Annotated in this window: 62 protein-coding genes, 4 tRNA genes and 1 pseudogene (2 of these 67 running past the window's edge); 41 read left to right on the forward strand and 26 right to left on the reverse strand. The window is 72.7% G+C overall.

Annotated elements, in window-relative coordinates:
* The 4 genes from hppD to KDN32_RS05165 all read left to right on the forward strand — a co-directional run.
* Nucleotides 1-981 carry the 3' portion of a 4-hydroxyphenylpyruvate dioxygenase gene (gene hppD / locus KDN32_RS05150; RefSeq protein ID WP_211731004.1) on the forward strand. 252 nt of this gene lie to the left of the window's left edge, so 981 of the gene's 1233 nt are visible here — the last part of the coding sequence; its start codon lies beyond the left edge, outside the window; its stop codon occupies nt 979-981.
* A gap of 212 nt (nt 982-1193) precedes the next feature.
* The gene (locus tag KDN32_RS05155) at nt 1194-1844 is read left to right on the forward strand and encodes a DUF2975 domain-containing protein (RefSeq protein WP_211731005.1); all 651 of its coding nucleotides are present in this window, start codon (nt 1194-1196) and stop codon (nt 1842-1844) included.
* Nucleotides 1844-2092, forward strand: a complete 249-nt coding sequence (locus KDN32_RS05160; RefSeq protein WP_211731006.1) for a helix-turn-helix domain-containing protein — start codon at nt 1844-1846, stop codon at nt 2090-2092. The genes KDN32_RS05155 and KDN32_RS05160 overlap by 1 nt, the downstream gene beginning before the upstream one ends.
* A gap of 12 nt (nt 2093-2104) precedes the next feature.
* Nucleotides 2105-2902 (forward strand): hypothetical protein, encoded by a 798-nt coding sequence (locus KDN32_RS05165; protein ID WP_211731007.1) that lies wholly within the window; start codon nt 2105-2107, stop codon nt 2900-2902.
* A 161-nt stretch (nt 2903-3063) separates the two neighbouring features.
* Here KDN32_RS05165 and KDN32_RS05170 read toward each other — a convergent pair whose 3' ends face one another.
* From KDN32_RS05170 to KDN32_RS05180, 3 genes are all read right to left on the reverse strand, one after another.
* Nucleotides 3064-4308: an MFS transporter gene (locus tag KDN32_RS05170; protein ID WP_307853731.1), complete on the reverse strand. Its 1245-nt coding sequence runs from the start codon at nt 4306-4308 to the stop codon at nt 3064-3066.
* Nucleotides 4305-4745: a MarR family winged helix-turn-helix transcriptional regulator gene (locus KDN32_RS05175; RefSeq protein WP_307853732.1), complete on the reverse strand. Its 441-nt coding sequence runs from the start codon at nt 4743-4745 to the stop codon at nt 4305-4307. The genes KDN32_RS05170 and KDN32_RS05175 overlap by 4 nt, the downstream gene beginning before the upstream one ends.
* 111 nt (nt 4746-4856) lie before the next feature.
* Complete coding sequence (locus tag KDN32_RS05180) at nt 4857-5456, reverse strand: LysE/ArgO family amino acid transporter (RefSeq protein ID WP_211731008.1); 600 nt, start codon at nt 5454-5456, stop codon at nt 4857-4859.
* A gap of 72 nt (nt 5457-5528) precedes the next feature.
* Here KDN32_RS05180 and KDN32_RS05185 point away from each other — a divergent pair, with 72 nt between their 5' ends.
* Nucleotides 5529-6443: a LysR family transcriptional regulator ArgP gene (locus KDN32_RS05185; RefSeq protein WP_211731009.1), complete on the forward strand. Its 915-nt coding sequence runs from the start codon at nt 5529-5531 to the stop codon at nt 6441-6443.
* Nucleotides 6444-6540: 97 nt separating this feature from the next.
* Entirely contained in the window at nt 6541-7347 is an 807-nt protein-coding gene (locus KDN32_RS05190) for a hypothetical protein (protein ID WP_211731010.1), read from the forward strand.
* A 276-nt stretch (nt 7348-7623) separates the two neighbouring features.
* Here KDN32_RS05190 and KDN32_RS05195 read toward each other — a convergent pair whose 3' ends face one another.
* Genes KDN32_RS05195 through KDN32_RS05205 form a run of 3 tightly spaced genes read right to left on the reverse strand, consistent with a single transcriptional unit; the run spans nt 7624 to nt 10005 of the window.
* Nucleotides 7624-8391, reverse strand: coding sequence for an amino acid ABC transporter ATP-binding protein (locus tag KDN32_RS05195; protein ID WP_211731011.1), 768 nt, complete (start codon nt 8389-8391; stop codon nt 7624-7626).
* Nucleotides 8391-9185: an amino acid ABC transporter permease gene (locus KDN32_RS05200; RefSeq protein WP_211731012.1), complete on the reverse strand. Its 795-nt coding sequence runs from the start codon at nt 9183-9185 to the stop codon at nt 8391-8393. Before KDN32_RS05200 ends, KDN32_RS05195 begins: the two co-directional genes overlap by 1 nt.
* A 25-nt stretch (nt 9186-9210) precedes the next feature.
* A complete protein-coding gene (locus KDN32_RS05205) occupies nt 9211-10005 on the reverse strand; it encodes a transporter substrate-binding domain-containing protein (RefSeq protein WP_211731013.1) in 795 nt (264 codons plus the stop codon).
* 76 nt (nt 10006-10081) lie between these two features.
* Between KDN32_RS05205 and KDN32_RS05210 the strand changes: the two genes are divergently transcribed.
* Complete coding sequence (locus tag KDN32_RS05210; RefSeq protein ID WP_211731014.1) at nt 10082-10618, forward strand: DUF1697 domain-containing protein; 537 nt, start codon at nt 10082-10084, stop codon at nt 10616-10618.
* Between the two features lie 9 nt (nt 10619-10627).
* On the opposite strand, the gene KDN32_RS05215 is transcribed toward KDN32_RS05210, so the two are convergent.
* Both KDN32_RS05215 and KDN32_RS05220 read right to left on the reverse strand, forming a co-directional pair.
* Nucleotides 10628-11203 (reverse strand): isochorismatase family protein, encoded by a 576-nt coding sequence (locus KDN32_RS05215; protein WP_211731015.1) that lies wholly within the window; start codon nt 11201-11203, stop codon nt 10628-10630.
* Between the two features lie 27 nt (nt 11204-11230).
* Complete coding sequence (locus KDN32_RS05220; protein WP_307853736.1) at nt 11231-12532, reverse strand: nicotinate phosphoribosyltransferase; 1302 nt, start codon at nt 12530-12532, stop codon at nt 11231-11233.
* Nucleotides 12533-12558: 26 nt separating this feature from the next.
* Between KDN32_RS05220 and clpS the strand changes: the two genes are divergently transcribed.
* The 3 genes from clpS to KDN32_RS05235 are packed head-to-tail and all read left to right on the forward strand — an operon-like array spanning nt 12559 to nt 14664.
* A complete protein-coding gene (clpS, locus tag KDN32_RS05225; protein WP_211731016.1) occupies nt 12559-12855 on the forward strand; it encodes an ATP-dependent Clp protease adapter ClpS in 297 nt (98 codons plus the stop codon).
* A 2-nt stretch (nt 12856-12857) separates the two neighbouring features.
* On the forward strand, nt 12858-13448 hold the full coding sequence (locus KDN32_RS05230) for a DUF2017 domain-containing protein (RefSeq protein ID WP_211731017.1): 591 nt from the start codon (nt 12858-12860) through the stop codon (nt 13446-13448).
* Nucleotides 13449-13458: 10 nt separating this feature from the next.
* Nucleotides 13459-14664: a DUF429 domain-containing protein gene (locus tag KDN32_RS05235; RefSeq protein ID WP_211731018.1), complete on the forward strand. Its 1206-nt coding sequence runs from the start codon at nt 13459-13461 to the stop codon at nt 14662-14664.
* 19 nt (nt 14665-14683) lie between these two features.
* On the opposite strand, the gene KDN32_RS05240 is transcribed toward KDN32_RS05235, so the two are convergent.
* Nucleotides 14684-15931 (reverse strand): MFS transporter, encoded by a 1248-nt coding sequence (locus KDN32_RS05240; protein WP_211731019.1) that lies wholly within the window; start codon nt 15929-15931, stop codon nt 14684-14686.
* 84 nt (nt 15932-16015) lie between these two features.
* Here KDN32_RS05240 and KDN32_RS05245 point away from each other — a divergent pair, with 84 nt between their 5' ends.
* Genes KDN32_RS05245 through KDN32_RS05255 form a run of 3 tightly spaced genes read left to right on the forward strand, consistent with a single transcriptional unit; the run spans nt 16016 to nt 17689 of the window.
* Complete coding sequence (locus KDN32_RS05245) at nt 16016-16453, forward strand: M67 family metallopeptidase (RefSeq protein WP_211731020.1); 438 nt, start codon at nt 16016-16018, stop codon at nt 16451-16453.
* Entirely contained in the window at nt 16453-16728 is a 276-nt protein-coding gene (locus KDN32_RS05250; protein WP_211731021.1) for a MoaD family protein, read from the forward strand. The genes KDN32_RS05245 and KDN32_RS05250 overlap by 1 nt, the downstream gene beginning before the upstream one ends.
* A gap of 10 nt (nt 16729-16738) precedes the next feature.
* Entirely contained in the window at nt 16739-17689 is a 951-nt protein-coding gene (locus KDN32_RS05255) for a PLP-dependent cysteine synthase family protein (protein ID WP_211731022.1), read from the forward strand.
* A gap of 10 nt (nt 17690-17699) precedes the next feature.
* On the opposite strand, the pseudogene KDN32_RS05260 reads toward KDN32_RS05255, so the two are convergent.
* Nucleotides 17700-18615 (reverse strand): annotated as a pseudogene (locus KDN32_RS05260) (IS5 family transposase).
* A 92-nt stretch (nt 18616-18707) separates the two neighbouring features.
* Between KDN32_RS05260 and KDN32_RS05265 the strand changes: the two are divergent.
* Nucleotides 18708-19334: a DUF3152 domain-containing protein gene (locus KDN32_RS05265; protein WP_211731023.1), complete on the forward strand. Its 627-nt coding sequence runs from the start codon at nt 18708-18710 to the stop codon at nt 19332-19334.
* Here the strand turns inward: KDN32_RS05265 and KDN32_RS05270 are convergent.
* Nucleotides 19318-20376, reverse strand: coding sequence for an alkaline phosphatase family protein (locus KDN32_RS05270; RefSeq protein ID WP_211731024.1), 1059 nt, complete (start codon nt 20374-20376; stop codon nt 19318-19320). The two genes, KDN32_RS05265 and KDN32_RS05270, sit on opposite strands and share 17 nt — an antisense overlap.
* Before the next feature lie 104 nt (nt 20377-20480).
* On the opposite strand from KDN32_RS05270, the gene murI reads away from it, so the two are divergent.
* A complete protein-coding gene (gene murI, locus KDN32_RS05275) occupies nt 20481-21299 on the forward strand; it encodes a glutamate racemase (protein WP_211731025.1) in 819 nt (272 codons plus the stop codon).
* Nucleotides 21296-22090 (forward strand): MBL fold metallo-hydrolase, encoded by a 795-nt coding sequence (locus KDN32_RS05280; protein ID WP_307853738.1) that lies wholly within the window; start codon nt 21296-21298, stop codon nt 22088-22090. The genes murI and KDN32_RS05280 overlap by 4 nt, the downstream gene beginning before the upstream one ends.
* Nucleotides 22091-22125: 35 nt before the next feature.
* Here KDN32_RS05280 and KDN32_RS05285 read toward each other — a convergent pair whose 3' ends face one another.
* Together KDN32_RS05285 and KDN32_RS05290 are read right to left on the reverse strand one after the other, a co-directional pair.
* Nucleotides 22126-22776 carry a response regulator gene (locus tag KDN32_RS05285; protein ID WP_211731026.1) on the reverse strand — a complete coding sequence of 217 codons (651 nt, stop codon included), beginning with the start codon at nt 22774-22776 and terminating at the stop codon, nt 22126-22128.
* Nucleotides 22773-23936 (reverse strand): sensor histidine kinase, encoded by a 1164-nt coding sequence (locus KDN32_RS05290; RefSeq protein ID WP_211731027.1) that lies wholly within the window; start codon nt 23934-23936, stop codon nt 22773-22775. Before KDN32_RS05290 ends, KDN32_RS05285 begins: the two co-directional genes overlap by 4 nt.
* A gap of 236 nt (nt 23937-24172) precedes the next feature.
* On the opposite strand from KDN32_RS05290, the gene rph reads away from it, so the two are divergent.
* Entirely contained in the window at nt 24173-24913 is a 741-nt protein-coding gene (gene rph, locus KDN32_RS05295; protein ID WP_211731028.1) for a ribonuclease PH, read from the forward strand.
* Nucleotides 24910-25536: an RdgB/HAM1 family non-canonical purine NTP pyrophosphatase gene (rdgB, locus tag KDN32_RS05300; protein WP_211731029.1), complete on the forward strand. Its 627-nt coding sequence runs from the start codon at nt 24910-24912 to the stop codon at nt 25534-25536. The genes rph and rdgB overlap by 4 nt, the downstream gene beginning before the upstream one ends.
* On the opposite strand, the gene KDN32_RS05305 is transcribed toward rdgB, so the two are convergent.
* The 3 genes from KDN32_RS05305 to bcp form a co-directional block, all read right to left on the reverse strand.
* A complete protein-coding gene (locus tag KDN32_RS05305) occupies nt 25525-26400 on the reverse strand; it encodes a bile acid:sodium symporter family protein (protein WP_211731030.1) in 876 nt (291 codons plus the stop codon). The genes rdgB and KDN32_RS05305 overlap by 12 nt on opposite strands.
* 54 nt (nt 26401-26454) lie before the next feature.
* Nucleotides 26455-26527 (reverse strand) — tRNA-Leu (locus tag KDN32_RS05310).
* Nucleotides 26528-26630: 103 nt separating this feature from the next.
* On the reverse strand, nt 26631-27101 hold the full coding sequence (gene bcp, locus KDN32_RS05315; RefSeq protein ID WP_211731031.1) for a thioredoxin-dependent thiol peroxidase: 471 nt from the start codon (nt 27099-27101) through the stop codon (nt 26631-26633).
* Nucleotides 27102-27263: 162 nt separating this feature from the next.
* Between bcp and KDN32_RS05320 the strand changes: the two genes are divergently transcribed.
* From KDN32_RS05320 to KDN32_RS05355, 8 genes are read left to right on the forward strand one after another with little or no spacing between them, the layout of a single operon-like run.
* On the forward strand, nt 27264-27953 hold the full coding sequence (locus KDN32_RS05320) for an energy-coupling factor ABC transporter permease (protein WP_211731032.1): 690 nt from the start codon (nt 27264-27266) through the stop codon (nt 27951-27953).
* Entirely contained in the window at nt 27950-28288 is a 339-nt protein-coding gene (locus tag KDN32_RS05325) for a PDGLE domain-containing protein (protein WP_211731033.1), read from the forward strand. Before KDN32_RS05320 ends, KDN32_RS05325 begins: the two co-directional genes overlap by 4 nt.
* Nucleotides 28288-28956: a cobalt ECF transporter T component CbiQ gene (gene cbiQ, locus KDN32_RS05330; RefSeq protein ID WP_211731034.1), complete on the forward strand. Its 669-nt coding sequence runs from the start codon at nt 28288-28290 to the stop codon at nt 28954-28956. The genes KDN32_RS05325 and cbiQ overlap by 1 nt, the downstream gene beginning before the upstream one ends.
* Nucleotides 28953-29723, forward strand: coding sequence for an energy-coupling factor ABC transporter ATP-binding protein (locus tag KDN32_RS05335; RefSeq protein WP_211731035.1), 771 nt, complete (start codon nt 28953-28955; stop codon nt 29721-29723). The genes cbiQ and KDN32_RS05335 overlap by 4 nt, the downstream gene beginning before the upstream one ends.
* Nucleotides 29720-29968, forward strand: a complete 249-nt coding sequence (locus KDN32_RS05340) for a DUF3618 domain-containing protein (protein ID WP_211731036.1) — start codon at nt 29720-29722, stop codon at nt 29966-29968. Before KDN32_RS05335 ends, KDN32_RS05340 begins: the two co-directional genes overlap by 4 nt.
* Before the next feature lie 41 nt (nt 29969-30009).
* On the forward strand, nt 30010-30309 hold the full coding sequence (locus tag KDN32_RS05345) for a GroES family chaperonin (protein WP_211732376.1): 300 nt from the start codon (nt 30010-30012) through the stop codon (nt 30307-30309).
* Nucleotides 30310-30339: 30 nt separating this feature from the next.
* Nucleotides 30340-31716, forward strand: coding sequence for a flavin-containing monooxygenase (locus KDN32_RS05350; RefSeq protein WP_211731037.1), 1377 nt, complete (start codon nt 30340-30342; stop codon nt 31714-31716).
* Entirely contained in the window at nt 31703-32263 is a 561-nt protein-coding gene (locus KDN32_RS05355) for a 1-acyl-sn-glycerol-3-phosphate acyltransferase (protein WP_307853742.1), read from the forward strand. The genes KDN32_RS05350 and KDN32_RS05355 overlap by 14 nt, the downstream gene beginning before the upstream one ends.
* 70 nt (nt 32264-32333) lie before the next feature.
* On the opposite strand, the gene KDN32_RS05360 is transcribed toward KDN32_RS05355, so the two are convergent.
* Together KDN32_RS05360 and KDN32_RS05365 are read right to left on the reverse strand one after the other, a co-directional pair.
* Nucleotides 32334-32406: transfer RNA gene (locus KDN32_RS05360), tRNA-Lys, on the reverse strand.
* A gap of 58 nt (nt 32407-32464) precedes the next feature.
* Complete coding sequence (locus KDN32_RS05365) at nt 32465-34033, reverse strand: phytoene desaturase family protein (protein ID WP_211731039.1); 1569 nt, start codon at nt 34031-34033, stop codon at nt 32465-32467.
* A 179-nt stretch (nt 34034-34212) separates the two neighbouring features.
* Between KDN32_RS05365 and KDN32_RS05370 the strand changes: the two genes are divergently transcribed.
* From KDN32_RS05370 to KDN32_RS05390, 5 genes are all read left to right on the forward strand, one after another.
* A complete protein-coding gene (locus tag KDN32_RS05370; RefSeq protein ID WP_211731040.1) occupies nt 34213-35112 on the forward strand; it encodes a universal stress protein in 900 nt (299 codons plus the stop codon).
* Between the two features lie 87 nt (nt 35113-35199).
* Nucleotides 35200-36309, forward strand: coding sequence for an aromatic acid exporter family protein (locus KDN32_RS05375; RefSeq protein WP_211731041.1), 1110 nt, complete (start codon nt 35200-35202; stop codon nt 36307-36309).
* Complete coding sequence (locus KDN32_RS05380; protein ID WP_211731042.1) at nt 36309-36839, forward strand: hypothetical protein; 531 nt, start codon at nt 36309-36311, stop codon at nt 36837-36839. The genes KDN32_RS05375 and KDN32_RS05380 overlap by 1 nt, the downstream gene beginning before the upstream one ends.
* Before the next feature lie 44 nt (nt 36840-36883).
* The gene (locus KDN32_RS05385) at nt 36884-37873 is read left to right on the forward strand and encodes a hypothetical protein (RefSeq protein ID WP_211731043.1); all 990 of its coding nucleotides are present in this window, start codon (nt 36884-36886) and stop codon (nt 37871-37873) included.
* Nucleotides 37870-38013: a hypothetical protein gene (locus KDN32_RS05390; RefSeq protein ID WP_211731044.1), complete on the forward strand. Its 144-nt coding sequence runs from the start codon at nt 37870-37872 to the stop codon at nt 38011-38013. The genes KDN32_RS05385 and KDN32_RS05390 overlap by 4 nt, the downstream gene beginning before the upstream one ends.
* A gap of 86 nt (nt 38014-38099) precedes the next feature.
* Here KDN32_RS05390 and KDN32_RS05395 read toward each other — a convergent pair.
* Nucleotides 38100-38175, reverse strand: a tRNA-His gene (locus KDN32_RS05395).
* A gap of 44 nt (nt 38176-38219) precedes the next feature.
* Nucleotides 38220-38864: an oligoribonuclease gene (orn, locus tag KDN32_RS05400; RefSeq protein ID WP_211731045.1), complete on the reverse strand. Its 645-nt coding sequence runs from the start codon at nt 38862-38864 to the stop codon at nt 38220-38222.
* A 97-nt stretch (nt 38865-38961) separates the two neighbouring features.
* On the opposite strand from orn, the gene KDN32_RS05405 reads away from it, so the two are divergent.
* The 3 genes from KDN32_RS05405 (at nt 38962) to KDN32_RS05415 (ending at nt 41294) form a co-directional block, all read left to right on the forward strand.
* Nucleotides 38962-39471 (forward strand): MauE/DoxX family redox-associated membrane protein, encoded by a 510-nt coding sequence (locus KDN32_RS05405; protein WP_211731046.1) that lies wholly within the window; start codon nt 38962-38964, stop codon nt 39469-39471.
* Complete coding sequence (locus KDN32_RS05410; protein ID WP_211731047.1) at nt 39452-40213, forward strand: DsbA family protein; 762 nt, start codon at nt 39452-39454, stop codon at nt 40211-40213. Before KDN32_RS05405 ends, KDN32_RS05410 begins: the two co-directional genes overlap by 20 nt.
* A 64-nt stretch (nt 40214-40277) precedes the next feature.
* Complete coding sequence (locus KDN32_RS05415) at nt 40278-41294, forward strand: adenosine deaminase (protein ID WP_211731048.1); 1017 nt, start codon at nt 40278-40280, stop codon at nt 41292-41294.
* A gap of 100 nt (nt 41295-41394) precedes the next feature.
* On the opposite strand, the gene KDN32_RS05420 is transcribed toward KDN32_RS05415, so the two are convergent.
* A tRNA-Arg gene (locus KDN32_RS05420) sits at nt 41395-41467 on the reverse strand.
* A gap of 81 nt (nt 41468-41548) precedes the next feature.
* Here KDN32_RS05420 and KDN32_RS05425 point away from each other — a divergent pair.
* Nucleotides 41549-42475 (forward strand): hypothetical protein, encoded by a 927-nt coding sequence (locus KDN32_RS05425; protein WP_211731049.1) that lies wholly within the window; start codon nt 41549-41551, stop codon nt 42473-42475.
* Between the two features lie 36 nt (nt 42476-42511).
* On the opposite strand, the gene KDN32_RS22800 is transcribed toward KDN32_RS05425, so the two are convergent.
* The 3 genes from KDN32_RS22800 to KDN32_RS23505 form a co-directional block, all read right to left on the reverse strand.
* Nucleotides 42512-44116, reverse strand: a complete 1605-nt coding sequence (locus tag KDN32_RS22800; protein ID WP_211731050.1) for a CBM96 family carbohydrate-binding protein — start codon at nt 44114-44116, stop codon at nt 42512-42514.
* A 451-nt stretch (nt 44117-44567) separates the two neighbouring features.
* Nucleotides 44568-45965 (reverse strand): dicarboxylate/amino acid:cation symporter, encoded by a 1398-nt coding sequence (locus KDN32_RS05435; RefSeq protein WP_211731051.1) that lies wholly within the window; start codon nt 45963-45965, stop codon nt 44568-44570.
* A gap of 65 nt (nt 45966-46030) precedes the next feature.
* Nucleotides 46031-46156, reverse strand: coding sequence for a putative leader peptide (locus KDN32_RS23505; protein WP_372446471.1), 126 nt, complete (start codon nt 46154-46156; stop codon nt 46031-46033).
* Nucleotides 46157-46228: 72 nt separating this feature from the next.
* On the opposite strand from KDN32_RS23505, the gene KDN32_RS05440 reads away from it, so the two are divergent.
* The 4 genes from KDN32_RS05440 to KDN32_RS05455 are packed head-to-tail and all read left to right on the forward strand — an operon-like array spanning nt 46229 to nt 48835.
* The gene (locus KDN32_RS05440; RefSeq protein ID WP_211731052.1) at nt 46229-46864 is read left to right on the forward strand and encodes a hypothetical protein; all 636 of its coding nucleotides are present in this window, start codon (nt 46229-46231) and stop codon (nt 46862-46864) included.
* A 30-nt stretch (nt 46865-46894) separates the two neighbouring features.
* Nucleotides 46895-47500 carry a hypothetical protein gene (locus KDN32_RS05445; RefSeq protein ID WP_211731053.1) on the forward strand — a complete coding sequence of 202 codons (606 nt, stop codon included), beginning with the start codon at nt 46895-46897 and terminating at the stop codon, nt 47498-47500.
* Nucleotides 47501-47542: 42 nt separating this feature from the next.
* Nucleotides 47543-48160, forward strand: a complete 618-nt coding sequence (locus tag KDN32_RS05450; RefSeq protein WP_211731054.1) for a hypothetical protein — start codon at nt 47543-47545, stop codon at nt 48158-48160.
* Nucleotides 48161-48208: 48 nt separating this feature from the next.
* Complete coding sequence (locus KDN32_RS05455) at nt 48209-48835, forward strand: hypothetical protein (RefSeq protein WP_211731055.1); 627 nt, start codon at nt 48209-48211, stop codon at nt 48833-48835.
* Between the two features lie 13 nt (nt 48836-48848).
* Here KDN32_RS05455 and rlmC read toward each other — a convergent pair whose 3' ends face one another.
* Nucleotides 48849-50012, reverse strand: coding sequence for a 23S rRNA (uracil(747)-C(5))-methyltransferase RlmC (gene rlmC, locus KDN32_RS05460; protein ID WP_307853744.1), 1164 nt, complete (start codon nt 50010-50012; stop codon nt 48849-48851).
* Nucleotides 50005-51423 (reverse strand): aminopeptidase P family protein, encoded by a 1419-nt coding sequence (locus KDN32_RS05465; protein ID WP_307853745.1) that lies wholly within the window; start codon nt 51421-51423, stop codon nt 50005-50007. The genes rlmC and KDN32_RS05465 overlap by 8 nt, the downstream gene beginning before the upstream one ends.
* A 68-nt stretch (nt 51424-51491) precedes the next feature.
* Between KDN32_RS05465 and KDN32_RS05470 the strand changes: the two genes are divergently transcribed.
* Together KDN32_RS05470 and KDN32_RS05475 are read left to right on the forward strand one after the other, a co-directional pair.
* On the forward strand, nt 51492-52610 hold the full coding sequence (locus KDN32_RS05470) for a PrsW family intramembrane metalloprotease (RefSeq protein WP_211731056.1): 1119 nt from the start codon (nt 51492-51494) through the stop codon (nt 52608-52610).
* Nucleotides 52607-54126: the 5' portion of a dynamin family protein gene (locus KDN32_RS05475; RefSeq protein WP_249216364.1), read on the forward strand. Its footprint extends 268 nt past the window's final position; 1520 of the gene's 1788 nt are visible here — the first part of the coding sequence; its start codon is at nt 52607-52609; the stop codon falls past the right edge of the window. The genes KDN32_RS05470 and KDN32_RS05475 overlap by 4 nt, the downstream gene beginning before the upstream one ends.

Below are 54126 nucleotides of genomic sequence, written 5' to 3' on the forward strand. Positions count from 1 at the left end.
CACAAGTCGTTCGTGCTCAAGTCGGGCTCGATCAGGTTCGTGCTCAGCGGCGCCGTGTCGCCCGACAGCGAGCTGGTCGCCCACCACGCGAAGCACGGTGACGGCGTCGTCGACATCGCCCTCGAGGTGCCCGACGTCGACCAGTGCATCGCCCAGGCCGTCAAGGCCGGCGCCACCGTCCTCCGCCAGCCGGAGAACGTCACCGATGAGCACGGCACCGTCCGCGTCGCCGCGATCGCCACCTACGGCGAGACCCGCCACACGCTCGTGCAGCGCACGGTCGACGGTGAGACCTACGCCGGCCCGTACCTCCCCGGCTACGTCGCCGTGGAGCCGCGCTGGGAGAAGAAGGCCGACCAGCCCACGCGCCTCTTCCAGGCCCTCGACCACATCGTCGGCAACGTCGAGCTCGGCGAGATGGACACCTGGGTCGACTTCTACAACCGGGTCATGGGCTTCGTGAACATGGCGGAGTTCATCGGCGACGACATCGCCACCGACTACTCCGCGCTCATGTCGAAGGTCGTCGCCAACGGCAACCACCGCGTAAAGTTCCCGCTCAACGAGCCCGCCGTCGCGAAGAAGAAGTCGCAGATCGACGAGTACCTCGAGTTCTACCGCGGCCCGGGCGCCCAGCACCTCGCGCTCGCCACCGGCGACATCATCGCCACCGTCGACGCGCTGCGCGCCAACGGCGTGGAGTTCCTCAACACCCCCGACTCCTACTACGAGGACGAGGAGCTGCGCGCCCGCATCGGCGAGGTCCGCGTCCCGATCGAGGAGCTGCAGAAGCGCGGCATCCTCGTCGACCGCGACGAGGACGGCTACCTGCTGCAGATCTTCACCAAGCCGCTCGGCGACCGTCCGACGGTGTTCTTCGAGCTGATCGAGCGTCACGGCTCCCTCGGCTTCGGCAAGGGCAACTTCAAGGCGCTCTTCGAGGCCATCGAGCGCGAGCAGGACAAGCGCGGCAACCTCTGACGCCTGCCTGACAGGGCGCCGCCGAGTCCGGCGGAGCGGCGTAGGCCCCCAGCGGCCCACCCGAGCGGTGGCCCACCCACCTTTTCTGCGCGGAAAGTGTGGGTGGGCCACCGCTCGTCGCGTCCGGAGCGGGTCACGGTGCTGGACACATCGAAAGTCGATGCCCTATCGTTTGTCGACACCATCGACCATCGATATGCCCGGGGGCACTCATGAACGCTGACCAGTCGCGCGACACCGACCCGCTGCGGGTCCTCGAGCTGGTGGTCGGGGTGGTGGTCTGCGCCATGGCCGTCCTCGCGGTCGGCCTGGTGGCCGGGACGGTGCTCGGCAGCGCGTCGGTGCCGGGCCTGAACGCCGAGGTGTGCGCGACCGCCTCTGGCGGCCAGCTGGGGATCGGGCAGGACGCCGTCGGGGGAGGGGGTGACCGCACCGGTCCGGCCACCCTCGACCCGGGGATCACGTGGCGCGCGAGCGAGGTCCAGGTGTGCGACCCCGAGCCCGGCGTCGCCACCCGCGCACTCGGCGGTGCCGGGCTGGTCGTCTGGTTCGGCGGGCCGGCGGTCTTCTTCGTGCTGCTCTGGCGCTTCCTGCGTCGTGCCCGTCGTGAGGGCGTCTTCGCCGACCGTGTCCCGCGCCAGCTCCGGACGCTCGGCCGGGTGCTGCTGATGTGGGCGGCGCTCGACCTGGTGCTGTCCGGGTGGATCGAGGCGGCACTGGTGCAGCGGATGACGGACAGCCCGTTCGCCGTGAGCGCGACCATCCCGTGGGTGCCGCTGCTCCTGGGGGTCGCCCTGCTCGGGCTCGCGAAGGTGATGGAGCAGGCGGTCGAGATGCGCCACGACGTCGAGGCCACGATCTGATGGCGGGTCGCACGACCGAGGACACCGAGGAGCAGCACGGCGTGACCGTCCACCTCGACGAGGTGCTGGCCGCGCGCGGGATGACCCTCACCGAGCTCGCCGACCGCGTCGGGGTGACGGTCGTCAACCTCAGCGTGCTCAAGAACGGCCGCGCCAAGGCGGTGCGCTTCTCGACGCTGACCCGCGTGTGCCGGGTGCTGGAGTGCCAGCCCGGCGACATCCTGCGCGTCGAGCCCGACCCGGGCTGAGAGGCTGTCCCCATGATGATCCGAGCGGTCGAGCTGGCCGCGATCAAGGCCGGGACGATCGACCTCGCCTTCCGGCGCTGGGCCCGGCCACGCGTCGTCGTCGGCACCCGGCTGCGCACCGCGGTGGGGCTGGTCGAGGTGACCTCGGTCGAGGAGGTCGACGTCGCGACCCTCACCGAGGACGACGCCCGGCGCGCGGGCGCTGCGTCGCTGGCCGCGCTCCGCGAGGGCCTGGCCGCGCGCCCGGACGACCCGGCGTGGCGGGTCGGCGTGACGTACGCCGGTCCCGACCCCCGCGAGCTGCTGCGCGCGAGCGTCCCGGACGCCGAGGAGGTCGCCGCGATCCGCGCCCGGCTCGACCGCCTCGACGCGGCGTCGCCGATCGGTCCGTGGACGCGGGTGACGCTCGACCTGATCGACCTCAACGCCGGCGTCCGGGCCCCGGAGCTCGCCGCGCAGGTCGGCCGCGAGACGCAGGACTTCAAGAAGGACGTCCGCAAGCTCAAGGAGCTCGGCCTCACCGAGTCGCTCGCGATCGGCTACCTGCTCTCGCCGCGTGGCGAGGCGGTCGTGGACGCCGGCCTGCCGGAGCCGCGGCAGCGGGCGCCGCGCGAGCAGGGCACGCCGCTCCCGCGTGCGATCGGCGCCCCGGCGACGCGTGCGCTGCGCGAGGCGGGTGCCACGACGCTCGAGCAGGTGGCGACGTACTCCGCCGACCAGCTCGCCGCGATGCACGGCGTCGGGCCGATCGCGATCACCCGGCTGCGCGAGGCGATGGCCGAGCAGGGCCTGCGCTACGTCGGCGAGTGAGCCGTCAGAGTGGTGCCCCGTCGCAGCAGTTGGCCTTCATGTGGCAGTGGGGGCACAGCCACCGGGTCGAGATGGGGTCGAACTCTTCCCCGCAGTAGTCGCACGGCACGGCACCGACGCTAGTACGTCGGTGCCGTGCCGCGGGGACAGGCGCGCGGGCGTCAGGCCAGGTCGCCCACCAGCTCGCTCTCGGCCTCGGTGACGCCGTGCGGCTCGGGAGCCGTGGAGAGCGCCGCGGCGATGGTGCGCGAGCCCGCCGCCACCACGACCACGCCGACGGCGACGGCCGCCGCGCCGAACCAGAACGGCGCGTGCAGGTCGACGTTCTCGGCCAGCTTGAGCGCGACGTAGGGGCCGACCGCGCCGCCGGTGAAGCGGACGAACGAGTACGCCGCGGAGGCGACCGGGCGCTCGACCGGCGCCGCGCCCATCACGGCCTCGGTGACGAGGGTGTTGGTGACGCCGAGGAAGGCGCCGGCGACGACGATGCCGACGGTCACGACCACCTCGTGCGAGGCGCCCAGCGCCATCACCGCGAGGTCGAGGGAGAACAGCGCCAGGACCGCGGTGAGCGTCGCCATGGTGCCGAAGCGGCGCTGGAGGATCGGCGCCAGCCACACGGAGGTGAAGGCCAGCAGGAGGCCCCAGCCGAAGAAGGTCCAGCCGATGCCCATGATCGAGTACGTCGGCAGGGCGAACGGGCCGGCGGCCATCAGCGTGAAGAAGCCGAGGTTGTAGAAGATCGCGACCAGGGCCAGGAGCAGCAGCGCGCGGTGGCGCAGGGCGCGGAACGGGTCGAGGATCGACGTCTTGCGACCGGTCGGGGGCGTGGACGGGAGGAAGAACGCGGTGGCCGCGAGGGCGATGGTCATCAGCACCGAGACGCCGAAGAACGGTCCGCGCCACGAGACCTGGCCGAGCAGGCCGCCGATGAGCGGGCCGGAGGCGATGCCGAGGCCGAGAGCTGCCTCGAACAGGATGATCGCCTGCCCGACCGGGCCGGCCGACGCGCTGACGATGGTCGCGAGCGCGGTGGCGACGAAGAGCGCGTTGCCCAGGCCCCAGCCGGCGCGGAAGCCGATCACGGCGCCGACGCTGTCGGAGAGGCCGGCCAGCGCCGCGGAGACGATGATGATGGCCAGGCCGGCGAGCAGGGTGCGCTTGGGGCCGATCCGGCTGGACACCACGCCGGTCACCAGCATCGAGATGCCCATGACGGCCATGTAGCTGGTGAAGAGCAGCGACACCTGGCTCGGGGTGGCCTCGAGCTGGGCGGCGATCTCCTTGAGGATCGGGTCGACCAGGCCGATGCCCATGAAGGCGATGACGCAGGCGAAGGCCACGGCCCAGACGGCACGGGGCTGGCGAAGGAGCGAGGGGGTGGTCGAGCTGCTGGCGCTGCTCACAGGGTGTCCTCCTGAGGGGTCGGGCGGAGGACGTCGCGCAGCACCGCGACGGCGGTGGCGACCTCCTCGGCGGTGTGGTGGGTGTCGGCGAGGCGAGCGGTCACCAGGTCGGCGTTGGCCCGCCGGATCCGGGCGAGCTCGGCGTGCCCCGCGGCGGTGAGCGCGACGACGTGGGCCCGGCCGTCGGTCGGGTGCGGCCGGCGGTCCACCAGGCCCTGCTCGCGCAGCGCCTTGACGGTGGCGGTCATCGTCGGCTGGCTGCACCGGTCGGCCGCCGCGAGGGCGGTCACGCCGGAGGGACCGTGCTCGTCGAGCAGCGACAGCGCGCGGACGCCTGCGGGGTGCTCGATCTCGCGGCGTACGGCCCGCGTCAGGCGGGCGGCGAGCACGACGAGGTCGCTGGAGAGCTCGGAGAGCCGGGTCTGGTCGTCGGTCACCCCTCCACTATTGCATAGGAGTCCTATGTATATCGACCCGGAACGACGAGACCCCGCTCACAGTCGCCGGCGGGCGACCGTGAGCGGGGTCCGGTGCGGGGTGGGCGGTGCTCAGTGGGCGAGCAGCCCGATGCCGAGCGCGCCCATCAGCACGGCGATGCCCGAGTCGAGCACGCGCCAGGCCGACGGCCGGGCGAACAGGCCGCGCAGCAGGCGCGCGCCGTAGCCGAGCCCGAAGAACCAGAGCAGGCTCGCGACGAGCGTGCCGGACAGGAACCACCAGCGGTCGCTGCCGAAGCTGTTGGCCACCGTGCCGAGCATCAGCACCGCGTCGAGGTAGAAGTGCGGGTTGAGCCAGGTCAGCGCCAGCGTCAGCATGATCGCCTTGCCGGTGGTCAGCGACGCGCCGCCCTCGGTGGTGAGACCGGTGGGCTTCCACGCGCGCACCGCGGCGTGGATGCCGAACGCGATGAGGTAGAGCCCGCCGAGCACCTGGGCGACTGGGAGGGCGGAGGGCCAGCGCTCGAGGACGACGCCGAGGCCGGCGACGCCCGCGGTGATCGCGATGACGTCGGAGAGCAGACAGGTCAGCACGATCGGCAGGACCTGCTCGCCTCGGATGCCCTGACGCAGGAGGAAGGCGTTCTGGGCGCCGACGGCGACGATGAGGGCGAGTCCGGTGAGGAGACCGGTGAGTGCAACCTGGAACATGCTGACAACGGTAGGCGCGCGAGAGCCGTCAATCCAGCGAACTATTCTGACGAATCATTAGGATCTCTAAGTATGAAAGACGTCACCCAGCTGGACCCTGTGGCCCTGCGCACACTGGCCGTCGCCGTCCGCCTCGGCACCTTCGAGGCGGCCGCGCGCGACCTGCACGTCACCCCCTCCGCCGTGAGCCAGCGGATCAAGGCGCTCGAGACCCGGATCGGGCGCGTGCTGCTCCACCGCGTCAAGCCGCTCGAGCCCACGGAGGCCGGTCTGGTGCTGGTCCGGCTCGCGACCCAGACCGAGATCCTCGAGCGCGAGGCGGTCGCCGAGCTCGTCGAGGAGGACGACGCCGGAGGCACGGCGTACACGTCTCTGCCGATCGCGGTGAACGCGGACGCGCTCTACGGCTGGTTCGTCGACGCGCTCGCCGACGTGCAGTCGCGGCACCGGGTGGTGTTCGAGGTGGTGCGCGAGGACCACACCCGCACGGCGGAGCGGCTGCGGCGCGGTGAGGTGGTGGCCGCGATCACCGGTGAGCCGAAGCCGGTGCCCGGCTGCCGGGTGGTGCGCCTGGGCCGGCTGCGCTACGCCGCGGTCGCGACGCCGGGCTTCCACGCCGCCCACTTCGGCGACGGCGTGGGGTCGGCGTCGCTCGCCGAGGCGCCGATCGTCGCGTTCGACCGCAACGACTCGCTGCAGCACGACTTCGTGCGCCGGGTGACCCGTCGCCACCTCGCGCCGCCGGTGACCTACGTGCCGTCGGTCCGCGAGTTCGACCGGGCGATCCGGGTCGGGATGGGCTGGGGGCTGCTGCCCGAGGCCGACGTCGCCGACGAGCTCCGCGGCGGGGACCTGGTCGAGCTGGTGCCGGGCCGGCGGCCTGAAGTGGCGCTGTTCTGGCAGCACTGGCGCCTCGGGTCCGCGCTCGTCGGCGAGCTGACCGACGCGGTGGTCGACGCCGCACGGCGCTGGATGGCCGCGACGTAAAGGATCCCGGGTTTTCGGGACAGGGTCCGTGGGCGTCCCTAGGGTGGCGGGCGAGACCGAGCACCGTGCTCGTACCGGACTCGAACGGGGACCTCCTGTGACACGTCGTAACGCCGCAGGCGTCTCCGCGATCGCCGCCACGCTGCTCCTCGCCCTCTCCGGCTGCGGGGCCTCCGACCCGGCCGCCGCCAGCAAGACCACCGGTGCGGTGGTGATGGAGGGCGAGCAGCTCGACGCGCTCACCGCCCAGGTCGAGAAGATGGGGATCGTGGAGTGGCACGGCCAGCTCCTCACCAAGAACCCCGACAACGGCGGCAAGCGGATCTTCGACCTCGACGGCCGGTTCAGCCCCGCCACGGGCTACAGCGAGCTGTCGATGGACTCGGTGATCGACGGCAAGGCCGAGCAGGTCGACTACCTGGTCGTCAGCGGCCGCACCTACTTCAACAGCGACGCCTGGGGCCCCAACGCCGCCTCGTGCTGGGCCGACGTCACCGACAAGCCCGCCTACAGCTGGGCCCTGCCGACCGACCTCGACCCGACCTGGCCGGTCACGAAGGCGCGGGCGATCCGTCTCGCCGGCGACGGGGTCGCGGTCGGCATCCCCGCCAACCAGGTCCTGATGGGCATGCCGCGCGGGCTGTTCCCCGAGGTGCCTGCCGGTCTCGACGACATCGAGGCGGGCGCCGTCATCACGCCGCACGGCCACCTCGTCGAGGTGGCCGTCGACGTGCTGAACATGTGGAACGACGTGCCCGAGGAGGACCTCGCGGCGATCGACACCCGCAAGGCAGGGTGGTGGGCGATGACGATGAAGGAGTCGTCGGACGGCTCCGCGATCGTCCCGCCCGCGCGGGTCTTCGACCCGACGGTCACCCCACCGAGCCAGTGCAAGCGGGGCTGAGCCTGCCGCTCGCGCGCGAGGGGCGACGAGTCGGGCACACGTGTCCGACGTGTCGCCCTTCGCACGGCCGTTCGGGGGCGAGATCTCGGACACGTGTACGCCTCTGGCGCGCTGGGGCGACACCAGCACCCCGGTAGACCGGCGCACGTGCGGCGGTCCTGGCCCTTCCAGTAGCCGGAGCGGGGCCACCGCTACCGCACGTGCGGTGGTTCTCGCCCTCGCCTCCGCCGGCGCGGGACCACATCCACCGCACGTGCGCTGCGGCGACGTGCGCTCCTAGAGCACCTTCGAGAGGAACGACTGCGTCCGCTCGTGCTGCGGGTTCGAGAGCACCTCGACCGGGTCGCCCTCCTCGACGATCACGCCGCCGTCCATGAAGACGAGCTTGTCGCCGACCTCGCGGGCGAACCCCATCTCGTGGGTGACGACCATCATCGTCATGCCCTCGGAGGCGAGGTCCTTCATCACCGCGAGCACGTCGCCGACGAGCTCGGGGTCGAGCGCCGAGGTGGGCTCGTCGAACAGCATCATGTCCGGCTGCATCGACAGCGCCCGCGCGATCGCCACGCGCTGCTGCTGCCCGCCCGAGAGGTGGGCGGGGTAGGCCGTCTCGCGCTCGGCGAGCCCGACCTTGGCCAGGTTGGCGCGCGCGATCTCGGTCGCCTCGTCCTTGCCGCGACCGGCGACCTTCTGCTGCGCGATCGTGAGGTTGCGCAGCACCGTCATGTGCGGGAAGAGGTTGAACTGCTGGAACACCATCCCGATGCGCGCGCGCAGCTTGTCGACGTCGGCGTCGGGGTGGGTGATCTCGTCGCCCTCGACGAAGATCTTGCCGCTGGTGGGCGTCTCGAGCAGGTTGGTGCAGCGCAGCAGCGTGGACTTGCCGGACCCGGACGGTCCGATCACGCACACGACCTGCCCGTTGTCGACGTGGAAGTCGATGCCGGTGAGCACCTCGTTGTCGCCGAAGCTCTTGTGCAGGTCCTGCACGTCGATGGCCGGCGTGGCGGCCCGGTCGGTGGGGCTGGTGGAGGTGGTGGTCATCAGCGGGCCCTCTCGGCTCGACGCTCCATGCGGCGCACGACGATCGACAGCGGGACCGTGATGATCAGGTAGCACATCGCGGCCAGGAAGATCGGGGTCAGGTTGACGTACTGGGACAGGCCGGCGCGGCCGAAGGAGGTCAGCTCCTGGTCGGCGAGCCCGAGGCCCAGGATGTAGACGAGCGAGGAGTCCTTGGTGAGAAGGATCAGCTCGTTGGTCAGCGGCGGCAGGATGATCCGGAACGCCTGGGGCAGCACGACCGAGATCATCGCCCGGGTCTGGCTCATGCCCAGCGAGCGTGCCGCCTCGAGCTGTCCCTTCGGGACCGCCTGGATGCCGGCGCGGATCGTCTCGGCCATGTAGGCAGCGCCCACCAGGCCGAGCGCCACGGTCACGGTCCCGAAGGTGCCGCCCGGGATGACGCGGCCCGGGAAGGCGATCGGGATGCCGTATTGGAATGCCACGAAGACGATCAGGGCCGGGACCCCGCGGAAGAACTCGATGAACAGCGTCGCCAGCCACCGGTAGGGACCGACCGGCGAGAGCCGCATCAGCGCCAGCACGAGGCCGAGCGCCAGGCCGAAGGCGAACGCCCCGGCGGTGTAGATGATCGTGTTCTTGAGCGCGACGGTGATGATGTTCGGGAACAGCTCGGGTGCGATGTCGCTGTTGAAGAACTGCTGGCGCAGCTGTTGCCAGTCGGCCAGGAACAGCACGAGCACCAGGACGACCACCAAGATGGCGTACTGGATGCCGCGGCTCACCTGGGCGCGCTTCCGCGGGGTCATGGCCATGGATCAGGCTCCTCGGTGCGAGACGTCAGTTGGTCGGGGCGGTGCCGAACCAGGTCTTGTAGATCTCGTCGTAGGAGCCGTCGGAACGGGACTCCTCCAGCACGTCGTTGATCGAGGAGAGCAGCTCGTCGTTGCCGTCCTTCTTCACCGCCATGCCGTACTGCTCGCCGGTGTCGAACTCGGCCGTGACGTACGTGCCCGGGTTGGCCTTGGCGTAGTCCAGCAGCGGGCCGTTGTCCTGGATCGCGGCGTCGATCTGGCCGGTCTTCACCGCGGTGCTCTGCAGGCCGAGGTCCTCGAACGCCTTGATCGTGACGCCCTTCGGCGCGTTCTCCTTGGCGTAGAGCTCGCCGGTCGTGCCGGTCATCACGCCGAGGGTCTTGCCGTCGAGGGCCTCGAGGCTGTCGAGGGACTCGTCCTTGGTGAGCAGGGCCTGGGTGGCGTCGAAGTAGGGGTCGGAGAAGTCGATGACCTGCGAGCGCTCGTCGGTGATGGTCATGCCGGCGACCGCCATGTCGCACTTGCCGGTGTTGAGCGCCTGGCCGGACTGGATGCCCTCGAAGCCGGTGACGACGACGTCGAGGTCGAGGTCGTTGGCCTCGGCGACCTTCTGGGCGAGGTCCATGTCGAAGCCCACGATCTCGTTGCCCTGCTCGAACTCGAACGGCTTGTAGGGCAGGGAGGTGCACACCGTGAGCTTGCCGGCGGCGATCACGTTGGCGCCGGACTCGGTCGTCGTGGTCTCCTCGGCCGCACACCCGGCGGTGGCGATCAGGACGAGGGCGGCTGCGGCGCCGGAGGTCAGCTTTCGGGTATTCATGCCAGCACCGTAACGGCCTGCCTCGTCGATTGCGCGCCACGAGCTCCCAGCCGACGGATCGCGTCACAATCGTGACATGCCCACCTACGTCGCCTTCCTCCGCGCGATCAACCTCGGAGCCACGCGCAAGTTCCCCAAGGCCGCGATCGTCGCCGCGACGGAGGCGGCGGGCGGTCGTGACGTCGAGACCTACATCAACACCGGCAACGTCCGCCTGACCCACTCGGCGCGCTCGGTCGCGAAGGTGCAGGCCGTGCTCGAGGAGGCCTACGCCGCCGAGGCCGGGTTCGACGTGCCGACCGTCGTCTTCACCACGAAGGACCTCGCGGCGCTCACCGCGCGGGCCGAGGAGCTGCACGCCGAGCACGACCCGTCGGGCCAGCACTACGTGACGCTCTACGCCTCCGCGCCCGCCGCCGCGGCGACGCGGGCCGTCCACGCCGTCGACCACCCGGGCGAGACGGCGGTGGTCGACGGTCGCGCCGCCTACGTGCTGCTCGACGGCGACATCCACACCTCGAAGCTCCTGTCCGGCAAGGAGTTCAAGGCCCTCGGCCAGGGCACCGCGCGCACCGCCAAGGTGCTGCGGACGGTGACGGAGAAGTGGTGCTGACCCCGACGATCAGGCGATCTCGACGCCGGCGCCGGTCATCTCCGTGATCGCCGCCGCCGTCGTCTCCGGCGCGACGCCGGCGCAGAGGGCGGTCAGCACGCGCGTGTCGAAGCCCGCGCGGGCGCTGTCGAGCGCGGTCGCCCGGACGCAGTGGTCGGTCGCGATCCCGCAGACGTCGACCTCGTCGACCCCGCGGCGGCGCAGCCAGTCGGCGAGCCCCTCCCCGGACTGCGTGCGCCCCTCGAAGCCGGAGTACGCCGCCTCGTGGGCACCCTTGAAGAACACCTCGGCGAAGGGCTGGGGGTCGAGGTTGGGGTGGAACGCCGCGCCCTCGGTGCCGACCTTGCAGTGCACCGGCCAGGAGTCCGCGTAGTCCGGCTTGAACGACCAGTGGTCCCCGGGGTCGACGTGGTGGTCCTTGGTGGCGACCACGACGTCGTAGGCCGGTGCGCCGGCCCCGCCGGCCGACCAGCGGTGCAGCACCTCGTTGATGTCCGCCGCCACGCGGGCGCCACCGGCCACCGCGAGGGACCCGCCCTCGCAGAAGTCGTTCTGGACGTCGACCACGATCAGTGCCCGTGCCATGGGCTCAGGCTAGCGGTCCGACGGTGCTCACTCCTGCACGAACAGCGTCGGCACCACCGGTTCGCCCGCGGACATCATGGTGACCGCGCGGGGCAGCTCGGCGACCGACGCGCGGTGCCGGGCACGGGCCGCGTCGAGGGGCTCGCGGCCGACGACCTCACCGCCCTCCACGAGGGGCACGAGCAGCGCCCGGTCGTCGCCGTCGTCCGCCGGCGCGGTGCCGATCCCGACGACCTCGGCCTCGACCACGCCGGAGGCCGAGCGCCGGCGCAGGGCGTACTTGCGGCCGCCGACGGACGCCTTGTCGGTCGAGCGCTTCGCGACCGACACCATCGCGCCGTCGTCGCCCTCCCGGGCCACCAGCTTGTAGACGAACCCGCAGGTCGGGTGGCCGGAGCCGGTGACCAGCTGCGTGCCGACGCCGTACGCGTCGACCGGTGCAGCGGCGAGCGCGGCGATGGCGTGCTCGTCGAGGTCGCTGGTCACCACGATCCGGGTCGCGGTCGCGCCGAGGTCGTCGAGCTGGCGGCGCACGTCGCGCGCCACGAGCGCGAGGTCACCGGAGTCGAGGCGCACGGCGCCCAGGGAGGTGCCGGCGACCTCGACGGCGAGCCGCACCGCCTCGGCGACGTCGTAGGTGTCGACGAGCAGCGTGGTGCCGACGCCCAGGGTCTCGACCTGCGCGGTGAAGGCCTGCCGCTCGCTGTCGTGCAGGAGCGTGAACGAGTGTGCCGCGGTGCCGGTGGTCGGGACGCCGTAGAGCTGCCGGGCGGCCAGGTTGCTCGTGGCGTCGAAACCCGCGACGTACGCCGCCCGCGCCGCGGCGACGGCCGCCTGCTCGTGGGTGCGGCGCGAGCCCATCTCGATGCACGGGCGGCCGGCGGCGGCGAGGGTCATCCGCGAGGCGGCCGACGCGATCGCCGAGTCGTGGTTGTAGATCGACAGCAGCACGGTCTCCAGCAACACCGCCTCGGCGAACGTGCCCTCGACGACGAGCACGGGGGAGTGGGGGAGGTAGACCTCGCCCTCGGGGTAGCCCCACACGTCGCCGGAGAAGCGGTAGGCCGCCAGCCACTCGAGCGTGTCGGGGCCGACCACGCCCTCCAGCGACGCCACGGCCGCGGGATCGAAGCGGAACGACTCGATCGCGTCCAGGGCCCGCCCGACACCGGCGACCACGCCGTAGCGGCGCCCCTCGGGGAGCCGGCGCGGGAAGAGCTCGAAGACCGATCGGCGCTCGGCCGTGCCCGAGTGCCGGGCGGCCTGCACCATGGTGAGCTCGTAGTGGTCGGTCAGCAGCGCCGTCGAGGGACGGGGAGGGCTCGTCACGACCGACACTGTGCCACCATGGCCCCGTGTCTGCCGCCAGCCCCGTCGAGGTCGAACCGACCCGGGCGCCGGACGAGATCACGTTCTTGTCCAAGCCCTGGGTCACCCTCGTCTGGGACGACCCGGTCAACCTCATGTCCTACGTGTCCTACGTCTTCCAGAAGTACTTCGGCTACGACAAGGCCAAGGCCGAGAAGCTGATGCTCGAGGTGCACACCGACGGCAAGTCGGTGGTGTCGACCGGCACGCGCGAGGAGATGGAGCGCGACGTGCAGGCCATGCACGAGTACGGGCTCTGGGCGACCATGGAGAAGGCCTCCTGACGATGAGCGGGTTCGAGCGCGACACGCGGACCGAGCGCGTGGTCGCCACCTTCACCGGCTTCGAGGCCGACCTGCTGCGCTCGCTGGCCTCGCAGATGGTCGAGCTGCTGCGCAACGAGCGGGCCGAGCCCGCGGCGCCCGCCGCCGACCCGTTCGAGGCGCTCATGTCGGAGTTCTCCGGCGCCACCACGATCCCCGAGGACCCGGTCCTCGCCCGGCTCTTCCCGACCGCCTACACCGACGACGAGGAGGCGGCCGGCGACTTCCGCCGGTTCACCGAGGGTCGCCTGCGCGACGGCAAGGCCGCCGCGGCGGGGCTGGTCATCGACACCCTCGAGGAGGGTGGCCTGCCGCCCGAGCTCACCGAGGACGGCCTGGTGATCGACGTCGAGCTGGACGCGCCGTCGGCCGAGACCTGGATGCGCGCCTTCACCGACATCCGCCTGGCCCTCGCCACCCGGCTCGGCGTCGAGGCCGACGACGAGCACTACTGGCACTCCCTGCCCGACGAGGACCCCCGCGCCCAGGCGCACGACATCTACGAGTGGGTCGGCTACCTCCAGGAGACGCTGGTCGAGGCCCTGACCCGATGACCGCGGCCCGATGACCCCGGTCCCCGACTTCGTGCTCGCGCTGCGCGAGAAGGTCGGCCCCGACCACCTGCTCTGGCTGCCGGGGGTCACCGCCGTCGTGCGCCGCGGCGACCAGGTCCTGCTGGTCCGGCGCTCGGACAACGGTGCGTGGACGCCGGTCACGGGCATCGTCGACCCCGGCGAGGAGCCGGCGGTCGCGGCCGCCCGCGAGGCGCTGGAGGAGACCGGCGTCCGGATCCGGGTCGACCGGCTGGTCTCGACGTCGGCCCACGGGGAGATCGTGCACGCCAACGGCGACCGCGCGTCCTACCTCGACCTCACCTTCGCCTGCACCTGGGTCGAGGGCGAGGCCCACGTCGCCGACGACGAGTCGAGCGACGTGCGCTGGTACCCCGTGGGGTCGCTGCCGCCGATGGCCGAGGTGATGCGCGCGCGGATCGAGGCAGCACTCGCGGACGAGCCGGCCGCCCGGTTCGTCGCCCCGCCCGACGACCTCCCGGAGCCGCCGCCGGTGCTCCTCCCGCCCGCGCCCGCCCTCGGGGTCGACGCCTGCTCCGCGGGCTGGGTCGGCGTCGTGCTGGACACCGACCTCCGGTCCTCGGTGCACGTCGCCCCCGACATCGCGGGCCTGGTCGGGCTGGTCCGCGAGCGGCACGACGTCGCTGTCGTCGCGATCGACATCCCGATCGGCCTGCCCGACTCGGGTGGCCGCCGGGCCGACGCCGAGGCCCGGCGCGAGCTGGTCGGCAAGGCGTCGTCGCTGTTCTCCACGCCGACCCGCGCCGCGCTCGAGGCGGAGACCTACGCCGAGGCCCGCGAGGCCAACCTCGCCGCCACCGACGGACGTACGAGCGTCAGTGCGCAGGCCTACGCGCTGCGGGCCAAGGTGCTGCAGGTCGACGCGTGGGTGCGCGGCCGCCCGGGCGCGACGGTGGTCGAGGTGCACCCCGAGCTGAGCTTCGCCCGGATGGCCGGCGCGCCGATCGCCGCGTCGAAGAAGGACGCCGCCGGGGTCGCCGACCGCCGCGAGGCGCTCGCCGCCCACGGGATCGTCGCGCCGCCGTGGTTCCGCGGGGCGGGGTTCGGCGAGGACGACCTGCTCGACGCCTGCGCGGCCGCGTGGTCGGCGGTGCGGCACGCGCTCGGGGTCTCCGAGGCGTACCCCGCGACCCCCGAGGTGTTCTCCGACGGCATCGCGTCGGCCATCCGCGTCTGACCGCCGACCGACCGCCGGGTCAGCCGGAGTGGGTCAGCACGCCGTAGCGCCCACGGCTGGCCAGCGCCCAGCGCGAGACCGGGACCGAGGCGAGCGCGATCGCGAGCATCAGGCCGGCCAGCACCAGCCAGCCGACCTCGCCGAGGTCGACGCAGAGGTACGTCACGACCGGCGGGCCGATCACCGCGACCACGCTGAAGCCGAGGCCGGCGAAGCCCTGGTACTGGCCCTGCTTCTCGTGCGGCGCCAGGCCCATCTGCAGGCCCCACTGGCCACCGGAGCCGATCATCTCGCCGACGACGTGGACCAGTGAGCCGACGACGAGCACGACGATCGCGACGGTCGCGTCGCCGCGGTCGGCGAGCGCCACGATCGCGAAGCCGGCGGCGATCCACACCGCGCCGCGCACGAGGGCGCGCGCACCCGCCTCGACCGAGTCGGCGCGCTGCGAGAGCCGGACCTGGAAGAGCGCGACGCACGCGGTGTTGAGGATGAGCAGGATCGCCACCATCACCGGTGGCGCCTCGGTGCGCTGGGAGATGTAGAGCGCGAGGCCGATGTCCATGACGAAGAAGTGCACCGCGAACAGGCCGGTGATCGCCGTCACGACGACGTACGGCACGTCGCGGAGCACGGCCAGGCGCGGCTCGCCCTCGATCCGGACGTAGGGCGGGAGGTCGGGCAGGCGGGTGGTGTTCCACGCCGCGAAGGCGGTGAAGACCGCGTTGAGCACGAAGACCGAGACGTAGGCCCACGCCTCGTCGATCACCAGGGCAGCCCCGCCGAAGACCGACCCGAGGCCGATCGCGGTGTTGGTGACCGCGCGGAGGTAGGCCTTGAACAGCACGCCGCGTCCGCCGGTCGCCAGCTGCGCGATGACGCCCTGCTGCACCGATCCGGCCGACCGCTCGAAGAGGGCCAGCAGGCCGAGCAGCAGGGCCAGCTGCCACGGCGAGCGGGCCAGCACCGGCAGCGCGCTGGTGGCCGCCGCGCCGACCATGGCCCAGGTCAGCACCCGCCGCGGGCCGCGCGTGTCACCGAGGTGCCCGGCCGGCACCTGGACCACGATGCCCACGACCGCCGCCACCGACATCGCGAGCGCCACCTCGGCGGCGGAGAAGCCGACCTGGCGGGTGAAGTAGAGGGCGCTCGTGGTCATCACCGCACCGGCGCCGAAACGGTTGGCGAACGACCCCAGCGCCAGCACCCGCAGGTCGCGCTCGAGCGGGATGCCGTGCCGGGTCAGCGGCGGCGGGACGACGGACATGCATACCCCCAGAACTCTTGACGTCAAGATTTATCTGGTGGGACGTGGTCCGGTCAACTCGCTTCCGCGACCTACACTCGCCGCGTGCTGACCATCCCCCAGGACATCCACGACGCGATCGTCGCGCACGCCCGCCGCGACCACCCCGACGAGGCCTGCGGCGTCGTCGCGGGCCCCGAGGGCAGCGACCGTCCCGAGCGGTTCATCCCGATGGTCAACGCCGCCGGCAGCCCGACGTTCTACGAGTTCGACTCCACCGAGCTGCTCGCGCTCTACAAGGACATGGACGCGCGCGACGAGGAGCCGGTGGTCGTCTACCACTCCCACACCGCCACCGAGGCCTATCCCAGCCGCACCGACATCGGGCTGGCCAGCGAGCCGAACGCCCACTACGTGCTCGTCAGCACACGCGAGGGCGGGAATAGTGACGGCCCGGTGGAGTTCAGGTCCTACAGAATCATCGACGGAGTCGTGACCGAAGAGGACGTCACGATCACGCCTACAGAGAAGAGCACCCCCTGATGGCCATCGAGGTCCGCATCCCCACCATCCTCCGCACCTACACCGACGGCGCGAAGTCGGTCGAGGCGTCCGGCGCGACCCTGACCGCCCTGATCGACGACCTGGACGGCAACCACCCCGGCATCAAGGACCGGCTGGTGGACAACGGCGACCTGCGCCGCTTCGTCAACGTCTACGTCAACGACGAGGACGTCCGCTTCATCGGCGGCCTCGAGGCCGAGCTCAGCGACGGCGACCAGGTCGTCGTGCTCCCGGCGGTCGCCGGCGGGGCGTGACCCCCTCGCGATGACCCGCTACGACGACCTCCTCGCCTCGGTCGGCGGCACCCCGCTCGTGGGGCTGCCGCGGCTCTCGCCGAGCCCGGACGTACGCCTCTGGGCGAAGCTCGAGGACCGCAACCCGACCGGCTCGATCAAGGACCGCCCGGCCCTGCGGATGATCGAGCAGGCCGAGAAGGACGGCACGCTGCGTCCCGGCTGCACGATCCTGGAGCCGACGAGCGGCAACACCGGCATCTCGCTCGCGATGGCGGCCAAGCTCAAGGGCTACCGCATCGTGTGCGTGATGCCCGAGAACACCTCGGAGGAGCGGCGCCAGCTGCTGCGGATGTGGGGCGCCGAGATCGTGTCCTCGCCCGCGGCCGGCGGCTCCAACGAGGCCGTGCGCGTCGCCAAGCAGATCGCCGGGGAGCACCCCGACTGGGTGATGCTCTACCAGTACGGCAACGACGCCAACGCCCTCGCCCACGAGGAGGGCACCGGCCCCGAGCTGCTCGCCGACCTGCCCGGCATCACCCACTTCGTGGCCGGCCTCGGCACCACCGGCACCCTCACCGGGGTCTCCCGGTTCTTCCGCCGGGCCAGGCCCGAGGTGCGGATCGTGGCCGCCGAGCCGCGCTACGGCGAGCTGGTCTACGGCCTGCGCAACCTCGACGAGGGCTTCGTGCCGGAGCTCTACGACGCCTCGCTCATCGACTCCCGCTTCAGCGTCGGTCCACGAGACGCGGTGCGCCGGGTGCGCGAGCTGCTCGAGCTCGAGGGCATCTTCGCCGGCATCTCCACCGGCGCGATCCTGCACGCCGCGCTCGGCCAGGCGGCCAAGGCGGTCAAGGCGGGGGAGCGCGCCGACATCGCGTTCGTGGTGTGCGACGGCGGGTGGAAGTACCTCTCGACCGGCGCCTACGAGGGCACCGTCGACGAGGCCGAGGACCGCCTCGACGGCCAGCTCTGGGCCTAGGGCGTGTCTCTTAAGTCGCGAGCCAGATGGTGATGGCTCGTAGGACGACCGCTCCTCGGTAGACGGTTGCGAGCTTGTCGTAGCGGGTGGCGATCCCGCGCCATTGCTTGTGGTCGTTGAAGGACCGTTCGATGACGTTGCGTCCCTTGTAGGTCTTGGCGTCGAAGCCTGGAGGCCTGCCGCCCGCGGATCCGCGGTTCTTGCGGTGCCGGATCTGATCGGAGGGCTGCGGGATCACGGCTTTGATCCCGCGGGTGCGGAGCTCGGTCCGGATCGCGCGGGAGGAGTACGCCTTGTCGCCCAGCAGTGCATCGGGGCGGGTCCGGGGACGGCCTGGTCCGAGGCGCTTGATCGCGAGCTGTGCCAGCATCGGTTTCAGCATTGGCGAGTCGCCGGCTTGGCCGGGCGTCAGGTTGACCACGAGTGGTCGTCCGCGGCCGTCGACGAGTTGATGGATCTTCGTCGACAAGCCTCCGCGAGAACGGCCCAGGGCGTGATCGGGTGGTTCTTCCCGCGGATTCTTGTAGTTCGAATCAGCCCCCTGTGTCGTGCTTGGCGCGGCGGCCGGCGGGCTCCTCGACGCGGCGCAGGGTGGTGGCGTGCTGGTGGGCGCGGTTGATGGTGGAGTCCACGCTGACCATCCAGTCGATGTCGCCTGCGGCGTCTGCCTCGGCGAGGAGGCGGGCGTGGATCTTGTCCCATGTGCCGTCGGTGGAGAAGCGGTGGTGGCGCTTCCACACCGTTTGCCATGGCCCGAAGGATGACGGGAGATCGCGCCATGCGATGCCGGTGCGGAAGCGGTAGATCACGCCCTCGACGACCTGGCGGTGGTCGCGGAAGGGCCGGGACTTCACGCCGTCCGTCGACGGCATGAACGGCGCGATCCGCTCCCACTGAGCGTCGGTCAGGACCCGTTCGCGAGACATGACCGCATCAAAACAGCCCTACCAGCCCGGACTTGGGAGACACGCCCTAGGACGCGACCCCACGACCGACTCCGGGGCCCTACGCTCGCCCCATGACCCGCGCCCCCCGGGCGGTCCTCGTGCTGGCCGCGCTCGTCCTGTCCCTCCTGCCGGTCGCGGCGACCGCCGACGCCGGTCATCGCACGACCGTCGACGAGCCGCAGACGGGCGAGGGCTACGGCCAGCCCGTACGCCGCCGCGTGACGTACTCCGTGACCACCCGCGGCCGGATCACCACCTCGCTGGCGGTGTTCCGCCGCCAGGCCCAGCAGACCTTCGACGACCCGCGCGGCTGGCGGTGGGCAGGCGTGGAGTTCCGCCGGGTGCCGCGCGGGGGCGACTTCACGCTCGTGCTGTCGTCCGCCGCGCTCGTGCCGTCGTTCTCGTCGAGCTGCTCGTCGATGTGGTCGTGCCGGGTCGGTCGCTACGTGATCATCAACCAGGAGCGGTGGAAGCACGCCTCGCCGGCGTGGAACGCCGCCCGCCGCTCGCTGCGCGACTACCGCCACATGGTCGTCAACCACGAGACCGGCCACTGGCTCGGCCGCGGCCACGCGTCCTGCCCACCCGGGGGCGGGCCGGCGCCGGTGATGATGCAGCAGTCCAAGGGCACCGGCGCCTGCCGGTTCAACCCGTGGCCGCTGGACGGGGAGGCAGCGGCGGTCAGGGGGCGGCGGTGAGCCGCAGGTCCTGGTCGACGTCGTGCTCGCTGTCGGGCACGGCCGGCAGGTCGAGCAGGTCGAGGGCGAGGTTGGCGACCATCCCGTTGCGCACCGGCTGGCGGCGCTGGGTGTAGGTGGTGCGGCGCTTGCCGGGGTTCTTGTAGGCCGGGTTGATCTCGTAGAGGTCGACGCCCCGGTCGACGGCGGAGCCGCGCGCCATGAAGACGATGCGGTAGTTGTCGAGCTCGCGCACGTCGCTGTGCGACGGGCCGTGGCCGCCGTGGTCGCTGGTCAGGATGATCGTGGTGCCGGCCTTGCGCGCGGGGTCGGCGTTGACGGCCTTCACGACGCGGCCGACGAGCTTGTCCGACCGGCGCACGGCCCGGAGGTACTGCTTCGACATCCAGCCGTGCTCGTGGCCCGCGGCGTCGGGCGGCGAGAGGTGGAGGAAGCGGAAGTCGCGCTCGGTGGCGAGGTCGTCGACGAGCTGGTCGACGAGGGCCGAGTTGTCCAGGTCGATCACGGTGCGGTCGATGGCGTCGGGCCACGAGCGGTCCCACAGGCTGAACTTGGTCTTCGCCGCGAACAGCGCGGTGGAGCCGCCGGCGTCGTGGACGGCGGTGAAGACCGACCCGACGTCGTGCCCGGCCGCGGCCTGCACGGTGGGCGGGGTGAGCCGGTCGTCGTTCCACGTCACGCCGTGGCCGCCGGTGGCGGCCTCGATGCGACGCCCGGTGACCATGCCGGTGTGGTTGGGCAGGGTGACGGTCATCTCCCGCTCGGTGCGGGCGTTGGTCGTCGAGGCGCCGGCGCGCATGAAGCGGTAGAGGTTCGGCAGCTGCTTGCGCCCGAGCTTCTCCACCGCCGCCACGCTCATGCCGTCGATCGAGATGGCGAGCACCGAGTCGGAGTCGCCGACCAGGTCGCGCGACGCCTGCTCGACCACCCGCGGGGCGGGTCCGGCATCGGGGTCGCTGGAGGCGGGGCCGCCCACCAGGACGACGCCGGCGCCGGCCAGCAGGGAGAGGGCGGTCGTGGCCACGAGGTGTCGACGGTTCACCGCTCGACCCTAACCCGAGGGTGGCGGTCGCCACCGGCGGTGTGACCGGACCGACGTCGCGGACCGCGTGACCCCGGACCGGCCGTTCGCCTAGCCTCTGACCTGTGCCGACCCCCTCCGCCGACGCCGACGCCCCGATCGGCATCTTCGACTCCGGGTTCGGCGGCCTGACGGTCGCGCGCTCCGTGATCGACCAGCTGCCCCACGAGTCGGTCGTCTACCTCGGCGACACCGCCCGCCAGCCCTACGGCCAGAAGCCGATCGGCGAGGTGCGCGAGTACGCCCTCGAGTGCCTCGACCACCTCTACGACCAGGGCGTGAAGGCGCTCGTCATCGCGTGCAACTCCGCCAGCGCGGCGATGCTGCGCGACGCCCGCGAGCGCTACGACGTGCCGGTCGTCGAGGTGATCCTCCCTGCCGCGCGGCGGGCGGCCGCCGCGACCCGCAACAGCCGCGTCGGCGTGATCTGCACGCGCGCGACCGCGAGCTCGATGGCCTACGACGACGCGTTCGCCGCCGCGCCCCAGATCGACCTGCACATCCGCGCCTGCCCGAGCTTCGTCGACTTCGTCGAGCAGGGCGTCACCGGCGGCGACGAGCTGCTCGCCGCGGCCCACGACTACCTCGACCCGCTGGTCGAGGCGGAGGTCGACACCCTCGTCCTCGGGTGCACCCACTACCCGCTGCTGACCGGCGTCATCTCCTACGTCATGGGCGACGCCGTCACGCTCGTGAGCTCGGCGGAGGAGAGCGCCAAGGACGTCTACAAGATGCTCGTCCGCACCGGGCTGATGCGCGCCGGCGGCGACCCGGCCTACACGTTCTCCACCACCGGCAGCCCGGAGGACTTCGCCACCGTCGGCCGGCGCTTCCTGGGCTCCGAGCTGCTGAGCGCCACGCAGTTCGCCGGGGGCCTGCGGTGAGCGCGCCCGGGCTGCGGCTGACCGTCGTCGGCTGCTCCGGCTCCTACCCCGGTCCGGACTCGCCCGCGAGCTCGTACCTCCTGGAGGCCGACCACACCGACGCGGCCGGGCAGACCCGGACCTGGCGGATCCTGGTCGACCTCGGCAACGGCGCGCTCGGCCAGCTGCACCGCTACGTCGACCCGCTCGCGGTCGACGCCGTGTTCGTCAGCCATCTGCACGCCGACCACTGCCTCGACCTGTGCGGCTACTACGTGATGCGCAAGTACCACCCCACGGGGCCGCAGCCGCGCATCCCGGTCTGGGGTCCCGCCGGCACCGCGGAGCGGATGGCGCGGGCCTACGACCTGCCGGCCGACCCCGGCATGACCGAGGAGTTCGACTTCCGCGAGCACCCCGACCCCGCGACCGCCGTCGAGGTAGGCCCGTTCCGCGTCGAGGCCCACGAGGTGGTGCACCCGGTCGTGGCGTACGCCCTGCGGATCGGCGCGAACGGCCGCACCCTCGTCTACTCCGGCGACACCGGCCCGTGCCCGGCGCTCGACCGCGTCGCGCAGGGCGCCGACCTGCTGCTGGCCGAGGCGTCCTTCGAGTCGCGCGCCGACAACCCGCCGGACCTGCACCTGACCGGCTCGGACTGCGGGCGCACCGCCGGGGTGGCCGGCGTCGGTCGGCTGGTGCTGACCCACGTGCCGCCGTGGCACGACCCCGCGGTCGCGGAGGCCGAGGCGCGCGCGACCTGGGACGGGCCGGTCGAGCTGGCGCGCGCGGGCGCGACGTACGACGTCTGACGCCCCGCCGGCCCTCGGCCGGCGGAGACGGAGGCTCAGACGAGCCCGGCGTCGTGGACCACCATCGCCACCTGCACGCGGTTGGTGGCGCCGAGCTTGGTGAGCAGCCGCGACACGTGTGACTTCACCGTCGGGATCGACAGGTAGAGCTCCGCGGCGATCTCGGAGTTGCTGAGCCCGCGGCCCACGCACACCGCGACCTCGAGCTCGCGCTCGGTGAGCACGGTCAGCCGCTGGGCCGCCACCGCCGACCGGTCGGAGGACGACCCGCGCCGCAGTCGGGAGACCAGGCTGCGGGTGGCCGACGGCGACATCATCGCGTCGCCGGCTGCGACCGTACGGATCGCGCCGACGATGTCGCCGGGCGGCGTGTCCTTGAGCAGGAAGCCGTCGGCCCCCGAGGCCACGGCGCTGACCACGTGCTCGTCGGCGTCGAACGTCGTGAGCACCACCACGGACGGCGGCGACTCGCGGGAGTGGATGTGCCGGGTGGCCTCGAGCCCGTCCATGCCGGGCATCCGGATGTCCATCAGGACGACGTCGGGGTCGAGCGCGGCGACCAGGTCGACGCCGGTCTGGCCGTCGCCGGCCTCGCCGACGACCTCGATGTCCGTCTGCCCGCCGAGCATGAGCGACAGCGCCGAGCGCACGAGGGGGTCGTCGTCGACGAGCAGGACCCGGATCACGCCGCCCACGGTAGCCACGCCTCCAGCACGAAGGTCGAACCGTCTGTGTGCTGGTCCAGCCGGCCGCCACGCAGCTCGGCGCGCTCGCGCAGCCCGACCAGCCCGAGCCCGGCTCCCGGGGCGGCCGACGAGCGGTGCGCCACGGCGTTGGCCAGCCGCACCGTGATGCCGCTGCGGGGGTCGCCGCTCGAGCGGATCGCGACGACGCTCCCGGGAGCGTGCTTGCGGGCGTTGGTGATGCCCTCCTGCACGATGCGGTAGACCGTGCGGCCGGTCGCCGGCGGGACCGGCGTGGAGCGGTCGACGTCGTCGGCGAAGTCGACGTCGAGCCCCAGCGTGCGTGCCTCCGCGACGAGCGTCGCGATGTCGCCGTAGGTCGGCTGGGGCTGTGCGGGCTGCGACCCGTGGCCGTCCTCGCGCAGCACGCCGAGGACGTCGCGCAGCTCGCGCAGGGCGTCGTTGGCCTGCCCCTGGATCTGCTCGAGGCCGGCGCGCAGCCGGGTGACGTCGAGGTCGTCGCGGAACGCCAGCGCTCCCGCGTGCATCGACACCTGGGTGATGCGGTGGGCGAGCACGTCGTGCATCTCGCGCGCGATGCGCGCGCGCTCGGTGGTGCGCGCCTGGGCCAGGCGCAGGTCCTGCTCGGTCTCGGCCCGCTCGGCACGGCGGCGCAGGTTCCACATCAGCTCGCGGCGCGACCCGAGGTAGAGGCCCCAGCCCATCATCGCCGCGTTGACGGCGAGCACGACGAGGACGGAGATCGTCGGGTCGCTGCGTGCGAACGGGGCGACCATCGCGTAGGTCTGGGCCGCCACGACGTTGACCACGCCCACCAGCGCGACCTGCCAGACCACGCGTCGGGTGGCGACGGAGACCGCGGCCAGGGTGGCCGGACCCGCAGCGATGCCGGACAGCGCGCTCATGACCGCGACGGTGACCGCGACCGGCACCGGGGCGGCGCGCCGGAACCAGACCGCGACATAGGACGCGACCCCCAGGGCGAGCTCGACGGTGAACAGCCCGGGCTGCTCGCGCCACTCGGCGGCGGCGACCGGACCCCACACGATCGCGGAGATCAGCCCGCAGAGGGCGTAGCGCCAGGCGTGCGACCACCGGGTCAGCGCAGGCTGCGTCTCGGCGGGCTCGGGGCGGGGGTCCACGCGGTCAGGGTAACCATCGGATTTCCTACTTTCGGCTGATCCGTCCGCATCGCAAGGAGGATGCGCCCGCCCGGGCGGCGGCGCAGGCTGGAGACACCGCGTGGGAGGGAGCTCGCGCGGCGTGGGGCCGCGCACCTCTGGTCCCGCACGGGGTAGGGACCTTGCAGTGCCGGGTCCGGTGGCTCACGGGGGTTACCGGACCCGGCTCGCTGCCCGTCGACCTCTAGGGTCGTGCCATGACTTCCGGACCCGCCCCCACCCCCCGTGCCGACGGTCGCGCCGACGACGAGCTGCGGCCGATCACCATCACCCGCCACTGGCTCGACCACGCCGCGGGCTCGGTGCTCGTCGAGTTCGGCGGCACCAAGGTGCTGTGCGCGGCGTCGGCGTCCGAGGGCGTGCCGCGCTGGCGCAAGGGCTCCGGCCTCGGCTGGGTCACCGCGGAGTACGCGATGCTCCCCGCCGCCACCAACACCCGCTCCGACCGCGAGTCGGTCAAGGGGCGCATCGGCGGCCGCACCCACGAGATCTCGCGCCTCATCGGCCGCTCGCTGCGCGCCGTCATCGACTACCAGGCGCTCGGCGAGAACACGATCGTGCTCGACTGCGACGTCCTCCAGGCCGACGGCGGCACCCGCACCGCCGCGATCACCGGGGCCTACGTCGCGCTCGCCGACGCGGTCGCCCACCTGCGCGCGAGCGGCGCGCTCACCGGAGAGCCGCTCACCGGGTCGGTCGCCGCGGTGAGCGTCGGCATCATCGACGGCGCGCCGCGCCTCGACCTGCCCTACGTCGAGGACGTGCGCGCCGAGACCGACATGAACGTCGTGATGACCGGCGACGGGAAGTTCGTCGAGGTGCAGGGGACCGCCGAGGGCGCCGCGTTCGACCGCGCCGAGCTCGACGCTCTGCTCGCGCTCGCCGAGAAGGGCTGCGCCGACCTCACCCGGATGCAGCAGGAGGCGCTGGCGCGATGAAGGTGTTCCTGGCCTCCGGCAACGCCAAGAAGATCGGCGAGATGCAGCGCATCCTCGCCGAGCACGTCCCCGACGTCGAGGTCCTCGGCGTGCGCGACGTCGAGGGCTACGTCGAGCCGGTCGAGGACCAGCCGACCTTCGAGGGCAACGCCCTGCTCAAGGCCCGCGCCGGCGTCGCGGCGACCGGCCTGCCGTCGGTCGCCGACGACAGCGGCCTGTGCGTCGACGCGCTCAACGGCATGCCGGGCGTGCTGTCGGCGCGCTGGTCGGGGCAGCCGAAGAGCGACGACCGGAACAACGCGCTCCTGCTCGACCAGCTCCACGACGTGCCCGACGAGCGCCGCGGCGCGCACTTCACCTGCGCGATCGCGTGGGTGATGCCGGACGGGCGCGAGCGGGTGGTCGAGGGGCGCATGGACGGCCAGATCATCCGCGAGGTCCGGGGGAGCGGCGGGTTCGGCTACGACGTGCTGTTCGTGGCCGACGAGCACGCCGCCGACGCCGACGGGCGAGGGCTCACCTCCGCCGAGCTCGACCCGGCCGAGAAGGACCGGATCTCCCACCGGGGCCGGGCGCTGCGCGAGCTCGCGCCGCACGTGGCCGCGGACCTCTCAGCCGGCTGACACCGGCTCGCGGTCACCGACCCGGCGCGAGACCCACGAGCCCCACAGCGCGGCGAAGAGGAACATCACCAGCGAGTAGACCGCCGCGGGGACCGAGATCTCGACCTCGTCGAGCACCTCGACCGCCACGAAGATCGCGAGCGTGGCGTTGTGCACTCCGACCTCCATCGAGGAGGCGATGGCCTGCGGCCCGGTGACGCCGAACGCCTTCGGGACGACGTAGCCCACGACCAGGCTGATCGCGCAGAAGAGCGCGGTGACCAGGCCGACGTCGGCGAGGTAGTCGCCGACGTGCTCGCGCTGGTCGAGCAGGATGCCGAGCACCAGGACGGCGAGGATGACCGCCGAGCCGATCCGCACCGGACGGTCCATGCGGGCCGCGAAGCCGGGGGCGCGGTCGCGCACCAGCATCCCGATCCCGACCGGCAGCAGGATCAGCACGAACACCTTGACGATCTCCGCCAGCGGCATCGACACGTCGTCCTGGCGGTCGTAGAACGAGATCGCCAGCCCGGTGATGAGCGGCAGCGTGACGACCGCGACCACGGTGTTGATCGCGGTCAGCGTGATGTTGAGCGCCACGTCGCCGCGGAAGAGGTGGCTGAACAGGTTGGCGGTCGTGCCTCCCGGCGACGCCGCGAGCAGCAGCATGCCGATGCCCAGGAGCGCCGGCAGGTCGAGGAGCACCACCAGCGCGAAGCACACGGCCGGCAGCAGCACCACCTGGCAGGCCAGGGCGACGGCGACCGCCCTCGGCGTCCGCCCCACCCGCCGGAAGTCCGCGACCGTGAGGTCGAGGCCCAGGCCGAACATGATGATCGCGAGCGCGAGGGGCAGTCCGACGGTCGTCAGCGCGGAGTCCATGCGCGGACCCTAGTGGTGACGGTCGTCACACGGGCGTGGAGCGCGGGGGGAGCGTGCGCTCGGAGAGATTCGAACTCTCACTGGCCGCGACCTAAACGCGGTGCCTCTGCCGTTGGGCTACGAGCGCGGAGGGCCCATCCTCACACGCTGTGCTCGGGAGGAGGCCGGGACGTCATGGGAACCGGCGGTCCGAACCGCGGATCCTCATGACGTCCGAGGGTGGGCGCGTCTCAGTCGAGCCCGAGGTCACGCCGCAGCTTGGCGACGTGGCCGGTGGCCTTGACGTTGTACTGGGCGAGCTCGACCGTGCCGTCCTCGTCGATCACGAAGGTCGAGCGGATCACGCCCTCGACCTCCTTGCCGTAGAGCTTCTTGGTGCCGTACGCGCCGTAGGACCGGTGGACGGCGAGGTCCTCGTCGGAGAGCAGGGTGAGGGTGAGCTGGTCGCGCTCGCGGAACTTCGCCAGCTTGGCCGGCGTGTCCTTCGAGACGCCGAGCACCTCGTAGCCCGCGCCGCGCAGCGAGTCGAGCGACTCGGAGAAGTCGCAGGCCTGCTTGGTGCAGCCGGGGGTCATCGCGGCCGGGTAGAAGTACACGATGACCTTCTTCCCGCGGAGGTCGGACAGGCTCACCTGCTCGTCGGCGTCGCTGGTGAGGGTGAAGTCGGGGGCGGTGTCGCCGGCTGCGAGGCGGTCGGTCATGTGGGTGCTGTCCCTTCGGAGAGGCAGCCTCACCGTACGAACAGTTGGCTGCTGCGAATTGCTTGCAATAAGGTCGTGGGGTGCCGGCCCGGGATCGGGGGGATCCGCGTCGGCCACCAGACATCCAACCAGCAGCACCATCCTCGAGCAGGGAGAGACCACGTGCACGTGCCCGACGGCTTCCTCGACGCGCCGACGTCGATCGCCACCGGCGTCGTCGCAGCGGCGGCCGTGGCCGTCTCGCTGCGCGGCGCGCGTCGCGAGCTCGACGACCGCACGGCGCCGATGGCGGGACTGGTGGCGACGTTCGTGTTCGCCGCCCAGATGATCAACTTCCCGGTCGGGGCCGGCACCAGCGGTCACCTCATGGGTGGTGCGCTCGCGGCCGTGCTGGTCGGGCCGTGGACCGCGGTGCTCTGCATGTCGGTGGTCCTCCTCGTGCAGGGCCTGCTGATGGCCGACGGCGGCATCACCGCGCTCGGCACCAACATCACGCTGATGGGCGTCACGACCGTGGCCGTCGGCTGGGGCGTCTTCGTCCTGCTGCGCCGCGTGCTCCCGTCGCGTGCGTCGATGGTCGCGCCCGCCGCGGCCGTCGGCGCGTTCCTCAGCGTGCCGGTCGCGGCGCTCGTCTTCACCGGCCTCTTCGCCGTCGGTGGCCAGGCACCGGTCGACCTCGGCTCCGTGCTCGCCGCGATGCTCGGCTGGCACGTGCTGATCGGGCTCGGCGAGGCCGTCGTCACCGGACTGGTCGTGGGCAGCGTGGTGGCCTCGCGCCCCGACCTCGTCCACGGGGCGCGCCCGCTGCTCGCCGCCCGCGAGCTCGAGACCCGGAAGGTGGAGGTCCGATGACCACCCGCCGCTTCTTCGCCGTCGCGCTGCTGGTCAGCCTGCTCGTCGCGGGCGTGGCGAGCTACTACGCCAGCTCCCACCCCGACGGCCTCGAGTACGTCGCCGGCAAGACCGGCTTCGGCGACTCCGCCGAGGACTCCGTCACCGCCGACAGCCCGCTGGCCGACTACCAGACCTCCGGGATCGACGACGCCCGCCTCAGCGGCGGCGTCGCCGGCGTGGTCGGCGTCGTGGTGATGCTCTCCCTGAGCACTGGCCTGTTCTGGGCGCTCCGCCGCCGCGAGCCGCACGACGTCGACGACGCGGACCGCGAGCGCCACGACGCGGAGGTCTGATGGGCGCCGGCCACGGCCACCGGCTGCACTTCCACGGCCACAGCCCGGTCCACCGCGCGCCGGCCCACCTCAAGCTTCTCGCCCTGCTCGGCTTCATGCTGGCGGTCGTCGCGACCCCGCGCCAGGCGTACGCCGTGCTCGCGGCCGAGGCGGCCGTGCTGCTCGGCGTCGTGCTGCTGTCCCGGGTCCCGCTGCGCTACCTCCTGCCGCGCATGGTGGTCGAGGTGCCGTTCGCGGTCTTCGCGCTGCTGATGCCGTTCATCTCCCACGGCCCGCGCACGGAGGTGCTGGGGGTGAGCGTCTCCGAGGCCGGGCTCCACGCCGGCGTGGCGCTGCTGGTCAAGGGCAGCATCGGTGTCCTCGCGTCGCTGACCCTCGCCGCCACGACCGAGCCGCAGGACCTGCTCCGCGGCCTGCAGCGGCTGCGGATGCCCGACCTGGTCGTGCAGATCATGGGCTTCATGATCCGCTACCTCGACGTCGTGACGGCCGAGATGGGCCGGATGCTGACGGCGATGCGCTCGCGCGGCTGCGACCCGCGCTCGCCGCGGCACTGGCCGGTGCTGGCCCGCTCGCTGGGTGCGCTGTTCATCCGGTCCTACGAGCGTGGCGAGCGGGTCCACCTCGCGATGCTCTCGCGCGGCTACGACGGTAGGTTGCCGCAGTGAGCACCCCCGTGCTGGACGTCCGCGACCTGGCCTACGCCTACCCCGACGGGCACCAGGCGCTCTTCGGCGTCGACCTGCACGTCCACCGCGGCGAGCGGGTCGCACTGCTCGGCCCGAACGGCGCCGGCAAGACCACGCTCGTGCTCCACCTCAACGGCATCCTCGGCTCCGGGTCGGGAGGGGCGGGGCGCGGGTCGGTCGCCGTCAGCGGCCTGCCCGTCGACAAGAAGAACATGCGGGAGGTGCGTCGCCGGGTCGGCGTGGTCTTCCAGGACCCCGACGACCAGCTCTTCCTCGGCACCGTGCGCCAGGACGTCGCGTTCGGACCGGCCAACCTCGGCCTCACGGGCGCCGAGCTCGACCGCCGGGTGATGGACGCCCTCGACCGGGTCGGCATGGCCGACTTCGTCGACCGCCCGCCCCACCACCTGTCCTACGGCCAGCGCCGGCGCGTCGCGGTCGCGACGGTGCTCGCGATGGAGCCGGAGGTGCTGGTGCTCGACGAGCCGTCGTCGAACCTCGATCCGGCGTCGCGCCGCGAGCTCGCCGACATCCTGCGCAGCCTCGACGTCACCGTCTTGATGGTCACCCACGACCTGCCCTACGCCCTCGAGCTCTGCCCGCGCAGCGTGGTGCTGAGCGAGGGCGTCGTGGTGGCCGACCGGCCCACCTTCGACGTGCTGACCGACGACGAGCTGATGGCCGCCCACCGGCTCGAGCTGCCGTGGGGTTTCGACCCGCGGCGCATTGATAGCCTTCCCGCGTGACCCAGGACATGAGCGCGCTCGAGCGCGAGATCGAGGAGACGCGCCAGCGGCTCGCCTCGACGATCGACCAGCTCGCCCACCGCGCCCACCCCAAGACGATCGTCGGGCGCCAGGTGGAGAGCGTGAAGTCGCACTTCGTCGAGCTCGAGAGCGGCGAGCCCCGCACCGACAACATCCTCAAGGCGGCCGGCGCCGTCGTCGGCGTCATCGTGCTGCTCGCCGTCGTCCGCAAGGTCGCGCGCTGAGCACCGCACCGGGCGTGACCGGGGGTGGCGCCCCCATCAAGATGCTGCACGACCGCCTGCTCGTCGAGGTCGACAAGGAGGCCGGCGAGCGGCGCTCCACCGGCGGCATCGTGATCCCGGCGACCGCCGCGATGGGTGCCCGCCGGCTGGCGTGGTCGCGCGTCATCGCCGCCGGCCCGCACGCGCGTGCCGTAGAGGTCGGCGACCGGGTGCTCTTCGACCCCGAGGACAAGGCCGAGGTCGAGGTGCACGGCGAGGTCTACGTCGTGATGCGTGAGCGCGACGTGCACGCCGTCGCCGCCGAGCGGCTCGAGGGCGGCTCCACCGGGCTCTACCTCTGAGCCACGACCGGCAACGACAGGGAGACGACCGTGGGCTACCTCGTCAAGCAGTCCGACCGCGTCGCACCGGTGACCGCACCGGTCCCCGCCGACGAGACGCTGCCGCGCGCGTGCGTCATCGGGGCCGGCTCGTCCGGGATCGCGGCGGCCAAGCACCTGTACCTCGCCGGCGTACCGTTCGACTGCTTCGAGATGGGCCACGACATCGGCGGCACCTGGGTGATGGACAACTCCAACGGGCGCTCGGCCTGCTACGACACCCTCGAGATCAACACGTCCTGCCCGCGGATGGCCTACTCCGACTTCCCGATGCCCGACGACTACCCGCCCTACGCGCGCCACGACCAGGTCGCGGCGTACTTCCAGCGCTACGTCGACCACTTCGGCTTCCGTGACGCGATCACCTTCGACACCACCGTCGAGCGCGTGGCCCCGACCGGGGACGGCCGCTGGGACGTGACCGTCCGCGGACCGGACGGCACGCAGACCCGCACCTACGACGCCGTGCTGGTCGCCAACGGCCACCACTGGGACCCGCGCTGGCCCGACCCGGCCTACCCCGGCTCGTTCGACGGCGAGCAGATCCACTCCCACGACTACCGCTCCGCCGACCAGCTCGACGGGCGCGACGTGGTGGTCGTCGGCGCCGGCAACTCGGCCATGGACATCGCCGTGGAGGCGTCCCTGCGCGCCCGCTCCACCACCTGGTCGGTCCGCCGCACCGAGTGGGTGCTCGGCAAGTTCTTCCTCGGCAAGCCCTCCGACCAGGGTCTGCTGCCGCCCGGGTGGGTCCCGTGGTGGGTGACCGCCCTGCGCCTGCGCATCGGCGCGATGGCCGCGGGTGGGAGCATGGCGGAGTACGGCCTGCCCACGCCCCAGCACAAGCCCGGCCAGTCCCATCCCGTGCAGTCGCGGCGGATCCGCGAGCGGCTGGCGGCGGGCGCGGTCACCGCCCGCCCTGCGATCGAGCGCCTCGACGGCGACCGCGTGGTGTTCGTCGACGGCAGCTCCGCGCCGGCCGACCTGGTCGTGTGGGCCACGGGCTACCACGTGAGCTTCCCGTTCCTCGACCCCGAGCTGGTGGCCGCCCCCGGCAACCAGCTGCCGCTGTGGAAGCGTACCGTGCACCCGGACCTGCCCGGGCTCTACTTCCTCGGCCTGCTCCAGCCGCTCGGTGCGGTGATGCCGCTCGCCGAGGCGCAGGCGGCGTGGATCACCGAGATGCTCACCGGGCACTACGCCCCGCCACCGGATTCCGTGGTCCGCCGCCAGATGGCGGCCGAGCACGCGCGCGACACGAGGCAGTTCTACGCCTCGCCGCGCCACACCATGGAGGTCGACTTCGACCACTACCTCTGGGACCTCGCGCGCGAGCGCAGGAAGGGACGTGCCCGTGCTGCGTCGTAGGATCGCCGGCCTCGTGCTCCGTGCCGTGCGCTGGAAGGCCGTCGGGGAGGTGCCGCGCCGCGGCGTGCTCGTCGGCGCCCCGCACACGTCGAACTGGGACTGGGTGCTGACCATGCTGCTCGCGTGGCGCTACGGCATCACGATCCGGCTGCTGGTCAAGCAGGAGCTGTTCGTCGGCCCGCTGGGCTGGCTGCTGCGCCGCACCGGCGCCGTCGAGCTCGACCGCCGCAATCCCGCGACCACCATCAAGCAGCTGCTCGCCGAGTCCGAGGGCGACGACCCGTGGCTGATCGGGATCGCCGCCGAGGGCACCCGCTCGCGCGGGGAGTACTGGAAGTCCGGCTTCTACCGGATCGCCCAGCAGACCGGCCTGCCGGTCACCCTCGCGTTCCTCGACGCGCCCTCGCGCACGGTCGGCTGGGGACCCACCTTCCACGTCACCGGCGACGTGAGCGCCGACATGGACGTGCTGCGCGAGTTCTACGCCGACAAGACCGGCTTCAAGCCCGAGGCCTTCACGCCGCCGCGCCTGCGCGAGGAGGGTTGAGCCCAGCCCGGCGCCGGGCACGTCCGAAAACGCCGAGAGCCGGTCCCGAAGGACCGGCTCTCGGCTTCTGTACGCCATCAGGGACTCGAACCCCGAACCCGCTGATTAAGAGTCAGCTGCTCTGCCAATTGAGCTAATGGCGCGTGCGGTGAAGCGAGTAGAACTCTACCGCGTCACCTCCGACAGGTGAAATCGAGGTGGTCACAGCTCGGCGAGCACGGCCTGGGCGGCGTTGTGGCCGCCCAGCCCGGAGACCGCGCCGCCGCGCCGCGCGCCCGAGCCGCAGACCAGGACGGAGTCGTGCTCGGTCTGCACGCCCCACTGCTGGGCGGGCGTGTCGAGGCGCGCCCGGTTGGGCGCCCACGGCCACTCGAGGTCGCCGTGGAAGATGTGCCCGCCCGGCATCGCCAGGTCGCGCTCGACGTCCTGGGGGACCTTGGCCTCGATGCACGGGCGCCCGTCGGCGTCGGTGGCCAGGCAGGACTCGATCGGCTCGGCGAGGACGGCGTCGAGGGAGGCGAGCGCGCGCTTCACGGCGAGGTCCTTGGCGGACGGGTCGGCGTCGAAGAGCCCGGCCGGCGTGTGCAGCCCGAAGTAGGTGAGCGTGTGGGCCGAGCCCGCACGGTCGCCCAGGATCGAGGGGTCGGTGAGGCTGTGGCAGTAGACCTCGCCCGGCATCGGGTCCGGCACCTCGCCACCCGCGGCGGTGTCGTAGGCCCGCTCGAGCTGGGTGTAGTCCTCGGCGAGGTGAAGCGTGCCGGCGAAGGCGAGCTCGGGGTCGGCGCCCGAGCGCAGCGCGGGGAGCCGGTCGAGCAGGAAGTTGATCTTGAGCTGCGAGCCAGCCGGCTTGGCCTCGGGGTCCTCGCCCTCGCCGAGCAGGATCCGCAGCACCCACGGCGCGACGCCGGAGAGCACGCGTCGCCCGGTCACCGACCGCTCCTGGGTGCCGTCGTGGAAGCGCACCTCGGCCCCGTCGGCGCCCGGGACGATGGCGCTGACCCCCGCGCCGGTCACGAGCTCCGCGCCGGCCTCGACGGCCGACCGGGCGAGCGCGTCGGTCATTGCACCCATGCCGCCGACCGGCACCCGCCACTCGCCGGTGCCGTTGCCGATCAGGTGGTAGAGGAAGCACCGGTTCTGCACGAGCGACGGGTCGTCGAGGGAGGCGAAGGTCCCGATCAGGGCGTCGGTGGCGACGACGCCGCGGACGGTGTCGTCGGTGAAGCGCGCGGTGATCGCCCGCCCCAGCGGCTCGGCGACCACCTCCGACCAGATCCGCTCGTCGACCAGGGCGCGGACGTCCCGCTCGAGGGGGAGCGGCTGCATCAGGGTGGGGGAGACGGCCTCGGCGAGGCGACCGACCTCGGCGTAGAACGCCTGCCACGCGGCGTACTCCTCGTCGCCGCCGGTGAGGTCGTGGAACGACGCGCGGGTCGCCTCGCCCTCGGGGCGCTCGACCAGCAGCCCGCCGGAGCGCTCGCCTCGCACCCACGGGGTGTACGACGCGGTGGTGCGCGAGGCGAGCCGGACGTCGAGGCCGAGGTCGGCCATCAGCTGCTCGGGCATCAGGCTGACCAGGTAGGAGTAGCGCGAGAGCCGGGCGGGCTGGCCGGGGAACGGCTCCACCGAGACGGCGGCCCCGCCGGTGTGGTCGAGGCGCTCGAGCACGACGACGCTCAGCCCGGCCCGCGCGAGGTAGGCCGCGCTCACCAGGGCGTTGTGCCCACCACCGACCACGACGACGTCATAGCTGCTGCTGCCGGGAGTCATCCGGACAACGTAGACCCTCCGCCGGTGGAGCGGTGGTCCGGCACGACGACCCGCGGCCGAGCCCCGGTATCAGGGCCGCTCGGCGTTCCCTCCCGGGTCGTTGGTCCCTACGGATGCGACGTGGATGCGACGAGCGTAGTGGTAGCGCCCGGACGGGGTGCCGTCACCTGGAGGCCGTCATGATCGAGCAAGCCGTTCCCGAGCCGGTCCCTGCCGACCCGCCCGTGGTCGTCGGAGTCGGCACCGAGGAGGTCGGCGCCGCGCTGCGCTACGCCGTCGACGAGGCCCTGCGCGTCGGGTGCCCGCTGCACCTCGTGCACGTGGTCCCGGTCGTGCCGCTGGGGTCCGAGTCGGCCCTCGCGTCCGCGGAGCAGCTGGACAAGATCGGCACCGAGACCCTCGCGCTGGCGGCCGAGCGCGCCGAGGAGATGGGCGGCGGCGTACTGACGGTGGTCGAGGAGCTGCGGCGCGGGCCGGTCGTCCCCGGCCTCGTGGCCGCCGCGCGCGAAGCGCGGATGCTGGTGCTGGAGTACGGGCACCCGGTCGCCGACGGACGGCCCGTCACCCGCACCGTCGCGGGCGGCGTGGCCGCCCAGACCCTGGCACCCGTGGTCGCGGTGCCGAGCGGGTGGTCGACCGCGGACGCCGAGCAGGTCGTGGTCGCGGGCGTCGACGCCCCGATCCGGGCCGGTGAGGTGCTCCGCGCCGCGGTCGACCGCTCGCGCGACCTCGGCACGGGGCTCCGGGTGGTGCACGCGTGGTCGCTGCCCGAGCCCTACGAGAGCCTGCACTCCGACACCGCGGAGGACCGGCGGTGGGGCCAGCGGGCGCGCGCCGAGATCCGGGCGGCGCTCGAGGAGATCGGCGAGGGGGAGCGCGTGGTCCACGCCGACGTGGTCGCCCACCGCGGCCGGGAGATCGACGCGCTCCTGCAGGCGAGCGACGGCGCCGCCCTGCTCGTGATCGGCCGCCACGACCCGGTCGTGCCGGTCGGCTCGCACGTCGGCCCGGTCGCCCGCGAGGTGCTGCGCCAGGCCACCTGCCCGGTGCTGCTGGCCGCGCCGTCCGGCCGACGCTGAGGACGACGCTGAGGGCGCACGACCCCGGGGCGGTCCGACCTCGAGGGGTGGTCCGGCGACCTGCGCGCGGTCCGTATCGTCGGCCCGATGTGGCAGGAGATCAGGACCCGCATCGACGATCGCCTCGGTGACCCGATCTGGTGGAACGACGTGCTCCAGCTGGCCAAGACGGTGCTGGCGGCGGTCGTGGCCTGGGTCGTGGCGGCGAGCCTGCTCGACCTGCCGCAGCCGTTCCTCGCCCCCTGGGCCGCGCTGCTCGTGGTGCACGCGACCGTCTACCGGACCTTCTCCCGCGGCGCCCAGCAGGTCGCCGCGACGGTCGTCGCCGTCCTGCTCGCGACCGCGGTCGGCGAGGTGCTCGGGCCCACCACCGCGTCGATCGCGCTGCTGCTCGTGGTCGCGCTGGTCCTGGGCGCGCTCCCGTGGCTCGGCATCGAGGCGACCACGATCGCGACGACCGGGCTCGTGGTGCTGACGACCGGTTTCGAGGACGACCTGATGCTCGTCTCGCGCCTCGTCGACACGGCCATCGGCGTCGCGGTCGGGCTGGCCGTCAACGTCCTCGTCTGGCCGCCGCTGCGCCGCAGCACGGCGGTGGAGGCGATGGACCGCATCGACGACGCGATCGGCGAGCTGCTCGTCGACATCGCCGGCAGCCTCGGCGACGGCTGCCAGGACGAGGACGTCCGGGCGTGGATCGACCGCACCCGCGAGCTCGACGGCGACGTCGACCGTGCTTGGGGCCTGGTGCGCCAGGCGCAGGAGAGCGCCCGGATGAACCCGCGCCGGTCGGCGCGGTCGCTGCGCGACCCGAAGGAGTGGTTCGAGCTGCTGCGCCGGATGGAGCAGGCCGTCGCCGAGACCCGCAGCCTCGCCCGGACGCTCGGCGGGCAGAGCGCGCACCGGGAGACGTGGGGGGAGCAGTTCGCCGACGCGTGGATCGGCATGCTGGGTGACGCGGGCGCCGCGGTGCGCGCCGCGGACCCGGTCGGGCTCGAGGACGTACGAGAGCGGCTCGCGCGGCTGGCCGAGGACCTGCGCGCGACCGAGCGGTCGGCCGAGTGGCCGGTCTACGGCGCGCTGATCATCAACCTGCGCAACATCGTCGACGCGATGTCGCGGGTCGCTGCGGCGAACCCGCTCGGGGGCACCCGCCTGCCGGTGCGCCTGCCGTCGATGGGGGTCCGAGCCGGCTGATGTCGGTGGTCACCGGCACGATCGCCCGCATGGGCTGGATCGGGGAGCGGGTGCGGGACGCGGCTGCGCGGGACGCCTACGCCGAGGTGGAGGACCTCGCGTCGTGGTCCGACTGGATGTCGCTGGCCGACGCCGCGGCGGGCGCTCCGCGCGAGCCGGGGGTGTACCTGTTCCGTGATCCCGGGACGCAGCGGATCGTGCACGCGGCGGTGGCGGGGGAGCGCGGCGGGACCGGGGTGGTGCCCGGCCTGAGGGGGCGGCTCGCGGCGTTCCGGAGGCCGGCCGGTGCGCTCGGCGGCTTCGGCGAGGCGGCGCTGGACCGCGCGCTGGCCGACCCGGCGTGGGTGCAGGGCCAGCTCGACCGGTTGCGCAGCGACGGACCGCGGCGGGCGCGGGAGTGGGCCGTGGACGCGGTGGCGCGGCTCGCCCCGGAGGTGTCGTGGGCGGTCCGGCCGGAGCGTGCCGACGCGCTCCACCTCGAGCAGCAGGTGCTGCTGGTGCTGGCTCCGTGGGACCTCTGGGTGCGCTGAATGGACGGGGGCTGAGTGTCGGACGGTGTCACTAGCGTGCCGGTGTGACCACCACGGGGATAGTGCCGGTCGAGCCGGCGTCGAAGTCGCGACAGCGGAAGATCGTGGACGTCGTGCGTCGCCTGCTGGTGGGCGTCCTGGTCGTGTGGGGCGGCTGGATGCTGCTGTGGGGTCGCGTGGCGGACGTGTGTCGCGACGAGGTCGCGGACTCGACGGTGGTGCAGGTGTGCGAGCCCATCGGGCTCGCTGATCCGCGCCTGATGTGGGTCGTGCTCGCTGTTCTGCTGCTGCTCCTGCCCGACGTCTCCGAGCTCGAGCTCGCTGGAGTGCTGTCGTTGAAGCGGGCCGTGGCGGAGGTGGAGAGCCAGGCAGAGCAGCTGCGCGGCGAGGTGCAGCAGGCCAGCGCAGCCCTGTCCGCGGTGACGCAGCAGCTCGCCGTGCAATCCACCGCGCAGGGTCAGGGGCAGTCGCAGCAGCTGGTGGTGCAGATGCCATCCGCAGCGCAGGTGGAGAACTTCTTCAACGAGATGGCGTCGAACGACGTCACCGCGCTCACGGTGGAGGAGGAGGTGGGCGGGTACGCGTCCCTGGCGTTCGCGTCCGCCATGACCGGGATGCTCTCCGAGGTGTTCGGGCCGTGGGCCGATCGTGCACACCTCGTGGGCTGGGTGGGGCAGCCGGACGGCACCTTCGACTCGACCTACATCGTCCAGGTCGTGGCCGTCGAGGAGGCGGACCAGGTCGCCACTGCCCTGACGCACCCGGACACCGGGATCGGCCCGTTCCTCATCGACTTTCCGGACGGCGGGTGTGCGATCACTGCAGTCGTCCCGGACCTGTACGGCTCTCGAAGCGGCAAGCCTCTTGGTGCGCTCTCGATCTTCGTCGGTCCACCGGAGCCGGGCGTGACGGACGACCTCGACGCGCTGGCGGCCAATACGGTGGCTGCCGCCGGCGCCTATGGCCTCTTGCTCCAGCGGGTGCTCGGCGAACCGTCTACACTCGAGGCGTCACCATCGAAGGAGCAGCCATGAGCGGCACGACCAGGATCATCACGGTCACGCCCGAGCAGAAGGCGAAGGCCCTGCGAGATGCTGTCCGCAACAGCAAGGTGAAGTTTGTGCGCGCGACCTCCACCCGAGGATCCGCTGCGCAGGGGCCGAAGTCGGCCTGATCCGGCACGCGCCCACGGTGCTGCCGTCCTCACGCCCGAGATGCATCGAGCCCCCGACCTGGACCAGGTCGGGGGCTCGACTGCTTTGGGGTGAGTAACGGGACTCGAACCCGCGACATCCGCCACCACAAGGCGGCGCTCTACCAGCTGAGCTATACCCACCATGTTCTCGCCTGTCGGCGAGGACGACCAGAAGTGTAGGGCACTCAGCCCGCGGATCCCGCATCGACGTCGGTGTCCGGTCCGAGGCCGGTCAGGGTGCCGCCGTGGCGGGCCGCGATGTCGCGCGCGCGGGCGCTGTCGGGGCCGGGCTGCGGGACGAAGACGGCCTCGCGGTAGTAGCGCAGCTCCTCGATGCTCTCCTGGATGTCGGCGAGCGCGCGGTGGTTGCCGCGCTTGGTCGGCGCGGCGAAGTAGGCGCGCGGGTACCAGCGGCGGGAGAGCTCCTTGATCGAGGAGACGTCGACGATGCGGTAGTGGAGGAACGACTCGAGGTCCGGCATGTCGCGGGCGAGGAACGCGCGGTCCGTGGCCACGGTGTTGCCGGCGAGCGGCGGTCGGCTGCCGTCGGGGCACTGCTCCTTGATGTAGGCCAGCACCTGCTCCTCGGCGTCCGCCAGCGTGGTGCCGCCGTCGAGCTCCTCGAGGAGCCCGGACTTCTCGTGCATGTCCCGGACGAACTCGACCATCTGGTCGAGCGCCTCGGCAGGGGGCTTGACGACGATGTCGACACCCTCGCCGAGCACGTTCAGCTCGAAGTCGGTGACGAGGGCCGCCACCTCGATCAGCGCGTCCGCGCCGAGCTCGAGGCCGGTCATCTCGCAGTCGATCCACACCAGTCTGTCGTTCACGACCGGCCACACTACCGAGCCGGCGGTTCCACGGCTCGCGGCGGTCCGGGACGCGTCTCTCAGGCGCGGCTCAGGCTCGTCTCCTAGGGTCGACCCCGTGAAGGACTGGATCGGTCTCCTCGCGCGGCTCGTGACGGGCGGCGTGTGGATCGTGGCGGGCGCCCTCAAGCTGCCCGACCCCAGCGAGAGCGTGCGCGCCGTACGGGCCTACGACCTGCTGCCCGAGGCCGTGGTGCCGACCGTGGGCCACCTGCTCCCGGTGCTGGAGGTCGTCGTCGGCCTGCTGCTCGTGCTCGGCCTGCTCACCCGCCCGGCCGCCGTGGTGTCGTCGCTGCTCTTCGTCGCCTTCATCATCGGCATCTCCGCCGCCTGGGCGCGCGGCCTGCAGATCGACTGCGGCTGCTTCGGTGGCGGCGGCTACGACGCCGACGCCACGTCCAAGTACCCCTGGGAGATCGCCCGCGACGTGGGCCTTCTGGCCCTGTCGGGCTGGCTGGCTGTCCGGCCACGCTCGAGGTGGGCGCTCGACCCCGTGCTGTTCGGCAGCAGCCACGCCACCGACTCTGCCGAGAACGAGAGGAACCCGCATGTCGAAGAACACGCCTGAGCGGCGCGAGGCCCGCAAGCAGAGGGCTGCCGAGGCCTTGCGCCAGAAGCAGGCCGAGGAGCGTCGTCGCCGTCTCGTCGCGATCGGATCGGTCGTCGCGGCGGTGCTCGTCATCGTCGGTGGCCTGACGTGGTGGCAGAGCACACGTGACACGACGGGGGAGACGGCCGACACGGTGCCGTCGGTCGCCTCGGGCAGCGAGTCCGACGGCACCCCCGGCGAGCTGGACGGCTACGGCATCTTCGTGGGCCAGCCGGACGCCCCGACCACGGTGACGGTCTACGAGGACCTGCAGTGCCCGGCGTGCGCCAACCTCGAGGCCCAGCTCGGCGAGCCGCTGGCCGCCGCGGTCGACGCCGGCGACGTGCGCCTGGAGTACCGGATGATCTCGTTCCTCGACCGCTACTCCACCAACGAGTACTCCTCGCGTGCCCTCAACGCCGCGCTCGCCGTGCTCGACACCGCCGGCATCGAGGCGTTTCGCGCCTTCCACGACGACCTCTACGCCAACCAGCCCGAGGAGGGCGGTCCGGGATTCGAGGACGACGAGCTGATCGACCGCGCGGTCGCGGCCGGCGCCACCGAGTCGGAGGTCCGCCCGCAGATCGAGGACAAGGTCTACGAGCAGTGGATCGAGAACGCCACCGACCAGATGTCCAAGGACGGCTACAACAGCACGCCGACGATCCTGATCGACGGCAAGGACGCCGACGCCCAGCAGCTCGCCGAGCTGCTCCAGTAACCCGGTCCGGACCGGGTACACGGGGATTGGTCCGGCCGAGCGTGGCGCTGCCACACTCGGCCGGATGAGCCTCCAGAACTTCATCGCCGGCCTGCCCAAGGCCGAGCTGCACGTGCACCACGTCGGCTCCGCGTCGCCCCGCATCGTCTCCGAGCTCGCCGCCCGGCACCCCGACGCGGGGGTGCCCAGCGACCTCGAGGGGCTGCGCGAGTTCTTCACGTTCCGCGACTTCGCCCACTTCGTGGACGTCTACCTCTCGGTCGTCGACCTGATCCGCACCCCGGAGGACATCCGGCTGCTGACCTACGAGGTCGCCCGCGAGATGGCCGAGGGCCAGAACCTCCGCTACGCCGAGCTCACCTGCACGCCCTACACGTCGGTGATCCGCGGGATCCCGATCCAGGCCTACACCGACGCCATCGAGGACGCCCGCGTGGCGGCCGAGCGCGACTTCGGGCTGGTGCTGCGCTGGATCTACGACATCCCCGGCGAGTCGGGCCTGCCCGCCGCCGACGCGACGCTGGAGTACGCCCTGCAGCACCGCACCGACGCGCTGGTCGGCTTCGGGCTCGGCGGTCCGGAGATCGGCGTGCCGCGCCCGCAGTTCCAGCCGCACTTCGAGGCCGCCCGCGCAGCCGGCCTGCACTCCGTGCCGCACGCCGGTGAGACCACCGGCCCGGAGACGGTGTGGGACTCCCTGCGCCTGCTCGGCGCGGAGCGGATCGGCCACGGGACCTCCAGCGCCCAGGACCCGGACCTCCTCGCACACCTCGCCGACACCGGCGTGGTGCTCGAGGTCTGCCCGACGTCCAACGTCGCCACCCGCGCGGTCGACCGGATCGAGGAGCACCCGCTGCGCGCCTTCGTCGAGGCGGGGGTCACCGTGACGATCAACTCCGACGACCCGCCGATGTTCGCCACGACGCTCAACCACGACTACGAGGTCGCGGCCGGTCTCCTCGACCTCGACGAGCAGGGTGTGGCCGACCTGGCGAAGGCAGCCGTCCACGCGTCCTACGCGGCCGACGACGTGAAGGCGCGGATCACCGGCGAGATCGACGCGTACACCGCCAGCGCCTGAGGGATGCATGCGGCCCCGTCACCTCATACGTGGCGGGGCCTGGGCCCGATCCTCCCGGGTGGCGAGCTGCCGCCCGGGGATCCCGGTCGGCGTGTCGCAGCGCCCCCGGCAGGACTCGAACCTGCAACCCACGGATTAGAAGGCCGTTGCGCTATCCGTTGCGCCACGGGGGCCTGGGTCGAGTATCCCAGCCGCGGACCGACGCGCCGCACCGTCCCCACGCGCGTCGGGTGCCCGACGGGCAGGATGTGCGCGTGAGCGACCGCGGCCCCCTCCCCACGACCGGCCTCACGGCGCTCGGCGGCGGCGACGCCCCGGACCTGCGGACCGCGGTCGACCGGCTGCGCACCCTGGTGTCCGGGGTGCTCGGGGCGGGGGCGGCCCTCGGGCTGGCCGCGTCGGTGGTGGTCGCCCTGTCGGTCCAGCACGCCTTCGACGACGAGCACCCGTGGGCCTGGGCGAGCGTGGTGCTCACGGTCCCGCAGGTCCGCGAGGAGATCACGGGCGAGGTGCTGGGCGACCTCGAGGACGACGCCGGCGCGCCGTTCACGCCGACGGAGCGGGCTGGGCTCCAGCGGGCGCTCGACGACGTGCTCGCCTCGACAGAGCTGCGCCGAGAGCTGGCCGACCTGACCGTGGTCGACGGGCGACTCGACGGCGACCGCGTCATCGACGCCGCCGTCCGCGAGCTCGAGGACCGCGCGGCCGACGCGGCGCCCCGCGAGCGGGAGGTCCTGTCGCAGTACGCCGCCGACCTGCGGGAGGCGACCGAGCGCGAGGGCACCGTCGCCGAGGTCGCGGACGACGGCACCACGATGCGGGACCTGCGCGGTTTCGGCCGCCTCGTCGCCGGCCTGCTGCTGGTGCCCGCGGCCGTGTGCGCCGCCGTCGCGCTGGCGGTCGCCCGCCGTCGCGGACAGACCGCGGTGGCGATCGGGTCCGGAGGGCTGGCGCTGGCAGCGGTCCTGCTGTCGCCGGGCCGCTTCCTGCTCGACCACCTGCCGGGACCGCTCGAGGTGCCCGGCGTCGTGCTGTCCGAGCTCGGCGCTCTGGTCGGCACGGTGTGGCTGTGGGCGCTGGTGCTGCTGGCCGTCGTCCCGCCCGCGCTCTGGTGGGTGCTCGGCTCGGCGCGCGGTGCCCGGAACGCCGACGAGGGCGCCGGGCCCCACTGGGTGCCCTGACGCCCTCGTCGGTGTCAGTCGGTCAGACCGGCGCGCTCACTGGCGGGCGCGCGGGTCGGCCTTGGTGTGCTGGAAGGCGGTGATCCGGTCGCCGACCAGCGGGGAGTACGCACCGGCGGTGCTGTTCCAGGCGAGGCCGAACCACAGCTCGGGCGTCGACAGGATCGACTCGCCGGCCTCGGCGACGGCCTGCGCGGTGTGGCCGTTGTACTCACCGAGCCCGAGGGGCTTGTTCGGGTGGCCGACCGAGTCCATCCAGGAGGCGAGCAGCGGGATGGCGCGGGCCGGCAGCAGGTCGCCGGGGGCCGAGGCCGTGCCGTTCTGGTAGGAGTCGACGGCGACGAACTCCCACTTGTTGAGCAGGGTGGCGTCGGTGAAGGCGGCGAAGTCGCTCACCCGGCGGTCGAGCAGCCAGCCGTTCAGGATCGGGCCGACCGCGATCGACGGGGCGTCGACCTGGTTGAAGAACCGCAGGCTCGCGGCGCGGAACACCGCGGGGTCCATGTCGCCGTTGGGCTCGTGCCAGAAGGTCGCCGTGACGGGAGCGCCGAGGCTGGTGAGCTGCGTGCGCAGCGTGGCCAGCCACGCGTCGTAGGAGCCGTTGGCCAGGGCGGCCGGGTCGGGCACCTTGTAGGAGATGACCGGCATCATGCCGTCGGCGATCGTCTGCCGGATCAGCGAGAGCTGGCTGCTGCCGCTCGACGACAGGTCGGCGAAGATCCGGCGGGCGGTGACGCCCTGGGCGCCGACCTCCTGGATCCGCTGCGGCCAGAGGTTGGCCGGCGCGCTCATGCCGATGACCTTGGGCATCACCGGGGTGGCCGGCGGGAAGGTCGCGGCCGGCTGGGGGCTCGGGGTCGCGGTCGGGGTCGCGGTCGGGGTCGCGGTCGGGGTCGCGGTCGGCGTCGCGGTCGGCGTGGACGTCGGCGTGGACGTCGGCGTGGACGTCGGGGTCACCGTCGGCGTGGACGTCGGGGTCACCGTCGGGGTGGAGGTCGGCGTGGACGTCGGGGTCACCGTCGGCGTGGACGTCGGGGTCACCGTCGGGGTGGACGTCGGCGTGGGCGTCGGCTTCGCGACCGTGTTCACCCGGAGCTGCGGACGGGTGGAGGCGGTCCGCGCCTCGGTCGAGGAGAAGGTGAGCGCCTTCTTGGCCGTCGTCTCGACGCGGATGCTCACGACCTCGCCAGGCGTGAGCTTGGAGGCGTCGAGCGCGATCGACTCGACGGTCCCGGCCACGAGTGCGTCGGACGCGCCGAGCCGGGCGCTGGTGGTGGGCCGCGACGACCAGGTCAGGTTGTTCTCGGTCCAGCCGTTGCCGGCACGGACGACGGTCACGCCCGTCGAGGAGTCGACGGTGGGTCGCAGGCGCAGGGCGACGGAGGCAAGGCTCTCGCCGGCGGCCACGTCCGGGACGGTGAACTTGAGGAAGGCCTGCTGGGTGCGGTTGGTGCGGCCGTCGACCGTGAGGGTCGTGCTCGACCCGTAGTTGGCGCCGGGCGCGGCGGAGCTGACGTAGGTGTCGACCATGGCGTCGATGTCACTGCGCTTGGCGTTGGCGGGGGAGGAGGCGATCGCGACGCCGGCCAGCCCAGTGACGAAGACGAGGGCCGAGGCCGTTCTCGTGAGGGTGTGTGACATTGTGTTGAACTTTCCTGTGGGGGTGCTGGCGACGCGGGGGTTCGTCGCCAGGTGCGCCTCACCGAGGACCTCGCCCGCGGCGGTGCGCGCGGTCCCGAGGGACGCCGGAGCGTCCGGTGGGACCAGGCCTCCGAGCGGCCCGAGGCGGCTCGGAGGAACGGACGAGGTCGGCGTCACCCGATGCAGGGGAAGGTGCAGGGGAGCTCAGCCACGTCCGCTGTGGAGTTGTTCGCGATCAGGGATCACAGTGGACTTATCGGCAAGCCTGCGATCTACCTTCGATCTTTCTTGACAGTAACTTGATGAAAGATCGATGTACCAATCGGCGCGGATCGGGGCCGAACGGCCCTGTTCGCAGAGCGCGCACGGGGGCATGCCACGAACGGCCGGGCGCTGGGAGCGCCCGGCCGTCCGGGTGGTGGAGCAGGTGCGGGTGGGACCCGCGGGTTCGTCAGGCAGACGCCCCCACGGTCTCGCGGGAGGAGGAGTCCGCAACGTCCTCGCGCCACGGCGTACGCCCGCGGGGCGCGTCGTACGTCGCGCGGTCGAGGATGCCCTCGCGCTGGGCGACGATCGTCGGGACCAGCGCCTGTCCGGTCACGTTGACCGCCGTGCGGCCCATGTCGAGGATCGGGTCGATGGCCAGGAGCAGGCCGACGCCCTCGAGGGGCAGGCCGAGCGTGGAGAGCGTGAGGGTCAGCATCACGGTGGCGCCGGTGACCCCGGCGGTGGCGGCGGAGCCGATGACCGAGACGAACGCGATCAGGACGTAGTCGGTGACCGACAGGTCGAGGCCGAAGAACTGGGCCACGAAGATCGCCGAGATCGCCGGGTAGATCGAGGCGCAGCCGTCCATCTTCGTCGTCGCGCCGAGCGGCACGGCGAACGAGGCGTAGGCCCGCGGCACACCGAGGTTGCGCTCGGTCACGCTCTGGGTGAGCGGCATCGTGCCGACCGACGAGCGCGAGACGAACGCCAGCGACATGGCGGGCCATGCCCCGGAGAAGAACTGCCGCACCGAGAGGCCGTTGAGCTTGAGCAGGGTGGGGTAGACCACCAGCAGCACCAGCGCCAGGCCTGCGTAGATCGCGACCGTGAAGGTGCCGAGCGAGCCGAGGGCGTCCCAGCCATAGCTCGCCACGGCGTTGCCGAGCAGGCCGACGGTGGCGACCGGGGCGAGCAGGATGATCCACCACAGCACCTTCTGGACCACGGCGAGCGCGGAGCGGACGAAGGTGAGGAACGGGTCCGCAGCCTCGCCCACCTTGAGCGTGGCGATGCCGACGGCGATCGCGACCACGAGGATCTGCAGGACGTTGAACGACATGGACACGCTGCCGTCGGGGCCGGCGGAGCCCTCCAGGCCCAGCACGTTGGCGGGGACCAGGCCGGTGAGGAAGTCGAGCCACGAGCCGGTCGTCGACGGGGCGGACGCCGCGTCGGAGGCCACGCTGGTGTGGTCGCCGGGGCGGAGCACCAGGCCGAGTGCGATGCCGATGGTGACGGCGATCAGCGCGGTGATCGCGAACCAGGCGAGCGTGCGCCACGCCAGCCGGGCGGCACCGGTCACGTCACGCAGGTTGGCGATGGACGCGACGATCGCGAGGAAGACGAGCGGCGGGACGACTGCCCGGAGCAGGGTGACGAACGTGCCGCCGACCGTGCTGAGCGTCTCGGTGAGCCAGTTCGGGTCGACCTCGCCGGTCGCGGCGTCGACGCCGTCCGCGCCCATCGACCGGGCGACCAGGCCGAGGACCACGCCGAGGACCAGGCCGGTCAGGACCTGGACGCCGAACGAGGGCAGCCGGAGGCGGGAGCGCTTCGCCGGAGCCTCAAATGAAGTATTCATAGTGAAAAGGTAACCTTTCGGATCGGCGCCCGGTCTGACGGGTGCCGGCGGTGCGTGCGGGGAGCTCAGTCGACGGCGGACGAGCGACGACACAGCGCGCTACCGGTGCGCACGAGGTCCACCGCCCGGCGCTGCGTCAGCAGGTCACCGACGGTCGCGGGGGAGGGCAGGACAGGACGCACGACGGGCACAACAGGCGTTCGCCGACGCCTGTTCCGTGGTTCGCCTCACACGTCAGGCGCGGCCTGACTAGGGTTCCGCCCATGTCACTGCGCCCCGTCGCGCGGCTCGTCGCCGCCCTCGTCCCTGCCCTCCTGCTGCTTCCCGTCGCCGCCCATGCCGAGACCGTGACGATCGAGGACGGCGCCGGCGACGCCCGGGCCTACAACTTCGCGGGGGAGTTCGGGACCGAGCCGCCCGCGCGGCCGGCGTTCCTCGACGCACCCGCGGAGACGTCGGTCGACGTCGTCCGCACCGACATCACGCATGCCCGTCGCGTGACGGTGACGCTGCACTTCCGCGACCTCGTCGACCTGGACCAGCACTCGCTCGACATGCGGGTCTTCACCCCGCGCGCCCGCTTCACGGCCCTCGCCTTCGCCGGTGAAGGTCCGGGCCGCGCCATCCTGGTCCCGGACCGCGGCATCGTCCAGCACACCCGGCCCTGCCGGACGGTGCGATCGCGCTACGACCTCGCGGCCGACACGGTCACGGTGTCGTTCCCCGCCGCCTGCATCGACGACCCGCGCTGGCTCCAGGTGGCGATCGTCGCGACCCGGCTCGACGTCACTCCCCTCGGCGACGGATCGGTGAACCTCGCCGGATTCGCGGACGACGCGTTCCGGGCCCACGTCAGCGAGCGCAGCCGCGCCAAGAGCCCGCGGATCCACCGCGGCTGACCCGCGACCGCACGCACGACCGGAGACCCGATGACCCGCCACCTCGGCCGCACGCTGCTGCCCGCCCTGCTGTCCGCCACCGTCCTGCTCGGTGCGCCGGCCCACGCCGAGCGCGTGGTCACCGAGGACCTGTCCGGAGACGCCGAGGCATGGGTCGCCGAGCAGGAGTTCCAGTTCGTCCCGGCACCGCAGGAGGCGTCGGTCGACGTCGTGCGGACGGTCGCCTCCTTCGGCGAGCGTCGCCTGCGGGTCCGGGTCCACTTCAGGGACCTCGAGGTGCGGGCTCGCCACTCCGTCTCGTTGCTGGTCCGCACCCCGCGCAGCAGCTTCCTGGCCGCTGCGGAGCGCCGCTCCGCGCGGGCCACGACGACCAGGTTCCAGCGCCGCGGGATCGGTCCGGCCCCCTGCGGTGGACTCCGGGCCGACCACGACGGCCGTGCCGACGTGGTGACCGTGTCCGTGCCGGCCCGGTGCATCGGCGACCCGCGCTGGGTGCGGTTGGGCGCGACCGTCACCGCCACTCCGCGGACGGACCCGGACAACCCGAGCACCGTCTTCTACTTCGCCGATGATGCCCACGGCGACACGTTCGACGACGAGGCCCTCGCCCTTGGTCCGCGCATCCACCGCGGCTGACCCGCGATCCCACCCCTCGGAACCCCTGGAGACCGGAACCCGATGACCCGCCACCTCGGCCGCACGCTGCTGCCTGTCCTGCTGTCCGCGACCGTCCTGCTCGCTGCGCCGGCGCACGCCGAGCGGGTGTCGGTCGACGACGTCGCCGGTGACGTCGTGGAGATCCCCGGCGATGCCGGGCCGTCCGACACCGAGCTGGTCGTCCCGGCGCCCGACGAGACGACCGTCGACGTCGTGCGGACCGTGGTCGACCACCGCCGCGCGGCGGTGCGGGTGACGGTGTCGGTCCGTGACCTGCAGCGCCGGTACTTCTCCCAGCAGGTGGTCGGGCTGGTCCGCACGCCGCGGACCACGTGGACCGTGACGGCCGAGCGCACCAACGGCCAGGTGGTCTCCCAGCTCTACGGCCGGCGCTCGGCGCCCGCCTGCCCGGGCCTGCGGACCACGCTCGACCGGTCCACGGACGCGATCGTCCTCCGCGTGCCGACCCGGTGCATCGGCGACCCGGCCTGGGTGCAGGTCGGGCTCGCCCTGGTCGGGATCGACGTCGTGCACGACCCGGCCACCGGCGACGCCGGCACGGTCCACGTCGACGAGGCCGGCACCGACGGCTACGCCGACGGTCCGATCGTCCTCGGGCCGCGCGTGCACCGCGGCTGAACCCGCTCCGTCCCGCCCGCCACCCGCACCACAGATCGGACCCCTCGCGTGCTCCTCCACCTGCCTGCCCGCCTCCTCGGCGCACTCCTGTCCGCCGGGCTCCTGCTCGCTGCCGCGGGCCCGGCCCACGCGGAGCGGGTGGTCGTCCGCGACGCCTCCCACGATGTGGTCACCCTCGACCTGGAGGCGTCGGAGGCAGCCAGCCACGACGTCGTCGTGCCGGCCAGCGGCGAGGCCACGACCGACATCACGCGGGTCGTGGTCGACCACGGCGACGACGCCCTCCGGGTGGTGGTGCACGTCCGGTCGTTGCGCGACGCGTACTACGACCTGACGATGCTGCAGCTGCGCTCGCAGCAGCGACTGTGGGGCGTCACGGTGCAGCGCTCCGGCGACCAGACCTGGACCGCCCTCAGCCGTGGCCACCGTGAGTCCTCGCGCACGTGCGGGGGACTGGTCACCGAGGTCGGCCAGGACCGCCTCGCGATCACCGTCCCCACGACGTGCCTCGAGGACCCCCGGTGGGTCCGCGTCGGCGTCGCCCGGTTCACCGGCCGGATCCCCGGCGGCTCCGGGACGGAGGACGACGCGGTGATCGCCTGGGACGAGGCCGGCGTGACCGGCTTCGAGGACGACATCCTCGAGGTCCGCGGACCGAAGATCCACCGCGGCTGACCCACGCGACCGGTCAGCGCGACAGCAGCACCATCACCTCGTAGTGGGTGGTGTGCGGGAACATGTCCAGCACCCGCGCCTCCACCGGTCGCAGCGACGGCATGAGCGCGAGGTCGCGCGCCAGTGACTCGGCGTTGCACGAGGAGTAGACGACGTGCCGCACGCCTGAGGTCTCCAGCCACCCGGCGAGGTCCGCGCCGATCCCGCGCCGTGGCGGGTTGACCACGACCAGGTCCGGCGCAGCCGGTTGGTCGAGCGCCCAGGTCGTCGCGTCGGCGGCGACGAAGCGGGCCGGTACGCCGAGGTCGGCCGCCGTGGCGGTCGCCGCCGCGATCGCCTCGGGGGAGACCTCCACGCCGACCACGTCGCGCCCCGTCGCCGCGAGGTGCAGCGCGAAGCCGCCGACGCCGCAGTAGAGGTCCCACGCGGACCGGACGCCGTCGAGCGTCCCGACCCACGCGCGCGCCTGGTCGTAGAGCGCCTCGGCGACGAGCGTGTTGGTCTGGAAGAACGAGCGGGGGCCCAGACGCAGCGTGACGCCGGTGGCCAGACGCATCGGCAGCGTGGCCTCGTCGGTGAGCACGACCTCCCGCTCGCCCTCGAGCACGGCCTTGTGCTCCGGCTGCACGTTGATCGACACGACCCGGAGGGCCGGGAGCGCCTCGAGAAGCGCCGCAAGCCGCGACCGCACCCGGGCCTCCAGTGCGGTCGACCGCATCACCAGCCGCAGCATCAGCTCGCCGTCGGGCGACTCGGTCAGCAGCACGTGCTTGAGCTCGCCCGCCCGCGCGCGTACGTCGTAGGGCGTCAGCGCGGCCGCCGCGACCCACTCCGCCACCTGCTCGAGCGCGGTCCGCAGGCCGGCGGAGTGCAGGCCGCAGTCGCGCAGGTCGACCCCGACGAGGTCGCGGTCGAGGATCCCGAGGGTCGGTGCCTCGGCGGTGCCGCCGACGACCATCTTGGCCTTGTTGCGGAAGCCGGCGTCGCTGCCGGCGACGGTCGGCAGCCACACGGGTGCGTCGACCAGCGCGCGGGCGTGCGCCTCCTTGTCACCGAGCTGTCGCGTGCGCGGCACCGGCAGGAGGGTGCACGAGCGGCACCGGTGGGCGTCGAAGTGGTGGCAGCGCAGGTCGCCGTCGACGACCGTCAGGCTGGAGCCCGGGGCCGGGTCAGCCACCGATGCGGGACCCCATCCACTCCTCGACGTCGGCCGACGTGCGGGGGAGCGAGGCCGAGAGGTTCCGGTTGCCGTCGGCGGTGACGAGGATGTCGTCCTCGATCCGGATGCCGATGCCGCGCAGCTCCTCGGGGACGAGCAGGTCGTCCTCCTGGAAGTAGAGCCCCGGCTCGACCGTCAGCACCATGCCCTCGGCCAGGTCGCCCTTGGGGTAGATGTCGACCGACGAGCGACCACAGTCGTGGACGTCCATGCCGAGCATGTGCGACGTGCCGTGCAGGGTCCAGCGTGCGTAGACCTTCGACTCCGGGTCGAGCGCCTCGTCGGCGGAGACCGGCAGCAGCCCCATGCCCTCGAGCCCGTGGGCCAGCACGGCCATGGCGGCGTTGTGGGCGGCGAGGAACGCCGCGCCCGGGCGCACGGCGTCGATGCCGGCCTGCTGCGCCTGCTGGACGAGGTCGTAGAGCTCGCGCTGCAGCGGCGTGAACCGGCCGTCGACCGGCAGGGTGCGGGTGACGTCGGCGGTGTAGAGGTTGTGGCCCTCCACGCCCATGTCGAGCAGGACCAGCTTGCCGGGCTCGATCGCGCCGGTGTTGTCGATCCAGTGCAGCGTGGTGGCGTGCGAGCCGCCCGCGCAGATCGAGTCGTAGCCGATGTCGTTGCCCATCGCGCGGGCGCGACGGAAGAAGGTGCCCTCGATCCAGCGCTCGCCGAACTCGCGCACCCGGTCCCACTCGCGCACCGAGTCCTCGAAGCCGAGCGTGGTGATGTCGCACGCCTCCTGGAGCTCGCCGACCTCCCACTCGTCCTTGACCAGGCGCAGCTCGTCGGCGACCCGCGCGAGGTCCTCGTCGCGGGTGAGGTCGCGGGTCTTGCGGTCGTCGTCGAAGGACGGCAGGTCCTTCACGTGGCGCACCTCGATGCCGAGCGAGTCGGAGATCTCCTGGGCCGACGGGCGGCGCCCGGCCCACAGCTCGCCGTACTGGCGGTCGCGGAAGAACTCGTCGGTGTCGCGCTCGGAGCGGGGGCGGGCGTAGAGCACCGCCTCGCCGTCGTCGATGACCAGCACGGCGTCGGAGGTCTGGTTGCCGGTGAAGTACGTGTGGGCCGTGTCCGGCCGGAACCGGTAGTCGGTGTCGTTGGAGCGCACCTTGAAGGTGCCGGCGGGCAGCACCAGGCGCTCGCCCGGGAACGCCTCGGCGAGCCGCGCGCGGCGAGCGGCCGCCCAGTCGGCGACCGGGTGGCGGGGCAGGTCGAGGTCGCGGTTGCCCCAGCCCTCGCGCATGAACGCGGCGTACGCAGCGGGGACGGCGGGGTCGTGGGACTCGGTCTTGGGCTCGGCGCCCGCCGTGTCGGCCGCGGTGGCTCCGGCGGCGGTCTCGGCAGGGGTCTCGGCAGTCGGCTCGCTCACGCGGTCACTGTACGCCGACGGGTGCGCCGATCGCGGGGGCGTCGGCCCTGCTCCGTTAGGGTCGGGCCATGCACCGGGCCCGCCGCGACAGTGTCGCCTTCACCATCCTGGTGGGGGCGCTCGTGCTGCTCGGCGGGCTGGCGATGGCCGTCGTGGTCGGGCTCTCCGGCGCACCCGGCTCGCTGGCGCTCGCGGCCGTGCTGGCGGCGGTGCCGGTGGGGCCCCTCGTGGGCTGCTTCATGTGGCTCGACCGCTACGAGCCGGAGCCCCGGAGCCTGCTCGTCGCGGGCCTGCTGTGGGGTGCGTTCGTGGCGACGGCCGCGGCCCTCGTCTTCCAGGGCATCGGGATCGCCGGCGGCACCAGCGAGCGCGACAGCCTCGCGGTGGTCGCGCCGGTCACCGAGGAGGCGACCAAGGGCGCGTTCCTGCTGCTCCTGCTGTGGTGGCGGCGCCACGAGCTCGACGGCGTGCTCGACGGCATCGTCTACGCCGGCATGGTGGGCATCGGCTTCGCCTTCACCGAGAACATCCTCTACCTCGCGGCCGCCTACGACGGGACCGACGGTCTCGGCCCGGGCGGCACGACGGCGCTCACCGTCACCTTCGTCCTGCGCTGCCTGATCAGCCCGTTCGCGCACCCGTTCTTCACCGCCTTCATCGGCATCGGCGTCGGCCTGGCGATCGCCTCGCGGCGCACGTGGGTGCGCCTGCTCGCGCCGGTCGCCGGCTTCGCCGCCGCCGCGGGCCTGCACTCGGCGTGGAACACCTCGACGCTGTCCGGCACCGGCCACTTCTTCGTCGTCTACGGCACGCTGATGCTGCCGGCGTTCGTCGCGGTCGTCGCGTTCGCGGTCTACCGGCGCCGCTCCGAGCGCCCACTGCTCGCCGCCGCGCTGCAGGACGCCGCCGACCGCGGCCTGCTGCCGGCCACCGACATCCCGTGGCTGGTCGACCTGCGCGCCCGGCGCGGCGCCCGGCGCTGGGCACGGCACCAGGGCGGCCCCCAGGCCGAGCGTGCGATGCGCGCCTACCAGGCCGCAGCGGTCGAGCTCGGCTACCTCCACCACCGCTACCTCCGCGGCACGGCCCCCTCCGACTTCGCCGTCCGGGGCCAGGAGCACGTCGTGGAGCTGCGGACCATCCGCCCCTACATCTCCTTCCCCGGACAGGTGGTACCGACGCGATGACCGAGAACGACCCGGACCAGGTGCCCACCGCGCGGCGGGTGCCCGACACCACCACCGCGATGGTGACCGCGCTGGTGCGGCTGCGCGGGTCGCTCCAGGACGCCCGGCTGCCGCTCGACCTGCCCGGCGCGGAGGAGCAGCGCGCTGCCCGCACGGAGATGGTCGACCAGCTCGAGGACTACGTCATCCCGCGCCTGATGACCCTCGACGCCCCGCTGCTGGCCGTCGTCGGCGGCTCGACCGGCGCGGGCAAGTCCACCCTGGTCAACTCGCTCGTCGGCACCCGCGTCACCATCCCGGGCGTGCTGCGCCCGACCACGCGCTCGCCCGTCCTGGTCCACCACCCCGACGACGCGAAGTGGTTCGGCCAGGACCGGCTGCTCCCCGAGCTCGAGCGGGTCGACCGGCAGACCAACGACCCGGAGGCGCTCCAGCTGGTCGCGTCCCCGGCGATGACGCCCGGGCTCGCGATCCTCGACGCCCCGGACATCGACTCGGTGGAGGAGCGCAACAGGGTGCTCGCCGCCCAGCTCCTCGCCGCTGCCGACCTGTGGCTCTTCGTGACCTCCGCGGCGCGCTACGCCGACCAGGTCCCGTGGGAGTTCCTGCGCAAGGCGGCCGAGCGTTCCGCCGCGGTCGCGATCGTGCTCGACCGGACCCCTCCCGAGGCCGTCGACACCGTCGCCGCCCACCTCGCGCGGATGTTGGCCAGCCGCGGGCTCAAGGACTCGCCGCTGTTCACCGTGCACGAGGGCCAGGTCTCCGACATGGGCCTGCTGCCGTCGTCCGACGTCGCCGAGATCCGGTCCTGGCTCCAGGCGCTCGCCGACGACCAGGAGGCGCGCTCCGCGGTCGTGCAGCAGACCCTCGACGGCGCCGTGCGCACGCTCGCACGGCGTACGCACTCGGTCGCGGACGCCGCGACGGAGCAGACCGACGCAGTGCGCCGCCTGCGCGAGGACGCCAACGAGGCCTACGACCGTGCGGTGTCAGCGATCACCGAGGCGTCCGCGGACGGCACGCTGCTGCGCGGCGAGGTGCTCGCCCGATGGCAGGAGTTCGTCGGCACCGGCGAGCTGCTCCGGTCGCTGGAGACCCGCGTCGGGTGGATCCGCGACCGGGTCGTCAACGCGGTCAAGGGCAAGCCGCAGCAGGCCGAGCGCGTGACGGTCGCCGTGGAGTCGGGGCTCGAGACGCTGGTCCTCGAGCACGCCGAGGCGGCCGCCGAGCGGGCCGAGGCGTCGTGGCGCTCGACCGCCGCCGGTCAGGCGCTGCTCGCCGACGCGGGGGAGGACCTCGGCCGCGCGTCGCGCGACTTCCGCCGCCGGGCCGAGCGCGCCGTGCGCGACTGGCAGGGCGACGTGCTGGAGATGGTCCGCACCGAGGGTGCGGACAAGCGGTCGACCGCGCGATTCCTCGCCTTCGGCGTCAACGGGCTGTCCGTCGCGCTGATGGTGGTCGTGTTCGCCCACACCGCCGGCGTCACCGGCGCCGAGGCGGGCATCGCCGGCGGCTC

The sequence above is a fragment of the Nocardioides palaemonis genome, assembly GCF_018275325.1.
Lineage (GTDB): Bacteria > Actinomycetota > Actinomycetes > Propionibacteriales > Nocardioidaceae > Nocardioides > Nocardioides palaemonis.

Coding starts and splice junctions, on each gene's coding strand:
- KDN32_RS05210 (WP_211731014.1), top strand. CDS start 10,082: ATGCCCACCTACGTCGCCTTCCTCCGCGCGATCAACCTCGGAGCCACG.
- KDN32_RS05230 (WP_211731017.1), top strand. CDS start 12,858: ATGAGCGGGTTCGAGCGCGACACGCGGACCGAGCGCGTGGTCGCCACC.
- KDN32_RS05415 (WP_211731048.1), top strand. CDS start 40,278: ATGAGCCTCCAGAACTTCATCGCCGGCCTGCCCAAGGCCGAGCTGCAC.
- KDN32_RS05470 (WP_211731056.1), top strand. CDS start 51,492: ATGCACCGGGCCCGCCGCGACAGTGTCGCCTTCACCATCCTGGTGGGG.
- KDN32_RS05240 (WP_211731019.1), bottom strand. CDS start 15,931: ATGTCCGTCGTCCCGCCGCCGCTGACCCGGCACGGCATCCCGCTCGAG.
- cbiQ (WP_211731034.1), top strand. CDS start 28,288: ATGGGCGCCGGCCACGGCCACCGGCTGCACTTCCACGGCCACAGCCCG.
- KDN32_RS05160 (WP_211731006.1), top strand. CDS start 1,844: ATGGCGGGTCGCACGACCGAGGACACCGAGGAGCAGCACGGCGTGACC.
- KDN32_RS05195 (WP_211731011.1), bottom strand. CDS start 8,391: ATGACCACCACCTCCACCAGCCCCACCGACCGGGCCGCCACGCCGGCC.
- KDN32_RS05165 (WP_211731007.1), top strand. CDS start 2,105: ATGATGATCCGAGCGGTCGAGCTGGCCGCGATCAAGGCCGGGACGATC.
- KDN32_RS05365 (WP_211731039.1), bottom strand. CDS start 34,033: ATGACTCCCGGCAGCAGCAGCTATGACGTCGTCGTGGTCGGTGGTGGG.
- KDN32_RS05205 (WP_211731013.1), bottom strand. CDS start 10,005: ATGAATACCCGAAAGCTGACCTCCGGCGCCGCAGCCGCCCTCGTCCTG.
- KDN32_RS05305 (WP_211731030.1), bottom strand. CDS start 26,400: ATGGACTCCGCGCTGACGACCGTCGGACTGCCCCTCGCGCTCGCGATC.
- KDN32_RS05380 (WP_211731042.1), top strand. CDS start 36,309: ATGTCGGTGGTCACCGGCACGATCGCCCGCATGGGCTGGATCGGGGAG.
- KDN32_RS05370 (WP_211731040.1), top strand. CDS start 34,213: ATGATCGAGCAAGCCGTTCCCGAGCCGGTCCCTGCCGACCCGCCCGTG.
- bcp (WP_211731031.1), bottom strand. CDS start 27,101: ATGACCGACCGCCTCGCAGCCGGCGACACCGCCCCCGACTTCACCCTC.
- rph (WP_211731028.1), top strand. CDS start 24,173: ATGACTTCCGGACCCGCCCCCACCCCCCGTGCCGACGGTCGCGCCGAC.
- KDN32_RS05250 (WP_211731021.1), top strand. CDS start 16,453: ATGGCCATCGAGGTCCGCATCCCCACCATCCTCCGCACCTACACCGAC.
- KDN32_RS22800 (WP_211731050.1), bottom strand. CDS start 44,116: ATGTCACACACCCTCACGAGAACGGCCTCGGCCCTCGTCTTCGTCACT.
- KDN32_RS05185 (WP_211731009.1), top strand. CDS start 5,529: ATGAAAGACGTCACCCAGCTGGACCCTGTGGCCCTGCGCACACTGGCC.
- KDN32_RS05450 (WP_211731054.1), top strand. CDS start 47,543: ATGACCCGCCACCTCGGCCGCACGCTGCTGCCTGTCCTGCTGTCCGCG.
- KDN32_RS05435 (WP_211731051.1), bottom strand. CDS start 45,965: ATGAATACTTCATTTGAGGCTCCGGCGAAGCGCTCCCGCCTCCGGCTG.
- KDN32_RS05440 (WP_211731052.1), top strand. CDS start 46,229: ATGTCACTGCGCCCCGTCGCGCGGCTCGTCGCCGCCCTCGTCCCTGCC.
- KDN32_RS05265 (WP_211731023.1), top strand. CDS start 18,708: ATGACCCGCGCCCCCCGGGCGGTCCTCGTGCTGGCCGCGCTCGTCCTG.
- KDN32_RS05445 (WP_211731053.1), top strand. CDS start 46,895: ATGACCCGCCACCTCGGCCGCACGCTGCTGCCCGCCCTGCTGTCCGCC.
- KDN32_RS05255 (WP_211731022.1), top strand. CDS start 16,739: ATGACCCGCTACGACGACCTCCTCGCCTCGGTCGGCGGCACCCCGCTC.
- KDN32_RS05200 (WP_211731012.1), bottom strand. CDS start 9,185: ATGGCCATGACCCCGCGGAAGCGCGCCCAGGTGAGCCGCGGCATCCAG.
- KDN32_RS05375 (WP_211731041.1), top strand. CDS start 35,200: ATGTGGCAGGAGATCAGGACCCGCATCGACGATCGCCTCGGTGACCCG.
- KDN32_RS05155 (WP_211731005.1), top strand. CDS start 1,194: ATGAACGCTGACCAGTCGCGCGACACCGACCCGCTGCGGGTCCTCGAG.
- KDN32_RS05345 (WP_211732376.1), top strand. CDS start 30,010: ATGCTGCACGACCGCCTGCTCGTCGAGGTCGACAAGGAGGCCGGCGAG.
- KDN32_RS05215 (WP_211731015.1), bottom strand. CDS start 11,203: ATGGCACGGGCACTGATCGTGGTCGACGTCCAGAACGACTTCTGCGAG.
- KDN32_RS05410 (WP_211731047.1), top strand. CDS start 39,452: ATGTCGAAGAACACGCCTGAGCGGCGCGAGGCCCGCAAGCAGAGGGCT.
- KDN32_RS05180 (WP_211731008.1), bottom strand. CDS start 5,456: ATGTTCCAGGTTGCACTCACCGGTCTCCTCACCGGACTCGCCCTCATC.
- KDN32_RS05325 (WP_211731033.1), top strand. CDS start 27,950: ATGACCACCCGCCGCTTCTTCGCCGTCGCGCTGCTGGTCAGCCTGCTC.
- KDN32_RS05390 (WP_211731044.1), top strand. CDS start 37,870: ATGAGCGGCACGACCAGGATCATCACGGTCACGCCCGAGCAGAAGGCG.
- KDN32_RS05235 (WP_211731018.1), top strand. CDS start 13,459: ATGACCCCGGTCCCCGACTTCGTGCTCGCGCTGCGCGAGAAGGTCGGC.
- rdgB (WP_211731029.1), top strand. CDS start 24,910: ATGAAGGTGTTCCTGGCCTCCGGCAACGCCAAGAAGATCGGCGAGATG.